The organism is Streptomyces sp. NPDC014907 (genome assembly GCF_055562975.1).
Genome location: NZ_JBVHEG010000001.1, coordinates 853420 through 911090, shown reverse-complemented (window position 1 = coordinate 911090; position 57671 = coordinate 853420). Strand labels below are relative to the sequence as shown.

Genomic DNA, 57671 nt, shown 5'->3' with positions numbered 1-57671 from the left:
CGGAGCCACCGTGTACGTGTCCAAGGAGTACGACGCCGAGGAGTACCACCCGGACGTCTACGGGCCCGAGGCGTACGGACCCGAGGCGTACGGGCCCGAGGCGCTTGGGCCCGAGACGTTCGGCTCCGGGGCGTACGAGGTGGTCCCCCGCGGGGCGGACGGCGACGGCCCGTCCGAGGAGGGCCCGGGAGGGGGAGACGGCGCCGGCGCGTGGCACGGGCCCGCCCGCACCCCGGAGCGCGAAACCGAGGAGACCGGAACCGACGGCACCGGAGCCGGTGTCCCCGCCGGTGACGGCACCCGCCCCGATGCCGGCTCCGGTGACGATTCCGACGGCACCCCCCGCGAGGGTTCTCCGGAGCCCCCCGCCCCCGACGTCTACGGCGTCGACCCCTACGGGCGGGCGACGGCGCCCCCGGCCGGGGCGCGGCCCGCCGCGACGCCGCCGACCGCCGACGTACGGGCCGCGCGGGCCGGGGCCATCGCGGCCTACCGGGCCGGTGCCCGGGCCGCCGCCCGGCTCGGCGAGACCGGGGCGCTGCCCGTTCGGCACCCCGCGCCCCCGGAACCGCCCGCACCGCCCCCGCCGCCCACGGCGCAGGCGGTCGGCGCGCCCGAACCCCAGTGGTGGTCGCGGGTGGCGGAGGAGAACGAGGACGACGACGGCGACGACGGTGACGGCATCGACGGCATCGACGGCGACGAGCCGTACGGCGACGGCCCGCGGACGGGCCCGCCGCGCGTGATGCTGACCGGCAGCTGGAGCGACGGCCCGCACAGCGCGCGGGACGGCTCCGGGCCGATACCGGCCGGAGGCGGCCCCGTTCCCGGGCGGGGTCCGGTGCTGCCCGGTTCGGGACGCCCGGCGCTGCCCGCCGGATACACGGCGGCCCCCGGCTCCGAGCGCCTTCCGGTCGCCGCGGGCGTCCCGGAGGCCCGGCGGGAGTCCGTGCCGGCCGAGGCGCACCGGGGCCCGGCCACGCGGCTCGCCGCCGAACGGGCCCGGCAGACCCGGATCGCGGTCGTCGGCGCCGTCACCGAGCGCTGGGCGCCCGAACAGGCCGGTCCCGTGCACGAGAACTGGCGCCTGGCACCGCCCATCGGACCCGCCACCGACCTGTGGGCGCTCGGCGCGCTCCTCTACCGGGCCGTCCAGGGCCACGCCCCCTACCCGGAGGACAGCGCGGCCGAACTGGTCCAGCTGGTCTGCGCCGAACCGCCCGCCTTCGCCGAGGAGTGCGGGCCCCTGCGTCCGGTCGTGGAGTCCCTGCTGCGTCAGGACCCCACCGAGCGGCCCGACTTCGAGGAGCTGCGCGGCTGGCTGCGCTCCCTCGTCCGCTCGGCGCCCGAGCCGGACGCCGGGTTCGGCGTCGTACCGCTGCCGTCCGACGGGGCGCGGCTGCCGATCGTGCGCCGGCGCGGCGAACTGGTGCGCCGGTGGCGCAAGGGGGCCAAGGGCACCAAGGGGGCCAAGGGGGAGGGCGCGGCCCGCCGCCGCCACAGACGCGGCAGGGACCCGCACGCCGCGGACCGGCACGAGGACGCGCCCGCGCGGGACGACGGGGCCGTCCGGCAGCACGCGTACGCCCCCGAGTACACGCCCCCGACCGGGGCGCCCGCGCCCGAGTACGCGTCCGGCACCGAGTACGCGTCCGGCACCGACTACGCGTCCGGCACCGACTACGCGTCCGAGGTCGCGCACGCCTCCGCGTACGGGTCCGCCGCCGCGTACGGGCCCGCCCGCGAGGCCGGGTACGCGCGCGTACCGGACGACGTCCGCGAGGAGTTCGACGAGGGGTACCACGAGGAGCTTCCGCAGCGCGCCCCGCGTGCGCCCCGGCCCCCGCGCGCCCCGCGCACCCCTTCCGGGGCCTCGGGGTCGCCCCGTTCCCTGGGCCGGGCGCTCCTGGTCCTGGTCTTCCTCCTGCTCGCCGGGGCCGTCGCGTACGCCGTCCTCTTCATGCCCCGCGAGGGGGACGCACCCGGGCCGGGCCCGTCCGCGCACCGTCCGGGACCGGGCGCCACCGCGTCCGCCACGGGCGGTGCCGGTACGGGCGGCCCCACCGCGAGCGCCCCGCCGTCCGGCACCGGACGGACCGGCACGCCGGCCACGACCCCGCCCCCGGCGGACCCCTCCGCCCCCGCGCCCGCCGCCGGGTACACCGTGCGCCAGGACCCGGAGGGGTTCCGGATCGGGGTGCCGAACGGCTGGCGGCGCAGCCCGGTCAACGACGCCGGGCAAGTGCGCTACACGGGCGGCGGCTTCACGATGATCGTGGTTCCGGGGCGCGACAGCGTCAAGGACAACGGCGCCGACCCGCTGGCGTACCAGAACGCCAAGGAGCGCGAACTGGAGCCGTGGCGGGCGTCCAGCTGGTCGGGCGCCGAGAGGACCCGCCGGGTCGACATCGGCAGCACGGCGACGGCCACCGGCAGTTACTGGTGGCTGGACGGCACGGGCCGCGAGGTGTTCGTCCGCAATCTCGCCCTGATCGACGGCGGCCGGTACCACGTGGTCCAGGTCATCGGCCCGTACACCGAGCGGGACAAGGTCTCCGAGATCCACGACGAGGCCACGAAGGCGTTCCGCCCGGCCCGCTGAACTCCCCCGGGGCCGCCCGGCCCGTACGGGCCGGGCCCCAACCCGTATGGGCCGGACCCCACCCGTACGGGTCTGCCTCCCCGGCCCCGTACGGGGCCCCCTTCCAGACCCGTACGGGACTCCCTTCCGGGCCTCCGTGGCACCCGGCCCCGACCCCTACAGGCGCGTCCCGGGCCCCCGTTGGGGCGGGGGATTCCCACCGGCCGCCGGTCACAGTGCTGTTCCTTTGACGGCCCCGAGGTTCCGCCGCCCGCACCCCCCTCCGTAATCTGGCTCCAGAAGGAACGGGCGGGGGCAAGTGGAACATTCACAGAGCACAGGGTCCGGGCTGCTGCTCGCCGGGCGCTACCGGCTGGGCGAGTCCATCGGACGCGGCGGCATGGGCAAGGTCTGGCGCGCGCACGACGAGGTGCTGCACCGCGTGGTGGCGGTGAAGGAGCTGACGGCCGGACGGTTCGTGGCCGAGGCCGACCGCCTCGTGCTGCACGCCCGCACGCAGAAGGAGGCGCGCGCGGCCGCGCGGATCACGCACCCGGGCGTGGTGACCGTCCACGACGTCCTGGAGCACGACGACCGGCCGTGGATCGTGATGCAGTACGTCGACGGGCCCTCGCTCGCCGACGCCGCCAAGGAGAAGGGGCCGATCGAGCCCCGCGAGGCGGCCAGGATCGGGCTGCACGTCCTCGGCGCGCTGCGCGCCGCGCACGCGGCCGGAGTGCTGCACCGGGACGTCAAGCCGGGCAACGTCCTGCTCGCGCGCGACGGCCGCGTCCTGATCACCGACTTCGGGATCGCGGCGATCGAGGGGGACTCCACGATCACCCGGACCGGCGAACTCGTCGGCTCCATCGACTACCTGGCGCCCGAACGGGTGAAGGGCAGCGATCCGGGGCCCGCCTCCGACCTCTGGTCGCTCGGCGCCACGCTCTACACGGCGGTGGAGGGCACCTCGCCGTTCCGCCGCACCTCTCCGATCAGCACCATGCAGGCCGTGGTGACCGAGGAGCCGCCGCCCCCGGAGAAGGCGGGGCCGCTGGCCCCCGTCATCGTGGCCCTGCTGCGCAAGGACCCCGCGCAGCGGCCGCGCGCGGACGAGGCCGAGCGGATGCTGCTCGAAGCGATGGAGGGACGCGCGCCGGAGGCGGCCCAGGCCTATGTGCCGACCCAGCGCGTGGCCAGGGAGGACACGGACGCGGCGGCCGGGGACGACGGCCGGGGGCCCGCGGAGGACCGCACGGACCGGACGGACCCGGGAAGCGCGGGGGCCGTGCCGCGCGGCTCCACCGCGCAGTGGCCCCGGCCGCCCCGGGCCGCACAGCTCTCCCAGGCCGCGCACCCCTCCCAGGACGTCCAGCCTTCCCGGGCCGCGCAGTTCTCCCAGCCGCCCCGTGCGCCCCACCCGCCCCACCCGGTTCCACCGGGGGCCGCCGGACCGTCCGGACGCGGCCGGTGGCGCACCGCCGCCCTGGCGGCCCTGCTCGCCGGGCTCGTCGCCGGCGGCGCCGTCTTCGTCACCATGAACCGGGCGGACGACAACCAGGCCGGCGGCACCGGAGGGACGGTCGCCACCGGAGGGACCGGTACCGGCACCGCGGCCCCGACCGCGCCCCCCACCGGGAAGGCCGGGAAGAACCGCCTCCCGGACGGCTGGCACCGCGTCCAGGACCCGGAGGGCTTCAGCCTCGTCGTCCCGGACGGCTGGAAGCGCCAGACGGAGGGCGACCAGATCGACTACACCCCGGACAACGGCAACCACCGCATCCGGATCAGCATCGACCGCAGCCCAGACTTCGAGAACCCGTACATGCACGCGCTGGACCTGGAACGCGTCCTGACGAAGCGCATGGACTACACCCGGATCAAGCTCCTTCCGACCACCTACCGGGACCAGACCCTCTCCTGCCTGTGGGAGTTCACCTGGACGGAGAAGAAGACCTTCCCCGGGCCCCGGCGCGCGATCGACCAGATGTACTACGGCGACGACGGCACCGAGTACGCCCTCTACATGTCCTCGCCGGAGTCGAGCTGGGAGACCACCCGGAAGCAGTTCGACATCGTCCTCCGGCACTGGCGGGAAGCGGGAGAACAGGCGGGGGAGGAGACGGGCGGCTGAAGCCGGAAAATCTCCGTGACCGTCCTCCGGTGACCGTAAGCCGCTGATCAGGCCTTATGTGCCAGTGATCGCTGGCGTGATGTGTGCCCTGGGTGAAAACGCGTTACCGACGGGTACCCAAAGGGCGGAAGGCGGCTTACGCTCGCCCTCATGACGGACTCGCAGGCCCCCGCCGCCCCTTCGGTTCCCGACGCCCCCGCCGCGCAGGCCGGGACCGCCCCCGCCGGGGCGACCAACCCGGTCGCGCCCGTGCCCCCCGGCACCCGGACCGCCGCCGACGTCGTGACCCCCGACGTGGTCGCCCGGCTCACCCGGGGAGTGGTCGGTTCCGGCCGGACCGCCAACCACACCCCCTTCACCGGGGAGAAGCTGGCGGACCTGCCCGAGTCCACCCCCGAGGACGTCGCCGAGGCCTTCGCCCGCGCCCGCGCCGCCCAGCCGGCCTGGGCCGCCACCCCGGTCAGGGCCCGTGCCGCCGTCCTCCTCCGCTTCCACGACCTCGTCCTCCAGCGGCAGGCCGAGGTCCTCGACCTCATCCAGCTGGAGACGGGCAAGGCGCGCCTGCACGCCCACGAGGAGATCCAGGCGGTCGCCGTCGCCGCCCGCCACTACGGCCGCAAGGCCTCCTCCTACCTGCGCCCCCGCCACCACACCGGCGTCGTGCCGACCCTCACCAAGGTCACCGAACTGCGCCAGCCGCGCGGGGTCGTCGGCCAGATCGCGCCCTGGAACTACCCGCTCGAACTCTCCGTCGGCGACGCCCTCCCCGCCTTCGTCTCGGGCAACGCCGTCGTGATGAAGCCCGACACCGAGACCGCGCTCACCGCGCTGTGGGCCCGCGACCTGCTCGTCGAGGCCGGCCTGCCCGCCGAGGTCTTCCAGGTCGTCCTGGGCGAGGGCCCCGTCGTCGGACCCGAGGTCGTCCGCCACGCCGACTACGTCTCCTTCACCGGCTCCACCCGCACCGGCCGCGAGGTCGCGCAGGGGGCCGCCGCCCGCCTCGTCGGCGTCTCCCTCGAACTCGGCGGCAAGAACGCCATGCTCGTCCTGGAGGACGCCGACGTCGAGAAGGCCGCCGCCGGCGCCGTCCGCGCCTGCTTCTCCTCCGCCGGACAGCTCTGCATCTCCATCGAGCGCCTGTACGTGCACGAGTCCGTCGCGGACGACTTCCTCGCCCGCTTCGCCGCCCGCACGAAGGCGATGCGGCTCGGCACCTCCCTCGCCTACGGGGCCGACATGGGCTCCCTCGTCGGGGAGCGGCAGCTGGAGACGGTCAAGCGGCACGTGGAGGAGGCCGTCGCCAAGGGCGCCAAGCTCGTCGCGGGCGGCGTCGCCCGGCCCGACGTCGGCCCCCTCTTCTACGAGCCGACCATCCTCGACGGCGTCGAGGCCCCGATGACCGTCTGCCACGAGGAGACCTTCGGACCGGTCGTCTCCGTCTACCGCTTCACGGACGAGGACGAGGTCGTCGAACTCGCCAACGCCACCCCGTACGGCCTGAACTCCTCGGTCTGGACGAAGGACTCGCGCCGGGGCCACGCCGTCGCGGCCCGGCTGCGCACCGGCACCGTCAACATCAACGAGGGGTACGCCCCCGCCTACGGCAGCGTGCAGTCCCCGATGGGCGGCATGAAGGACTCCGGGCTCGGCCGCCGCCACGGCTCGGAGGGCATCCTCAAGTACACCGAGGCCCAGACCGTCGCCCAGCAGCGGCTGATCCCGCTCGCGCCCTCCTTCGGGATGGACGACGAGAAGTACGCCGCGTTCATGAGCACGTCCCTGAAGGTGATGAAGGCCCTGCGCCTGCGCTGACCCCGCGCCGGCCCGTCCGGCACGGGCCCCGCGTCCGCGCCGGCACGGCGGTCCGTGCCGGCGCCCGTGCCGCCCGATCCTTTCGCCCCTTTCCGCACGAGGAGAGCCATGACCGCGGTACCCCCTGCCCAGAATCAGGAAGCGAGCGACGCGGACGACGCGTACGACTACGACGTCCTCGTCGTCGGCTCCGGCTTCGGCGGTTCGGTCACCGCCCTCCGGCTCACCGAGAAGGGCTACCGGGTCGGTGTCCTGGAGGCCGGCCGCCGCTTCACCCGCGAGACCCTGCCGAAGAACTCCTGGGACCTGAAGAACTTCCTGTGGGCCCCCGCCCTCGGCCTCTACGGCCTCCAGCGCATCCACCTCCTCGGCAACGTCATGGTGCTCGCGGGCGCCGGCGTGGGCGGCGGCTCCCTCAACTACGCCAACACCCTCTACGTACCGCTCAAGGCGTTCTTCGAGGACCCGCAGTGGAAGGACATCACGGACTGGGAGGACGAGCTGCGGCCGTACTACGACCAGGCCCGGCGGATGCTCGGCGTCCGGCTCAACCCGACGATGACCCCCTCCGACGTGCACCTCAAGTCGGCCGCGCAGGCGATGGGCATCGGCGACACCTTCCACATGGCACCCGTCGGCGTCTTCTTCGGGGACGGCGAGGACGCCGACGGCCGTGCGAGGGCGAAGCCGGGCGGAGAGGTCCCCGACCCGTACTTCGGCGGCGCGGGCCCGTCCCGGCGCGCCTGCGCCGAGTGCGGCGAGTGCATGACCGGCTGCCGGCACGGCGCCAAGAACACCCTCAACGAGAACTACCTGTACCTCGCCGAGAAGGCGGGCGCGACCGTCCACCCCATGACGACCGTCGTCACCGTCACCGAGGACTCGCGGGGCGGCTTCGCGGTGCGGACCCTGCCCACCGACAACCGCAGGAAGGGGAAGGGGCGGACGTTCACGGCCCGCCGGGTGGTGATCGCGGCCGGCACGTACGGCACGCAGACCCTGCTCCACCGCATGAAGGACACCGGGCTGCTGCCCCGGATCTCGGGCCGGCTCGGCGAACTCACCCGCACCAACTCCGAAGGACTGGTCGGCGCGCAGACCACCGACCGCCGCTACCGGAAGAAGCACGGCGCGGAGAAGGCCGACTTCACCCGGGGCGTCGCCATCACCTCGTCCGTGCACCCGAACGCGAACACCCACATCGAACCGGTGCGGTACGGCAGGGGCTCCAACTCCATGGGCAGCCTGACCGTCCTCCAGGTGCCCTACGGCGCCCACCGGGTGCGCAAGTGGTTCCTCAACCTGCTCCGGCACCCGGCGCTCGCCGCCCGCTCGCTCTCCAACCGGAAGTGGTCGGAGCGGACCATCATCGGCCTGGTGATGCAGTCCCTCGACAACTCCCTCACCACCTACCGCAAGCCGGGCGGCATCGGAAAGGGCCTGCTCACGGCCCGCCAGGGGCACGGGGCGCCGAACCCGGTGCAGATCCCGGAGGCCACCGAGGCCGCCACCCTCCTCGCCGAGGAGATCAACGGCTTCGCCGGCTCCAACATCGGCGAACTGATGGGCACCCCGCTCACCGCCCACTTCCTGGGCGGCTGCCCGATCGGCGCCGACGCCGCGTCCGGCGTCATCGACCCGTACCACCGGCTCTACGGCCACCCGGGGATCTCCGTCGTCGACGGAGCGGCCGTCTCCGCCAACCTGGGCGTGAACCCGTCCCTGACGATCACCGCACAGGCGGAACGGGCCATGTCCTTCTGGCCCAACAAGGGCGAGGAGGACCCGCGCCCGGCGCAGGGCGAGGGGTACGTACGGATCGCGGCGGTCGAACCGAAGTCCCCCGCGGTCCCGGCCGAGGCGTTCGGCGCCCTGCGGCTGCCGTTCCTGGGAATGCCGGCGGTCCCGCCCAAGCGGACGTGACGCACGCCGCCCCGGCGGCCCGCCGGGGCGGTGCGGGCGTACGCGGGGCGGCCCGGATGTACGCGGGGCGGCCCGGGCGTGCGCGGGATGGTGGCCCGGGCGTACGTAGGTCCGGGCGTGCGCGGGACGGCCCGGGCGTACGTAGGCAAGGCCGGGCGTACGAAAGGGCGCTGCACCCCCCTCCGAGTGCAGCGCCCTTCCAGTTTTTGGTGGTGCCGCATAGATGACCCGTGGCCTCCGGGATGGGTTGTAGCGGAGGCGCGGAATATTCATGTGACGCGCGTCACATTCGTTTCGGGCGTGAGCGAGGGCCCCGCGGCGCGATTCCGGTCGCGGCACGGGGCCCTCGGGGTCGGCACCGGTGTCAGGGCAGCGGCGGTGCCGAGCGCTGCGGCGCCGGGAGGTCGCGCCGCGGGGGAGGAGGAACGGGGGAGGCGGAGGGAACAGGCGGGGGAGCGGAGGGGACAGGGGGAGCGGAGGGGACGAGGGGGACGGGACGGGGTGCCGTACGGCACCCGGCGGCTCCGCACGGCGCCGGAACCGCGGGGGTGCGGCCGGAGGTGCCGGTTGCGGCCGGTCCCGGGCGTCCCCGGAACCGACCGCCCTTTCTTGGCGACCGGACCGCTGTCCCCTGCCGTCCGGTCGCACGCGCTGGTGCGAGGTCCCATGGCGTACCGGAGGTACGCCACACGCCCCAGCGAAGCCACGCGTGGTTTTCTTCGGGCCCGCCCCTGGCTGGCACGGACATCCGGACCAACGAAGCCTCCTCGAAGCCGGTCACGCGCCGTACGGGTGAGAGCGGGCCCGAACTCAGATGCGGGCACCCACCCGCCCACCGGTGCGCCTGCCCGCGCCGCACCGTGCCGGGGCGCGTGCGCGGGCAGCCGCCCGGCCGTGCCGGGGCCCGCGCCTCAGACGCGTCCCCGGCACAGCTCCAGCACCGTCATCGCGAGGGCCGTGCCCGGCCTGCCCAGGGCGTCCCGGTAGTGACCGAGGACCTCCATCTCGCGGGCGAGGTTCACCCGGCGGCCGCCGGAGGAGATCCGGGCCTCCTGGATGACGGCCGAGACGGCCATCCGCTCCTGGATGAGGCCGATGATCCGGTCGTCCAGGGCGTCGATGCGTTCCCGGGCGCCCCCGATCAGCGTCACCGCCTCGTCGGTGCGGGCGCCGGTCCTCTCGGCGGGAGTCTTCCCGGCGGCGGCCTTTCCAGGGACGGTCGTCCCGGGTGCGACCGCTCCGGGGGTGGTCGTTGCGGGGCGGGTCGTCCCGGTGGTGTCGCCGGCGGTGTTTCCGGTGGTCTTTCCGGCGGTGGCGGTGTGCGTCGTCATGATGGGGCTCCTCGCGGGGGCGGTCGCCCCGGAGCGGCAGGGCCCGGAGACAAGCAGAACGCCCCGGGCCTTGTCGGCCCGGGGCGCCTGGGAAGTCGCTTGTCAGTTGCTCAAGCAGCACGACCATGGCAGCCGGTGGGCCGGTTGCCATAGGTAAAGACGAAGGTCGAGTGCTCACGCATGGCGACAGTATGGACCCCGCCGTGACGCCGGGGACAACCGGGGTCCGGACGGTGAGACGAAAGGTCCGGCCGCCACGCCGGTAGAATCGACAAATAGCACCCCTTGAACAGCACCCCTTTCGAGGGACTCCCTCCTACCGCCGGAAGGCCGCCGTAGTGTCATCAGCGACCCCCGCTGCCGCGCCCGACGTCACCAACCCGGACGTAGTCCTCGTTGTCGACTTCGGCGCGCAGTACGCCCAGCTCATCGCCCGCCGCGTCCGTGAGGCCCGGGTCTACAGCGAGATCGTCCCGTCCACCATGCCGGTGGCCGAGATGCTGGCCAGGAACCCGAAGGCGATCATCCTCTCCGGCGGTCCGTCCTCCGTGTACGCGGAGGGCGCCCCCCGCCTCGACCGCGCGCTCTTCGAGGCGGGCGTCCCCGTCTTCGGCATGTGCTACGGCTTCCAGCTGATGGCGACGACCCTCGGCGGCACCGTCGACAACACCGGCGCCCGCGAGTACGGCCGTACCCCGCTGCACGTCTCCAAGGCCGGTTCCACCCTCTTCGAGGGCACCCCCGTCGAGCAGTCGGTGTGGATGTCGCACGGCGACGCCTGCTCCGCCGCCCCCGAGGGCTTCGCCGTCACCGCCTCCACGGACGTCGTGCCGGTCGCCGCCTTCGAGAACGACGAGAAGAAGCTGTACGGCGTCCAGTACCACCCCGAGGTGCTGCACTCCACGCACGGCCAGCAGATCCTGGAGCACTTCCTCTACCGGGGCGCCGGCCTGGAGCCGAGCTGGACCACCGGCAACGTGATCGAGGAGCAGGTCGCGGCCATCCGCGCCCAGGTCGGCACCAAGCGCGCCATCTGCGGCCTCTCCGGCGGCGTCGACTCCGCCGTGGCCGCCGCCCTGGTGCAGAAGGCCATCGGCTCGCAGCTCACCTGCGTGTACGTCGACCACGGTCTGATGCGCAAGGGCGAGACCGAGCAGGTCGAGAAGGACTTCGTGGCCGCCACCGGCGTGCAGCTGAAGGTCGTGGACGCGCAGGAGCGCTTCCTCACCGCCCTCGCCGGCGTCTCCGACCCGGAGACCAAGCGGAAGATCATCGGCCGCGAGTTCATCCGCGTCTTCGAGCAGGCCCAGGCCGAGATCGTCGCCGAGGGCGCCGCCGACGGCGAAGAGGTCGCCTTCCTCGTCCAGGGCACGCTCTACCCGGACATCGTCGAGTCCGGCGGCGGCACCGGCACCGCCAACATCAAGTCCCACCACAACGTGGGCGGCCTCCCCGAGGACCTGGAGTTCGAGCTCGTCGAGCCGCTGCGCCAGCTCTTCAAGGACGAGGTCCGCATGGTCGGCCAAGAACTCGGCCTGCCCGAGGAGATCGTCCAGCGCCAGCCCTTCCCCGGCCCCGGCCTCGGCATCCGCATCGTCGGCGAGGTCACCAAGGAGCGCCTGGACCTGCTCCGCGAGGCCGACGCCATCGCCCGCGAGGAGCTGACGGCCGCCGGCCTCGACCGCGACATCTGGCAGTGCCCGGTCGTCCTGCTCGCCGACGTGCGCTCCGTGGGCGTCCAGGGCGACGGCCGCACCTACGGCCACCCGATCGTGCTGCGTCCCGTCTCCTCCGAGGACGCCATGACGGCCGACTGGTCACGTCTGCCCTACGACGTGCTCGCCAAGATCTCGACCCGCATCACCAACGAGGTCGCCGACGTGAACCGCGTCGTCCTCGACGTCACCAGCAAGCCTCCGGGCACCATCGAGTGGGAGTAACCCCTCCCCCTCCGTCCGCCGCCGAAGCCGTCGCCCCGTGCCCACCCGCACGAGGGGGCGGCTTCGCCGCGTCCGGGAGTCCCGTCGCCCCGGCCGGACGCGGACGGCACCCCTGTCGTCACACCATCGCCTCACCTTTCCGTACGTCAATGTGACGACTCGGCAATCACTCCCCGGCGGAGCGCGGACGGCAGGTGCGAGAGCCCCCGGTACGGCACAATTCCGTGGAACCAACGGCTTGTTGGCCCTTCGGGACGCGACGGAACGTGTCATGGAGCGAGCTCGGGGAGTGACCACCGTGGCGGTTCGAGAGGCGAGACAGTACGGCGACCGCGTGACGGCCTGCGCCGACCGCGCCCACTGCGGACGGGCCGGCCACCGGCGCGCCGTCGCCGCCTTCCTCGCCCGGCGCGACGAACTCGCCACCGGTCACGGCGTCCCCGCCGCCGTCGCCCACTCGCCGGTCGCCGCCCGCCAGTGGGTCTCCGACGAACTCGCCCAGACCGCCCGCGCGGTCGCCGACCACGGCCGGGAGGCCGGGACCGCCTGGCTCGGCCGGGTACGGCGCGCAAGCCTCTCCGCCGTCTGGGGCACCGTCCTCGCCCTTCTCCTCGGCCAGTCCCTCACCGCGATCGGGACCGGCTGGACCGGAACCCGCACGGCTGCTCTCTGCGCCGCCCTGACCCTCGCCGTCCTCCTCAGCGCCGCCGCTCACGCCCACCGGGCGCGCGGCGGCCTCCTCGCACCCCTGATCGGCGAGGACAACAGGCTCTCCACTCCCCACGCCGTCGCCGCCGTCTGGCTCCTGTTCCTCGGCTTCTCCCTCCTCTCCTCGACCTTCCTGCTCCTGCGGTCCCCGGCCGAGACCGCCTTCGGCCTGTCCCGGAGCGCCGGCCTGCTCACCGCCCTCGCCCTGGCGGCGGCCGTCGTCGTCGTCATCCGCCCCGTCACCACCGCCGGCATCGCGGCGGGCCGCCTCCAGAAGGTGCGGGCCGACCGCCCGCGCGCCGCCGACCTGCTCTGCGACGACAGCGGCCGGGCCTCCCTCGCCGACGTCCAGTACCTCCTGGCCTCCGGCGCGGTCCTGGTCCCGGCGGCCGTGGGACTCGCCCACGATCCCGCCCGGCTCCCCGCAGTGCCCTGGACCCTCGTCCTCCTTCTCGGCGTTTCCGCCGCCTGGTACCTCGCCGCGCAGTGCACCGGGGGCGTCCGCCCCGCGATCCACTCCGTGGTCCGCTCCCGGGAGGCGGGTGACCTCGACGCCCCGATCCGCACCGGGGACGACATCGAGATCCGAGGCCGGGGCTTCGTCCCGCCGGGCGCGAACGCCCCCGAACCGCTGACCCGCCTGGTCGTCCGCATCGGCTCCGTCCACGCCCACGTCCCCCTGGTCCCGGTCCCCGGCGGCTTCGCCAACCCCACCGACACCGTGCTGACCGTCCCCCTCCCCGCGGACGTGGAACCGGGCCGGGTGGAGGTCTCGGTCGTGACGGCGGCGGGTGTGGAGACCGACAAGGTCACCATCGACGTTGTGGACTGAACGGCCCGCCGCCCTCCCCGCGCCCCCGGGGCGGCGGTGAGAGGAGAATCGGTCCCGGACAGTCGCGCGGGGTGTGGAGAGGTGACCGACGATGACGGGAAACACGGGCCGGGCCGACGAACCGCCCCGGGGCGCGGACGACGGCGACGGCGGCGGCACGAGCACCAAGGCCGCCGTGGGCGGGCCCGGCGAGCGCTGGAAGGCGGCCGCCTCCCGTTGTGCCCTCCTTCCGTTGCGGATCTTCCTCGGAGTCACGTTCCTCTACGCCGGGCTCGACAAGCTCACCGATTCCTCCTTCTTCGCCGCCACCGGTGACGGCTCCCTCGGCGAGATCATGCGCGGGGTCCGGGACAGCTCCGCGTTCCCCGCTCTCGTCGACCTCGCCCTCAAGAGCCCCGCCGGCTTCGGGTACGCCATCGCCTTCGGGGAACTCGCCGTCGGGATCGGGACCCTCTTCGGCCTCTTCGCCCGGGTGGCGGCGCTCGGCGGCGCGCTGATCTCCCTGAGTCTCTGGACGACCGTGAGCTGGCAGGTGCACCCGTACTACCTCGGCAACGACCTCGTCTACCTGATGGCCTGGCTCCCGCTGCTGCTGGCCGGGGCGCCGGTGTTCTCACTGGACCGCCTCCTGGCCGAGCGGCGCCGTATTCGATAGGCGAACCAGGTCGCGAGGGCGGCCGCAGCCAGACCGCCGCAGAGCACCGGGACCACCGTGTACCACGGCGTCGTCCAGGCCCCCGCGGCGTCGCCCGCGTACAGGGCGGCCAGGGCGAGGGCGGTGAGACCGACGAGGAGCCGGCCGGGGCGGAACTCATGAAGCAGCACGGGTGACCTCCACCTGTCCGAGTGCGATCTCCAGCGAAAGGTCCAGGGTGCCCGCCGGGACGGTCCCGGCCGGCGGAGCGAGCGTGTGCGTCTCTTCCCGGTCCCGCGTGACGTCGATGTCGTGGGCGGGCCGTCCCGGCAGCTGGAGGTCGCCCAGCGCCACCTTGACGTGCACCTTCACGACCGCGTTCTCCGGGACGATCACCTTGAGCTGCCCGGCACCCACCTCGGCGCCGGTGGTGATCGTCGTGCCCGCGGGAACCGGGAGCCGTGACAGGTCGAGCGTGCCCACCCCGGCGCCCAGCTCGTAGCGCGGCTGCACGGCGGCGGCCGAGGCCGGTGTCCACGTCTCGCGCGCCCACTCCGTGGTGATCCGGTCGGGCAGCGCCGTCGCCAGGGCGAGCAGGCCCGCCGTGATCACGGTCAGGAAGACCGTGCCGAACCCGGTCCGGCCGAGGAAGCTGCTGACGGCCAGCCCCAGGCCGAACACCGCGAGGGCGACGGCCAGGCCGATCTGCAGACTGGTGCCCAGCGGCTCGGCCCCCCAGGTCAGACCCGTTCCGAGACCGCCCCCCACCAGGGCGAGCAGGAAGACGGGGCCGCCGATGGAGAGTGGGCTCCGCCGGACGGAAGGCGTCGGACGACCGGGCACCGGGAGCGCGGGACCCCATTGACTGCCCGGCTTCGGCACCTCGCCGTCGACCTTTCCGTTCTCGTCCAGGACACCGTGCGGACCCCACAGGTAACCGATGGCCAGCCTGCCCGTCGAGCCGTCCTTGACGATCGGGTCCTTCCACCACGAGGTGTACTCGACCAACGGCGGAGCCTTCGTCTCCGGCGGCGCCTCGGCCACCGCGAGCGCGGCGGCCGTGTCCGTCCTGCCCTCGGTCTCCACCACGCCGGTCTGCCTGCGTCGCGACCAGACGGCCGCCCCGCAGACCGCGAAGGCCACCATCAGCGAGGAACCCAGCATCGGCCCGCTGCGCAGCGTCGACAGGAAGAACCCGCAGCCGGTCAGCGCCATCAGCAGAGCCACGAGGGAAGAGCCGGAGACCCGGCCGGTCAGCAGCCTGCGCCCCTCGTTCTCCTCCTCGCCCGCGAGCGGTATCAACAGCCAGGCGAAACCGTAGAAGATCAGACCGAGGCCGCCCGTCACCGCCAGCACGGCGACCACGACGCGGAAGATCACCGGGTCGAGGTCGAAGTGCCGGCCGAGACCGCCGCAGACTCCGCCCACGACCTTGCTTCCGCGCGTCCGCCGCAGCGGCGCGGCGGGACCGGCCTCCGCCGACGGCGGGGCCTCGTGCTGCGAAGGCATCGAACTCGTCATGCGTCCATGGTGACGGCCCGTGACGCCGTACGGCACCGGGGCCGACCCTGGCCCGCCCCTGATATTCGGGAGCCCCACACCCCTGAGCCCGTACCGGGGGAGATCTCAGGGCGGACCCTGATGTCCGGCGCGGACCGAACGTGTGACGATCGGTGCATGCCCGTATCCACCCGTGTCACCGAGACCGACGAACCGCCCGTGCGCAGGCTCTACCGAAGTGCCGACGGACGGTGGCTCGGCGGTGTCGCGCGCGGCCTCGCGGGACACCTCGGCCTGCCGGTCGTCTGGGTCCGCGCGGCGTTCACGGTGCTGGCCCTGCCGGACGGCCTCGGCGCCGTGCTCTACGCGGTCTTCTGGATCGTCGTCCCGCTCGGCGTCGGCGGGCGGGCCGCCCCGCGCCCCGTCTTCGAAACCACCCCGGACGGACGCCGCAGACTGCGCAAGCCCGACCGCGGCCAGGTCTTCGCCCTGATCGCCCTCGCCGCGGGCGTGGCCGTCGTCGCGGGGAACGTCAGCTTCGACAACGAGACCGGCCGGTACGTCTGGCCCCTGCTCCTCACCGGCGTCGGCGTCGTCGTCTTCTGGCGTCAGGCGGACAACGCCCGCCGCGCCAGCTGGACCGACCCGGGACCCCACAGACGGGCCTTCCAGCTCGCCCGCGGTCTCGTGGGCGTCGCCCTGGTCGGCACGGGCCTCGCGGTCTTCGTGGTGGTCCGCGGCTCGGTCGCCCAGCTCGGTACGGCCCTCACCGCCGCCGTCGCGGTCCTCACCGGCATAGCACTGCTCGCCGGCCCCTGGCTGGTCCGCATGTCGCAGGACCTCACGGAGGAACGGACCATGCGCATCAGAGCCCAGGAACGCGCCGAGGTGGCGGCCCACGTCCACGACTCGGTGCTGCACACCCTGACCCTGATCCAGCGCAACGCCGATGACGCGGGCGAGGTGCGCCGCCTCGCCCGGGCCCAGGAGCGGGAGCTGCGGAACTGGCTCTACAAACCCGAGGGCACGGGCGGGGCCGAAGAGCCCCAGACCCTGGCGGAGGCGGTGAAGAGGGCCGCGGCCGAGGTCGAGGACAAGCACGGCGTCCCGCTGGAGGTGGTCGTCGTCGGCGACTGCCCCCTCGACGAAGGACTGGTCGCACAGATACAGGCGGCGCGCGAGGCGATGGTCAACGCCGCCAAGTACGGTGGCGAGGGCGGGGCGGTGCAGGTGTTCGCCGAGGTGGACGGCCGTACGGTCTTCGTCTCGGTGCGGGACCGGGGGCCGGGATTCGACCTGGACGACGTGCCCGAGGACCGGATGGGCGTACGAGAATCGATCATCGGCCGGATGCAGCGCAACGGCGGTACGGCCCGGTTGCGGTCACCGCAGGGCGGCGGCACCGAAGTGGAGCTCGAGATGGAGAGGGCGGACGGATGAGCGACGAGACCGGAGCGACGACCGGAACCGATGCGGGGGCGGCGTCGGGCGGTGGGCGCCGGGTCCGGGTGGTGCTCGTGGACGACCACCGCATGTTCCGTACCGGGGTGCAGGCCGAGATCGGCCGGACCGAGGTCACGGGCGTCGAGGTGGTCGGCGAGGCGGCCGACGTCGACCAGGCGGTCACGGTCATCACCGCGACCCGCCCCGAGGTCGTTCTGCTCGACGTGCACCTTCCGGGCGGCGGCGGGGTCGAGGTGCTGCGGCGCTGCGCGAACCTGCTGGGCGCGGCCGAGGACCCGGTCCGCTTCCTTGCCCTGTCGGTCTCGGACGCGGCCGAGGACGTGATCGGGGTGATCCGGGGCGGGGCCCGCGGATACGTCACCAAGACGATCACCGGCACCGATCTCGTCGACTCGATCTTCCGGGTCCAGGAGGGTGACGCCGTCTTCTCCCCCCGGCTCGCCGGCTTCGTCCTGGACGCCTTCGCCTCGACGGACGCGCCCCCGGTGGACGAGGACCTGGACCGGCTCACCCAGCGGGAACGGGAGGTGCTCCGGTTGATCGCCCGTGGCTACGCGTACAAGGAGATCGCCAAACAGCTCTACATCTCGGTGAAGACGGTCGAGTCGCACGTCTCGGCGGTCCTGCGGAAGCTCCAGTTGTCCAACCGGCACGAACTGACCCGCTGGGCCGCCGCCCGCCGCCTGGTCTGAGACCGCCGCCCGGTCGGGGACCCGATGGAGGCGTCCGGCCGGGGGTGACTGGTAAAGGTGGCCGACCGGGGTGACCGGCCGGACCAGCTCCTCCCGGGGGCAGCCCTGAACCGCCCCCGGGGTGCCTCCACAGGGCGTTCCCCGGGCGTTCCCCGGGTCAGCCCACCCGGGTCGCCCCGGCGAAGGGCATCTCGTCGATCGGGGCGACCCGGATCGGGGCGCCCGGCCGGGGCGCGTGGATCATCTGGCCGCCACCGATGTAGAGGCCGACGTGGCTGATCCCGGAATAGAAGAAGACGAGGTCACCGGGGGCGAGCTGGGAGCGGGAGACTCGTCGGCCGGCGTTGATCTGGGTGTACGTGGTGCGGGGCAGGGAGACGCCGGCCGCTCGCCAGGCCGCCTGGGTGAGACCCGAGCAGTCGTACCCGGAGGGGCCCGTCGCCCCCCACACGTACGGTTTGCCGAGCTGGGCACGGGCGAAGGAGATGGCCTGGGCGGCACGGGTGGTCGGGGCGGTCACCGGTCCGCGTCGTTCGGCGCCCGACGAGCGGTCGGCCCGCGCGGGGGCGGAACCGCCGGACGAGCCGGAGGAGCCGGACGCGACCGTCCGCGCCGAGGCGTCGGAGCCGGAGCCGTTCCGGGCGGCGGCGGCCGCTTCGTACCGCGCCCGTTCCTCGGCCGTCAGGCGGGCCAGCAGGGTCCTGGCCGCCTCCAGCTTGCCGAGTACGGTCGCCTTCTGCCGCCGCAGCTCCGTCTCGTGCCCGCGCAGGGCGGTCAGGCGGACCGCCGACTCGTCGCGCAGCTGCCCGATCGCGCCGAGCTCGTGTCGCACGGCCCGGATCGCGGCCGCCTGCCGTTCCCCGGCCTTCTCGGCGAGCGCGGCCCGCTCCAGGTACTGGTCGGGATCGGAGGTGAGGGCGAGCTGTACGGCGGGGTCGAGACCTCCGGAGCGGTACTGGGCGGCGGCCACGGCACCCAGGGCCTCCCGCGCCGTGTTGAGCCGCTGGGTCCTGCGGGCGGCCTCGTCGCGCAGCCGGTCGAAGGCCGCGCGGGCCCGGTCCGCCTTCTCCTTCGCCCCGTTGTACCGCTCGGTCGCGACCTCGGCCTCTTCGTAGAGCCGGTCGACCTTCGCCCTGACCTGGGCGGCGGTGGGCCGGGGGTCCGCGTGTCCGGACCCTTCGAAGAGCGTCGCCGTCGCCGCGGAGGCGAGGGCGAGGGTGGCGGCGGTGCGGACCGCCTGACCGCCGAAGAGGGACTGCCTGGCTTTGCGGTGCGCTGCCACGAGGGCGGTTCACATCCTCTTTCCCTGGGGAACGGTGGCCGCCGGGCCGGCGGCGGTCCGCACAGGGAAGACGGACCGCCGCCGGTTTTCGGCGGGGGTGACCGACGACCGCCGGAAGACCGGCGGCGGTGGGGAGCCGGCCACCTGGGAGAGGACGCTAGGCCCGGGGTTACGCCCGGACGGCTGGTTGACCGTTATTGGCTTCAGTTGACAGGCCGGAGATCGTTCTCTTTCGCCGGGTGACGGAGCGGGGAACGGGCCGAACAGCGAGCGGAGCGGAGGGGCGGACGACAAGCCGGACAGGGAGCGGATCGGAAGACGTCCGGCCGGCCGTCCGGACGCGGCGCGGGGGAGCCGGACCCGGCCGAAGGACGGTCCCGGGGGCCCGGTTAGGCTCCGCCCCATGGACGTACTCATCAATGTCTTCGTCGCCCTGCACATCATCGGTATCGCCTCCCTCCTGGGCGGTTTCCTCACCCAGATGAAGGCGATGGGCGCGGGTACGGCCCGTTTCAGCCCCGCGATGCTGCACGGCGCGCTGACCATGCTGGTCACCGGCGTCGCGCTCGTCGGCCTCAACCAGGCCGACGACCACACCGTGAACAACCTCAAGATCGGCATCAAGCTGGCGGTGCTCGTCGTGATCCTCGCGCTGGTCTACGTCAAGCGGGACGAGGAGAAGGTCGACAAGGGGCTCTTCGCCACCGTCGGCGCCCTGACCGTGGCGAACATCTTCATCGCGACCCTCTGGACCTGACCCGGCCCCGGTCCGGTGCGGACCTCGCTCCGGTCCGGGACCCCGTCCCGCCCTGATCCCGGTTCCGGCCCCGTCCCGATCCCCACCCCTGCCCCCGCCCCCGCCCCAATTCCGATCCCGGCCCTGACCCCGCTCCGGAACCTCTCCCCGCCCCGCCCCGCCCCGCCCCGCCCCGTCCCGGCCCCCGGTTCCACGCCGCCTGCGTCCCCGGGATGTGACCCGTTCCGCAGCCCCGGGGCGAAGGCGGCTTCCGAAGGCGGGCCCGGATGTCGGTGCGGCGTCCTAGACTCGTGAGGCGATGAGCAGCCTCTTTGACGACAGCTTCCTGGCCGGCCTCCAGAACCACTCCCCGGAGGAGCCCCCGCCGCCCCCCGAGGACGACGAGCACGGCTCCCCGGCTCCGGAGGAGGTCCCGCACGACCTCTTCGGAGGGCGCTTCGACGCGCCCCCGCCCGCCCGGGACACCCACTACCGCGACGGCGCCCCGCGTCCCGTCGTGGACGCCGCCGCGCTCCTGGAGGGGCTGAACGAGCAGCAGCGCGCCGCCGTCGTCCACACCGGCTCCCCGCTGCTCATCGTCGCCGGCGCCGGTTCCGGCAAGACGCGGGTGCTCACCCACCGCATCGCCCACCTCCTGGGCACGCGGCACGTGCACCCCGGCCAGATACTGGCGATCACCTTCACGAACAAGGCCGCCGGGGAGATGAAGGAGCGCGTCGAGCAGCTCGTCGGCCCGCGGGCGAACGCGATGTGGGTCATGACCTTCCACAGCGCCTGCGTCCGCATCCTGCGCCGCGAGTCGAAGAGGCTCGGCTTCACCTCCTCCTTCTCGATCTACGACGCCGCCGATTCCAAGCGCCTGATGGCGCTGGTCTGCCGCGATCTGGACCTCGACCCGAAGAAGTTCCCACCGAAGTCCTTCAGCGCCAAGATCTCGAACCTCAAGAACGAGCTGATCGACGAGGAGACCTTCGCCGACCAGGCCGTCGACGGCTTCGAGAAGACGCTCGCCGAGGCGTACCGGATGTACCAGGCGCGGCTGCGCGAGGCCAACGCCCTGGACTTCGACGACATCATCATGACGACGGTCCACCTGCTCCAGGCGTTTCCCGACGTCGCCGAGCACTACCGCCGCCGCTTCCGCCACGTCCTCGTCGACGAGTACCAGGACACCAACCACGCCCAGTACACCCTCGTGCGGGAGCTGGTGGGGACCGGCTACGACGACCTCGGCCCGGCCGAGCTGTGCGTCGTCGGCGACGCCGACCAGTCGATCTACGCCTTCCGCGGTGCGACCATCCGCAACATCCTCCAGTTCGAGGAGGACTACCCGGACGCGACGACGATCCTCCTGGAGCAGAACTACCGCTCCACGCAGACGATCCTCTCGGCCGCCAACGCCGTCATCGAGCGCAACGAGTCCCGCCGCCCCAAGAACCTGTGGACGAACGCGGGCGCGGGCGCGCGGATCACCGGCTACGTCGCGGACACCGAGCACGACGAGGCCCAGTTCGTCGCCGACGAGATCGACCGGCTCACGGACGCGGGCGAGGCGAAGGCCGGGGACGTCGCCGTCTTCTACCGGACCAACGCCCAGTCCCGTGTCTTCGAGGAGATCTTCATCCGCGTCGGACTGCCCTACAAGGTCGTCGGCGGTGTGCGCTTCTACGAGCGCAAGGAGGTCCGGGACGTCCTCGCGTACCTGCGCGTCCTCGCGAACCCCGAGGACAACGTCCCGCTGCGCCGCATCCTCAACGTCCCCAAGCGGGGCATCGGCGAGCGCGCCGAGGCGATGATCGACGCCCTCTCGCTCCGGGAGAGGATCACCTTCCCGCAGGCGCTCAGGAGGGTGGACGAGGCGTACGGCATGGCCGCGCGTTCCGCGAACGCCGTCAAGCGCTTCAACGCGCTCATGGACGAACTGCGCACCGTGGTGGAGTCCGGCGCCGGCCCCGCCGTCGTCCTGGAGGCCGTCCTGGAGCGGACCGGTTACCTCGCCGAACTCCAGGCCTCGACCGACCCGCAGGACGAGACCCGCATCGAGAACCTCCAGGAACTCGCCGCCGTCGCCCTGGAGTTCGAGCAGGAGCGCGGTGAGGAGCCCGCGACCCTCGCGGAGTTCCTGGAGCAGGTCGCCCTCGTCGCCGACTCCGACCAGATCCCCGACGAGGACGAGGAGGGCAGGGGCGTCATCACCCTGATGACCCTGCACACCGCCAAGGGCCTGGAATTCCCGGTGGTGTTCCTCACGGGCATGGAGGACGGCGTCTTCCCGCACATGCGCGCCCTCGGCCAGACCAAGGAGCTGGAGGAGGAGCGCCGCCTCGCCTACGTGGGCATCACGCGCGCCCGCGAGCGGCTCTACCTGACCCGCTCGGCGATGCGCAGCGCCTGGGGCCAGCCCTCGTACAACCCGGCGTCCCGCTTCCTGGAGGAGATTCCGCCCGCGCACCTGGAGTGGAAGCGGACGGGGCCGATGGTGAAGCCCGCGGGGCCGACCTCGGGGATCACCTCCTCGCTCTCCTCGTCCCGTTCGCGTTCCGGTCCCTCCGGCTTCGCGACCCGGCGCGCCGGTGAGAAGCCGGTGATCTCGCTCCAGGTGGGGGACCGGGTCACGCACGACCAGTTCGGGCTCGGCACGGTCATGGCGGTGACCGGCGCGGGCGCGGACGCCCAGGCGACGGTCGACTTCGGCGACGAGAAGCCGAAGCGGCTGCTGCTGCGGTACGCCCCGGTCGAGAAGCTGTAGGACGCACGCACGGGAATGGGGGAGGGCCCCGGCCGGAGCCGGGGCCCTCCCCCATTCCCGTGCGCGGGAAAGGGCGGTGGGTTCAGCCGGCGGTCGGGTCGAGGCCGTGGCTGCGGAACCAGGCCAGCGGGTCGATCGCGTAACCGCCCTTCGGCCGGACCTCGAAGTGGAGGTGCGGGCCGGTGGAGTTGCCGGAGTCACCCGAGTACGCGATGACGTCGCCGGCCTTCACGTGGCCGGAGCGGATCTTGGCGCTGCTGAGGTGGCAGTACCAGGTCTCGGTGCCGTCGGGGGCGGTCACGATCACCATGTTGCCGTAGGCGCTGTTCAGCTGGGTGCGGACGGTGCCGTCCGTCGCGGCCATCACGGGCGTGCCGCCGAACACGGGGAAGTCGATGCCGGTGTGCACGGACATCCAGTTGAGGCCCGCCTGGCCGAACCGCGCGCTGAGCCGGTGGAGCGTCACCGGCAGCGCGTACTTGGGGCGCAGCGCCTCCTTGCGGGCCGCTTCCTCCTCGCGCTTCTTCTTGTCGGCCGCCTGGCGGACCCGGAGGTCGATGCGCTCCTGGGTGCGGCTGGCACGGGCGCCGAAGTCGCGGACGTCCTCGCTGAGCGCGGCGAGCTGGGTGTCGAGGGCTTCGTTGACGGCGACGGGCTCGGCCGGGGCGGAGTCGGCGGCGGCGAGCGTGGTCGTGGCGTCCTTCTGCTCGCCTTCCGTTCCGGGGCCGGCGAGGCCTCCGACGGAGGCGGCGGCGATGCCGGCGGCTCCCACGACGCAGGCGGAGGGGACGGCGACGGTCAGCAGCGCGGACCGCTTGGCGGGCGTGCGGCGGCGGCTGCGGCCTCCCGCGGAGGAGCGGCGCGCGGGGCGGCCCGCGACGGGCGGCGCGGTACGGAGTCCGGCGGCGGGGCCGTCGTGGGAGTTCTCGGCGCGGAGGTCTTCGCCGGGCGTGTCGGTCTCGTCGTCCCCGGCGCGGTCTTCGGCGTCGGTCTCCGCGGTCCCGCCGGTCTCCGGGGTTCCGCCGGCGGGGAGGCCGGTGTACTCGTCCGGCTCGGGAGCGTACGCGAAGTCGAACTCGGAGGTGTGCTCGACCGGATGCCCGGTGTGGTCCTCGGCCTGCGGGGTGTACTGGTGGGGGACGGCCGGCTCGGGCTCCGGGGCCGCCTGGTTCCACGCGGTGGCGTCGTAGGCGCCGGTCTCGGTCGCGAAGGCGGGGGCGGCCCACTGGCCGGTGGTGGTGTAGGTCTCGTGGCCGTACGTGCCCTGGGCGGCGTACCCGCCGGAGTGGACGGTCTCGTACTGCCCGGTGTGCTGGGCCTCGGTCCAGGCGGAGGCGTCCCACTGGCCGGTGGTGTCGTACGACGCGGTGGCGGTCGCGTACGAGCCGGTCGCGTCGTGGGCGGCGGTGTTCCACTGCCCCGTGGCGTCCCACTGGCCGGTCGCGTCCCACTGTCCGGTCGTGTCGTACTGCCCGGTGTCGTACTGCTCCGTCGTGCCGTACGCGCCGGTGTGCGGACCAGGGTCCCACTGGCCGCCGTGGTCGGCGTGGCTGTCGGGGTAGGCGCCGAACAGCGGGTCTACGGCGAAGCTGCCAGTGGTGTGGGTGCCGTCTCCGACGTACCCGGCGTGGGGGTGCTGGTCGTTCACCAACGTCTCTCTCGCCTCGGCAGCAGGACCAGTCCGGGGCGGGCCCGACGAGGGGTGTCCCGGGGGTAAGCAGTGGCGCGACTGTACCCGGCGGTATGCGCGGCGGACAATCTTCGGAGGGGTTTGCACCCGCAGGAAACGGGCAATCGGTCGTGTTTCACCAGCTCGCGGGGAGAGCCTTGGCCTTGTGTTCGAGAAAAGTTCGAACGGGGGTGTCGCGCGGTCAGGCGACGGAGGACGCGCCCGGCTCCTCCTCCCGCCCGGCCGGGGCGTCGGTTCCGCCGGCGTCGAGCGCCTCGCGGACCCCGGCGGCCACCGTCGGATGCACGGGCAGCGCGAGATGGCCGATGCCGCTGACGCGCACGTTGTGCGCGCACAGGTCCGGGTGGTCGAGGCGCGCGGTCTCCACCGGCACCATCACCCGGTCGAGGTCGCTCCAGAAGCTCACGAACCTGGTCCGGCAGCCCGGCGCGGGCCCGGCGAGTTCCCGCAGGACCTCCGAACCGGGGCGCATCTGCCGCACCAGCGGGTGCGCGTCGGCGAGCCGGGCCACCGTGGTGCCGGAGTGCGGGGTGCCGAGCGTGACCAGGGTGCGCACCCGGCTGTCACCACCGAGGCGCTGTACGTAATAACGGGCGATCAGGCCGCCCAGGCTGTGGCCCACGAGGTCGATCTCCTCGTGTCCCGTACGGGCGCGGATCTCCTCCACCCTGCGGCCCAGGAGGACGGCGGCGGTCCGCAGGTCGCAGGTGAGCGGCGAGTAGTTGAGCGACTCGACCCCGTCACGGCCGTGCCGGACCAGGGACCGGCGCAGCAGGACGAAGACGGAGCGGTTGTCGGCGAAGCCGTGCAGGAGGACGACGGGGCGGCGGTTCCCCTTGATGTCCGCCGGGGGGACGGGCGCGGCGGCGGGGGAGAGGCGCTCGGCCACGATCCCGGTGGGGTACAGGACGAGGTGACCGGTGAGGATCGCGCATTCCAGCGCGGTGGCCTTCATCAGGGCGGTGGCCCTGGTGAACTCCGCCGTGACCCTGCCCAGCTCCGCCGTGACCCTGGTGAACTCCATGACCGGCCTCCCGGACGGGCGCGGGGCCGGACGGAACGCCGGTGTACCGCGTTCCCCGCACCGCGCGGACGGCGGTGCGGAGACACGACGGCCACGTCGCGGCTCCCTTCGCGACCGGCCCCGCTTGCGGCTGGTGGGCCCAGGAGGAGGGCCCGGAAGCGGGGGACGGCGCGGAGCGAACATGTCCCACGTGTGATTTCCCCCTCTGTCGCCACCGCGAAACAGCAGCTTGCGGGATGCTGGGGATAACGTTCGTTCACCTCCCCGGCAAAGAGGCGCGGGGGTCGCATGTGGAGGCAGTGATGGGTGTGACCGGTCCGATCCGCGTGGTGGTGGCCAAGCCGGGTCTCGACGGCCACGATCGCGGGGCCAAGGTGATCGCGCGAGCCCTCCGGGACGCCGGCATGGAGGTCATCTACACCGGGCTCCACCAGACGCCCGAGCAGATCGTCGACACCGCGATCCAGGAGGACGCCGACGCGATCGGCCTCTCGATCCTCTCCGGAGCGCACAACACCCTCTTCGCGAAGGTCCTGGAACTGCTCAGGGACCGCGACGCGGAGGACATCAAGGTCTTCGGCGGGGGGATCATCCCGGAGGCGGACATCGCGCCGCTGAAGGAGAAGGGCGTGGCGGAGATCTTCACTCCGGGCGCCACCACGGCGTCCATCGTCGACTGGGTGAACGCGAACGTCCGCGTCACCGTCTGACCCGCTTCGCGTTCCGCCGCCCGCCGCCGGGGCCCTCCCGACGGGAGGGCCCTTCGCCGTTCCCTGCCCGCCTGTCCGCCCCGCCCGCCTGTCCGCCCCGCCCGCCTGTCCGCCCCGTCCGACGGGGCGGATCAGGTGCCGGGAGGCGCCAGTTCGGCGCGTATCGCCGCGCGCAGACGGAGGGTGGAGACCAGGCGCCGGAAGGCCTCGGCCCAGTAGCCCTCCGCACCGGGGACGGTGTCCTCCGCCCCGTCCGGACGGGACGACAGGGGCTCGATCCGCCGGGCCGCCTCCGGGTCGAGACAGCGCTCCGCCAGCCCCATCACCCCGCTGAAGCTCCAGGGGTAACCGCCCGCCTCGCGTGCGGCGTCGAGGGCGTCGACGACCGCCGTGCCGAGCGGTTCCGACCACGGCACGGCGCAGGCGCCGAGCAGCTGGAACGACTCCGGCAGCCCGTGCGCCGCGACGAACCGGGCGACCCAGAGGGCCCGTTCCTCCGGGGGCAGCATCGACAGGAGCCGGGCCCGTTCGGCGAGCGACGGGGTGCCGGGGCCCGTGGCGGGCGGAACCGAGGGCGCGCCGAGCAGGGCGCGCGACCAGGCCGCGTCCCGCTGCCGCACGGCCGCCCTGGACCAGGCCGCGTGCAGCTCGTCCCGCCAGCCGTCGGCGACCGGCAGGGCCACGATCTCCTCCGGGCCGCGCCCGCCGAACCTGGCCGGCCAGCAGGAGAGCGGAGCGGACTCGACGACCTGGCCCAGCCACCAGGACCGCTCGCCCCGGCCCGCCGGCGGGGTCTCCACGACGCCGTCGCGCCGCATCGCCGCGTCGCACTCGTGCGGGGCCTCGACGCCGATCGTCGGCCTGTCCGCCGTCCGGTCGGGCCCGACGCAGGCCACGGCCCGGGCCGCCATCCGGTCGGCGAGGGCGGAGGCCGGCAGCGCGGAGAGCAGGTCGGCGGCGGTGGCGCGGACGTTCCGGCTGCGGTCGTCGAGGGCCTCCTCGAGGAACCCCTCGTCCGCGTCGGAGAGTCCGGCCCGCAGCGAGTCCAGGAACATCAGCCGGTCCTCCGCCCGTTCGGCGGCCCAGGTGGAGGCGAGGAGGGCGAGTCCGGCGGCCGGGTCCTCGGCCCGTACGGCGGTGAGCAGGGCGACCCGCTCGGCGAACAGGCCCTCGCCCCACAGGGCCCGCACCGCCTCCGCGTCCCGGGGGGACGGGAGGCCGGCCGGCCCCGTGCCGCGGAGGGCGAACCTCCACTCGGGGTTGAGCCGGGCCAGCCACAGACCGCGCGGCCCGGCCAGGCGGAGGGCGTGGGGGCGCAGGTCGGTACGGGCCCGTGCCGCGTCGAGCAGGGCGGGCAGGAGGGCGGGCGGCGCCTTGTACCCGTGGCGGTTGGCGAGGGCCAGCCACTGCGGGAGCAGTTCGGCCAGGTCGGGGACGGCTCCGCGCCGCCCGGCGGGCGCGGGCGCGGTCCGCCCGGCGAGCAGCCGGCCGAGACGCCGCCGGGCCGCTTCGGGCAGCGGTTCGCGCGGGTCGTCCGGCGCGGGCTCCGGCGGCGGCGCGGCGGGCCCGGGGCGCAGGCCCGCCCTGCGCCGCACGGTGTGCAGCGCGGCGGCGTCGAGCAGCGCGTGCGCCGCCGCCTCCCCGCCCGCCGCCCCGGGCGCGAGCCCGGCGGGCACCCGCCGGTCCGTCCCGAGCAGCGCCGAGGTGACCAGCTCCTCCCAGGCCGTGCCGGCGCCGTCCGGGGACGCGGCGGAACCGGCGGCGGCGGAGTCGGCGGTGGCCGGGGAGCAGGCAGTGGCGGGAGAGTCCGCGGTGGCGGGGGAGCCGGTGGTCGTGGGGGTCTCCATCACACTCCTCCGGTCGGTCGGTGATCGGTGATCGGTGATCGGTGATCGGTGCCGCGGCCGGGGGCCGGCGGCCGTCGGGCGGGCGGTGTCATACGAGGGGAACCGTCTCGGCGGGCGCCTCCGGCGACCAGGCGGCGAGCGGGGTGAAGCCCCGGTGGCCGCACTCCCCGAAGACGGTCACCGGAGCACCGCCCGACAGGGCGACGAGGCGCCAGAGGCCCGGCCGGGACCGGGCGGCGGGCGTCAGGGGCAGGGCCTCGCGGCCGTCCGCGTCGGCGAGCTGCCATCCGTACGCCGCCCGTGCCGGTACGACGTCGGTCAGCGTCACCGGCCACGCGTCCAGCCACGGGTCCTCGCGCAGCGCGCGCCCGTACGCGTCCAGGCCCTCGCCGACCGGGCCGCCCGGCGGCGGACCGGCGGGGCCGGCGACCGGGACGAAACGCTCGCCCGGTTCCGCCCGCAACTGCCCGGAACCGGAGTGCGGGGTCAGCTCGCCGTCGAGGACCGCCCCCACCGGGAGTTCCAGCCGGGGCGCCCGGCCCGCCGCCCCGTAGGAGAGCAGGAGCGCCGTGCGCCCGCCGGTCGTGCCGTGCAGCCAGACGCGCCGGGTGACCAGCCGGGTGTCTCCCGTGTCGTACTGCGCGAGGACCAGCCAGTGGTCGCGCACCGGGGCGCCGGCGACCGGGGCGGGGAGGCCGACCCGGGTCCGCACGGTCGTCGCGAAGGGCGCGGGCAGCCTGTCGGCGGCCAGCCAGGCCCGGTCGAGGAGATGGGTCAGCGCGCTCTCCTCCAGGAGCCGCACGGGCCAGCCGGGGCCGGACCCCGGTATCGCCGCCAACTCCCTCACCCTGCTCGCGAGTCCGGGGGCCTGGGCGTCGACCATGCGGGCCGCCGTCTCCTCCCACGGCACGTGCCCCGCCCGCTCGGCCGCCGCCAGGCCCCCGCGCAGCAGGTCGGCGAGCCGCCGCTCCAGCTCCCGCGCGCCCGAGGTGATCCGGGCCGCCCTCCGTTCGGCCCGGAGCCGGGCGGCCGCCGGGTCCGCCGTGTCCCCGGCGCCGCCCCCCGCTTCCCGGGGCCCGCCGCCGGGGCGTTCGCACCCGTACGCGGTGTCCGCGGCCCCGGCGGACGTCCGGTGCGACGGACCGTCACCACCCCGGCGCACGCCCCGCACGGCACCGCCGTCGTACCCCGTGTCCGACCGGGGTCCGGCCGTGCCGGACCCGCTTCCCGCCCCGCGCGAGACCTCGCCAGGTGTCGGTGCCGGCACCTGATCGACCGTTCGGCGCACCCCCATGCCATCCATGTCCACGACGGTAGGGGGCACCACTGACAACGACTCCGTCCCGGATGTTCGCGCAGGTGAGGTGGGTGGAGGGGCGTGGCTTCGCCGTTTCCCCGTGTTTCCCCGCGTCTCCCTGTGGTTCTCCGCGTTTCCCTGTTGGCTCTCCGCGAGGAAGGCGGCCCAACGCCGCGCCCCGGGAGCCCTCGTGGAGCGCGCCGCCCGCATCCCGCCGTCTCCGTCCCTCCTCCGCCGCGAACTGACTTCCCGTCACTCAGCTTGGCTCTCCCACCCCTTCCGACCTGCGACGACACCTCACTGTCAGTGGCATGGTGCACGGTGGATCGCACAGCAGGTCGAACGATCTGGAGGGGGATTCATGCCCGTGCCCGAAACCATCGCGCAACCCGGTTCCGGTGTCCGTCCCGAGACCGGGCCGGAACGGCCGCAGGCCTCCACCGAGGTCCTGCGACCGCACGCGGAGCACGCCTTCGCCGGTGAACTCGCGGCCCTCGCCGCGGCCGACGACCGGCCCAGGCCCGCCCGCTGGCGCCTCTCGCCCCGGGCCGTCGCCACCTACCTCCTCGGCGGCACCCTCCCCGACGGGACCGTCGTCACACCCAAGTACGTCGGCCCGCGCCGCATCGTGGAAGTCGCCGTCGCCACGCTCGCCACCGACCGGGCGCTGCTGCTCCTCGGCGTGCCCGGCACCGCCAAGACCTGGGTCTCGGAACACCTCGCCGCCGCCGTCAGCGGCGACTCCACCCTCCTCGTCCAGGGCACCGCGGGCACCCCCGAGGAGGCGATCCGCTACGGCTGGAACTACGCCCGGCTCCTCGCCCACGGACCCGACCGCGACGCGCTCGTGCCGAGCCCCGTGATGCGGGCGATGGCGCAGGGCACGACGGCCCGCGTGGAGGAACTCACCCGCATCCCCGCCGACGTGCAGGACTCGCTCATCACGATCCTGTCCGAGAAGACCCTGCCCGTCCCCGAACTCGGGGAGGAGGTGCAGGCCGTCCCCGGCTTCAACCTCATCGCCACGGCCAACGACCGCGACCGGGGCGTCAACGAACTCTCCGGAGCGCTGCGCCGCCGCTTCAACACGGTCGTCCTGCCGCTGCCCGCGACCCCCGAGGACGAGGTCGACATCGTCACCCGGCGCGTCGGGCAGCTGGGGCGCTCCCTGGAGCTGCCGGTCCTGCCGGACGGGGCGGACGAGATCCGCCGGGTCGTCACCGTCTTCCGCGAACTGCGCGACGGGATCACCACCGACGGGCGCACCAGGGTCAAGTCCCCCTCGGGGACGCTCTCCACGGCCGAGGCCATCTCCGTCGTCACGGGCGGTCTCGCCCTCGCCGCCCACTTCGGCGACGGCGTCCTGCGTCCCGCGGACATCGCCGCCGGCGTCCTCGGGGCGGTCGTCCGGGACCCGGCCGCCGACCGGGTCGTCTGGCGGGAGTACCTGGAGACGGTCGTCCGGGAGAGAGACGGCTGGAAGGACTTCTACCGCGCCTGCCGCGAGGTGACCGCGTGACCCCGCCCACCGCTGCCCCGGCCGGGTCCCGGGCCCCCGGCCGGACGGGCGGCCCCCTCCTGCTCGGCGTGCGGCACCACGGGCCCGGGTCCGCGCGGGGCGTGCGGGCCGCGCTGGAGGCGGCGGAGCCCGCCGTCGTGCTGATCGAGGGGCCCGCCGAGGGCGACGCGCTCGTGGCGCTCGCGGGGGAACCGGACATGCGGCCGCCGGTCGCGCTGCTCGCCCACGCCGTGGACGACCCCGGGCGGGCGGCGTTCTGGCCGATGGCCGAGTTCTCGCCCGAGTGGGTCGCGATCCGCTGGGCCCTGGACCGGGGCGCCGCCGTCCGGTTCATCGACCTGCCCGCCGCGCACACCCTCGCGGCCTCCGATCCCACCTGGGGCGACGCCGAGGGCGAGGAGGACCAGGTCGCCGGGGGCGGACCCCGGACCGTCTCCGCCACCGGACCCGCGACAGGAACGGACGGGAACGGGACCGGCACCGGGGGAAGGACCGCGGCCGGCCCCGGCGGCGGAGCCCGGCCCGCCCCCGCCCTCGCTCCCGGGGCGGACGGCGGGCTCCGGGCCGGCCCCCGGATCGACCCCCTCGCCGAACTCGCCCGGGCCGCCGGGCACGAGGACGCCGAACGCTGGTGGGAGGACGTCGTCGAGCTGCGCCGCGACGGCGACCCCACCGCACCCTTCCAGGCCCTCGCGGAGGCCATGGGCGCCCTGCGGGAGGCGTATGGCCACGGCGGACACCCCCGCGACCTCGTCCGCGAGGCGCACATGCGGCTCCGGGTGCGCGCCGCGCGGAAGGAGTTCGGGGACTCCGTCGCCGTCGTCTGCGGCGCCTGGCACGTCCCCGCCCTCGCCCGGCGCACCACCGTCGCCGCCGACCGGGCCCTGCTCAAGGGCCTGCCCCGGGTGAGGACCGAGACGACCTGGGTCCCCTGGACCCACCGCAGGCTCGCCCGCCGCTCCGGTTACGGCGCCGGGATCGACGCGCCCGGCTGGTACGCGCACCTGTTCACCGCGCCCGACCGGCCCGTCGAACGCTGGATGACCGGCGTCGCCGGACTCCTCAGGGCCGAGGACCACCCCGTCTCCTCCGCCCACGTCATCGAGGCCGTCCGGCTCGCCGGCGCCCTCGCCGCCCTGCGCGGCCGACCGGGCCCCGGGCTCGAGGAGACCACCGACGCCGTCCGGGCCGTCCTCTGCGAGGGCTCCGACGTGCCCCTCGCCCTGATCCACGACCGCCTCGTCGTCGGCGACGTGCTCGGCGAGGTCCCGGCGGACGCCCCCGCCGTACCCCTCCAGCGCGACCTGAGCCGCCAACAGCGCGCCCTGCGGCTCAGACCCGGGGCGGAGGAGCGCGAGCTCGCGCTCGACCTGCGCAAGGAGACGGACGGCGCCCGCAGCCGCCTGCTGCACCGGCTGCGGCTCCTCGGCGTCCCCTGGGGAGAGCCGGTCGCCGGCCGGGCCGGCACCGGCACCTTCCGGGAGACCTGGCGGCTGCGCTGGGAACCCGAACTGCACGTCCGGGTCGCCGAGGCCGGTGTCTGGGGCACCACCGTCGAGACCGCCGCCACCGCCAGGGCCGAGTCCCGGGCCCTGGCGGCCACCGCCCTCACCGACGTCACCGCCCTCGCCGAGGACTGCCTCCTCGCCGGGCTCACCGGCGCGCTCCCCGTCGTCATGCGGACGCTCGCGGACCGGGCCGCGCTCGACACCGACGTCGCCCATCTCGCCCGGGCCCTCCCGGCCCTCGCCCGCTCCCTGCGCTACGGCGACGTCCGGGGCACCGACACCGGGGCCCTCGGCGGGGTCGCCGCCGGGCTCGCGGAACGGATCTGCGTCGGCCTGCCGCCCGCCTGCGCCGGACTCGCCCCCGACGCCGCCGCGTCCCTGCGCGAACGCGTCGACGAGGTCCACCAGGCCCTCGGCCTGCTGCCGGGCGCGGCCGGGCTGCGCGAACGCTGGGCCGGGGTCCTGCGCGGGCTCGCCGGGCACGACCGGGTGCCCGGCCTCCTCCGGGGCCGGGCCGCCCGGATCCTCCTGGACGAGGGGCTGCTCTCCGGCGACGAGGCCGCCCCCCTCATGAGCCGCGCCCTCTCGTCCGCCGCCCCGCCGCCCGACGCCGCCGCCTGGATCGAGGGCTTCGCAGGCGGCGCCTCCGGCGGCGGACTGCTCCTCGTCCACGACGAGCGCCTCCTCGGACTCGTCGACGCCTGGCTCGTCTCCGTGCCGGCCGAGGCGTTCACCGACGTCCTGCCCCTGCTGCGCCGCACCTTCTCGTCGTACGAGCCGGGGGTCCGCCGCACCCTCGGCGAACTGGCCGCCCGGGGCCCGCGCGCCGGCGGCCCGGGTCCCGCCGCGCCCGGCGTGCCCGGCTTCGCCCCGGCGCCCGACCGGGAGCGCGCGGACGCCGTCCTGCCCCTCCTCCACCTCGTCCTCGGCACGGAGGCCCCCGCGTGAACACGCCCCCGAGCACCCCCGCGTCCCCGCGTCCCGTTCCCGCCTGGGACCCGCACTCCGCTCCCAGCCCGGACCCGCACCCCGCCCCGGGCCCGGGCTTGCACTCCGCCCCCGGCCCACATCCCGCCCCCACCCCTGTCCCTGTCCCGCACCCCGCTCCCGCCCCGGGCCCGCACCCCGCTTCAGATCCGCACCCCGTTTCCAGCCCGGACCCGCACCCCGCCCCAGGCCCGGACTCGCACCTCACCCCGCACACCCCTCCCGCCCCGCTTCCCCTCCCGGGCCCCGACGGCGAGCGGTCGCGCCGCTGGCGTCTCGTCCTCGGTGGCGGGGACGCCGACGGGACCGGCCGCGCCCTCGCCGGCACCGACGCCGCCGTGGACAGGGCCCTCACCGCCCTCTACGGCGTGAATCCCGGCGACCGCGACGGCACCGGACGCGACCGCACGGCCGGGCTCGGCGCCTCCGCCCCCTCCGTCGCCCGCTGGCTCGGCGACATCCGCGCGTACTTCCCCGGCAGCGTCGTCCAGGTCATGCAGCGCGACGCCATCGACCGGCTCGGCCTCGAAACCCTCCTCCTGGAACCGGAGATGCTGGCGGCCGTCGAGGCCGACGTGCACCTCGTCGGCACCCTCCTCTCCCTTCGCGGGGCGATGCCCGAGACGACCAGGGAGACCGCCCGCGCCGTCGTGCGCAAGGTCGTGGACGACCTGGAGAAACGCCTCTCCGCCCGGACCCGGGCCGTCCTCGCCGGCGCGCTCGACCGCGCCGCCCGGACCAGCCGCCCCCGCCACGGGGACATCGACTGGAACCGCACCGTCCGCGCCAACCTCACGAACTACCTGCCCGAACACCGCACGATCGTCCCCGAGCGGCTCGTCGGCCACGGGCGCGCCTCCCGGGCGGTGAGGAAGGAGGTCGTCCTCTGCGTCGACCAGTCCGGTTCCATGGCGGCCTCCGTCGTCCACGCCGCCGTCTTCGGGGCGGTGCTCGCCTCGATGCGGACGATCGCCACCCGGCTCGTCGTCTTCGACACCTCCGTCGTCGACCTGACGGACCGGATCGAGGACCCGGTGGACGTCCTCTTCGGCACCCGGCTCGGCGGCGGCACCGACATCAACCGCGCCCTCGCCCACTGCCAGTCACGGATCACCCGCCCCGCCGACACCGTCGTCGTCCTCGTCAGCGACCTGTACGAGGGGGGCATCCGCGACGAGATGCTGAAGCGGGTCGCGGCGATGAAGGCCTCCGGCGTCCAGTTCGTGGCGCTGCTCGCCCTCTCCGACGAGGGCACCCCCGCCTACGACCGCGACCACGCGGCGGCGCTGGCCGCGCTCGGCGTCCCGGCCTTCGCGTGCACCCCGGACCTGTTCCCGGAGATCATGGCGGCCGCCCTGGAGAAGCGCCCCCTGCCGGTACCCGTGCCGATACCCGCCGACTGACCCGCCCGGGCCCCGGGTCCGCCGACCGACCCGCCCGGCTCCGATTGACTCGCGGAGCCGCCGACCGACCCGCCCGGTTTCGACCGACCCGCCCGGCTCCGATTGACTCGCCCGGACGGCGGGCCCGCCGGACACGGGCGCCCGGTTCTCGGCCACGTGCCGGTTCTCGGCCGCACGCCAACCGCGCGCCGACCGCCAACCGGCCGTGACCGGGGGCGTTCCTGCGGAATCCGTCGTCGTGACCCGTCCGCACGCGTGCCCGATGGGCGACTGAGTTCCTTGTCACAGGGGCTTCCGGACGCCCCTCACCCCGCCTTCCCGTGCGGCGTGAGGGGCCGGGAGACCGTGTCCCGCCTGCTGCGACCCCCCGTTCCGGCCGCCCCGGACCCCCGGTGCGCCGCCCTTCCGCCCCCACGGCCTGTGACCCGTATCACCGCTCCCGCGTGATCCGCGATTTAGGGACCCACGGCCCACGGCGATAACCTGCGAGACGGACATGCCGCGTCCACGGACACCGTGTACGCCTCCCTTGTGACAGAGCAGTCACGTTGCCCTTCGCGGCACGCCCACGCAGACAACGAACCGCGATCATCAGAAAAGGGACGGACGCGCGTGGACCTGTTCGAGTACCAGGCGAGGGACCTCTTCGCCAAGCACGGTGTACCGGTGCTGGCCGGTGAAGTCATCGACACGCCTGAGGCGGCGCGCGAGGCCACCGAGCGTCTTGGCGGCAAGTCGGTCGTCAAGGCGCAGGTGAAGGTCGGCGGCCGCGGCAAGGCCGGCGGCGTCAAGCTGGCCGCCACCCCGGACGAGGCCGTCGCCCGCGCGACGGACATCCTCGGGATGGACATCAAGGGCCACACGGTCCACAAGGTGATGATCGCGGAGACCGCTCCGGAGATCGTCGAGGAGTACTACGTCTCGTACCTCCTCGACCGCACCAACCGCACCTTCCTGGCGATGGCCTCCGTCGCCGGCGGCATGGACATCGAGGAGGTCGCCGCGACGACCCCCGAGAAGCTCGCCAAGGTGCCGGTCGACTCCAACGCGGGCGTCGACATCGAGAAGGCCCGCGAGATCGTGGCCCTGGCGCAGTTCCCGGCCGACGTGGCCGAGAAGGTCGCCGAGGTCCTCGTGACCCTGTGGGACACCTTCGTCGCCGAGGACGCGCTCCTCGTCGAGGTCAACCCGCTGGCCAAGGTCGCCTCCGGCGACATCCTGGCCCTCGACGGCAAGGTCTCCCTCGACGAGAACGCCGACTTCCGCCAGCCGGAGCACGAGGCGCTGGAGGACAAGGCGGCGGCCAACCCGCTCGAGGCCGCGGCCAAGGCCAAGGGCCTCAACTACGTCAAGCTCGACGGCGAGGTCGGCATCATCGGCAACGGCGCCGGCCTGGTCATGTCGACCCTGGACGTCGTCGCGTACGCCGGTGAGAACCACGGCGGCGTGAAGCCGGCCAACTTCCTCGACATCGGCGGCGGCGCCTCCGCCGAGGTCATGGCGAACGGCCTGGAGATCATCCTGGGCGACCCGGACGTCAAGTCCGTGTTCGTCAACGTCTTCGGCGGCATCACCGCCTGCGACGAGGTCGCCAACGGCATCGTCCAGGCCCTGGAGCTCCTCGCCTCCAAGGGCGAAGAGGTCACCAAGCCGCTGGTCGTGCGCCTCGACGGCAACAACGCCGAGCTGGGTCGCAAGATCCTGTCGGACGCCAACCACCCGCTGGTGCAGCGCGTGGACACCATGGACGGAGCGGCCGACAAGGCCGCCGAGCTCGCGGCTGCGAAGTAAGGGACGAGGGACACCAGAGCCATGGCTATCTTCCTCAACAAGGACAGCAAGGTCATCGTCCAGGGCATGACCGGTGCCACGGGCATGAAGCACACCAAGCTCATGCTGGGTGACGGCACCAACATCGTCGGCGGCGTGAACCCGCGCAAGGCCGGCACCAAGGTCGACTTCGACGGCACCGAGATCCCGGTCTTCGGCACCGTCGCCGAGGCGATGAAGGAGACCGGCGCCAACGTCTCGGTCCTCTTCGTGCCGCCGGCCTTCGCGAAGGCCGCCGTCGTCGAGGCCATCGACGCCGAGATCCCCCTCGCGGTCGTCATCACCGAGGGCATCGCCGTCCACGACTCCGCCGCGTTCTACGCGTACGCCGTGGAGAAGGGCAACAAGACCCGCCTCATCGGCCCGAACTGCCCCGGTCTCATCACCCCGGGCCAGTCCAACGCCGGCATCATCCCGGGCGACATCACGAAGCCGGGCCGCATCGGCCTGGTCTCGAAGTCCGGCACGCTGACGTACCAGATGATGTACGAGCTCCGTGACATCGGCTTCTCGTCCGCCGTCGGCATCGGTGGCGACCCGGTCATCGGCACCACGCACATCGACGCCCTGGCGGCCTTCGAGGCCGACCCGGAGACCGACCTGATCGTGATGATCGGCGAGATCGGCGGCGACGCCGAGGAGCGTGCGGCCGACTTCATCAAGGCCAACGTCACCAAGCCGGTCGTCGGCTACGTCGCGGGCTTCACCGCGCCCGAGGGCAAGACCATGGGCCACGCCGGCGCCATCGTCTCCGGCTCCTCCGGCACCGCCCAGGCGAAGAAGGAGGCCCTGGAGGCCGCGGGCGTCAAGGTCGGCAAGACCCCGACCGAGACGGCCAAGCTGGCGCGCGCGATCCTCGCGGGCTGACGCCGCACCACCGCACAGCGAGTGGGCCCCGCCCCTCCCGGCCCGTCCGGGCGGGGGGCGGGGCCCACTCGCGTGTCCGCCCCGTGACGGCCGGTCCGGCCGCGGGGCCCGTCCGCGCGCGTGTTCCGCGGCGGCTATCCGGCCACCGGGACCAGCCGTTCGGGGCCGGGGTGGGGTCCGGAGCGCAGCTTGTCGCGGAGCTCCAGGTCCTCCGGGCGGAGCTTCTCCGGGCCGCCGCGCACCGGCACGCCGTCGACGGACTCGCCGGGGGCGTTCACGGGGATGTACCGGGTCGGTGCGGTCACCACCGTGAAACCGGTCAGCGCGACGAGGACCGCCGTCGCGCAGACCACCGCGCGCGTCCAGGTGCGGGCCCGGTGCTCGCTGCCGGTCCGGACCGAGCGGGCCGCCGGGAGCGTCGCCGCCGGCGCCCCGGCGACCGGCGCGGTCAGCCGCCGGCGCAGGTCCTCCGGCCCGGTGAGCCCGGGGACCCGTTCGCCGAGGACCGTACGGGCGTGCAGCAGCCGGTTGGCGGCGGCGGGGGTGCTCGCCTCCGTCTCGGCCGCGGTGTCCGGCAGGTCGAGCCCGAGCCCGTCGTAGAGCAGGACGGTGCGGCGGTACGGCGGCGGCAGTTCGAGGAGGGCGGAGAGCAGCGCGTCGGGGGCCGCCCCGGCCGGCGGGGCGTCGGGGTGCCGGTGGGCGCGGCGCAGCCGGTGCCAGGGGGAGAGGGCGTACTCGTGCGCCGCCGCCCGCACCCAGCCCACCGGGTCCGGGTCGACGGCGACCTCGGGCCAGCGGTGCCAGGCCTGCTGGAAGGCGCGTTCGACGGACTCGCGGGAGAGCGCGCCGCGGCCGGTGAGCAGGTACGTCTGGTGGACGAGGGCGGGCGCGGCGTACGCGTAGAGCGCGTCGAACGCCTCCTCGGGGGTGAGGGCGGGCACGGCGGGGCGTCCGGCCGGCCCCGGGGAGGGCGCTTCCGGAGAGGGTGCTTCCGGGGCCGCCGGTCCGGGGGCCGCCGCTTCCGGGGCCGCCGTCTCCGGGGCCGCCGTCTCCGGGGCCGTCCGTTTCAGTCGTTCCGACGGGACGGGGAGGGCGTCCCGGGCCGGTCCGGGAGCGGACCCGGGAGTGGAAGCGGTGGCCGGGAGAGAGGCCGGCGGGGTGGGGGCCGAAGGAGTGAGGGCGGCCCCGCGGGGCACCCCCTCCGCCTCCCGGGTCCCGGACGGTTCCTCCGGCCGCGTTCCCGGTTCTCCGCGCCCTGCGGCCGGGGAGGGCGGGAGCGGGCCGCCGGACCCGCACGCGCCGAGCAGCCTCGCGTACGCCTCGCGTGTGCGGCCCCGGGGCGCCGAACGCCCGGTCTCCCACGCCTTCACCGTGGCCTTCGTGACGCCCATGGCCTCGGCGACCTGCTGCTCGCTCAGGGCGAGGGCCTCGCGCAGCCGGCGTCGTTCCTTCGGGGGCGGCAGGGTGGCGGGGGAAGAGGAATCCGCAGTGCTCCGGCTCATGGGCGCTTACCTCCCGCAGAGCTTTTCTGGGCGGAAAAGAACATAAACGTATATTGAGCGACACAACGGTTGTTTGCCTGTTACGCGGCGAAAGCGCGTGTCGTTGGCAGCATGGCCTCCGTGACCCACGTGACCGATCACCCGATGGTCCAGGGCGGCCGTTCCGCCGCGCTCGCCACCGCCTGCGTCCGGGGCGGGGTCGCCGCCGGACTCGGCCTCGGCGTCCTCGCGGTCCTGGTGGTCGCGGCCTGGATCAGCTCCCCGTTCCCCGACGGCGGCCCCGGCGGCGCCCTCCACGTGGCCGCCGGGCTCTGGCTGCTCGCCCACGGGGTGGAGCTGGTGCGCACGGACACCCTGTCCGGCGTGCCCGCGCCCCTGGGCGTCGTCCCCCTGCTCCTGGCCGTCCTGCCCGTCTGGTTCGTCCACCGGGCCGCCCGCGACACCCTCGACGCGGCGGGCGACCGGGGCCGGCCGCGCCCCTCGCCGGGCGGCGCGGTCGCCTCGGTGGCCGGGGGATACCTCCTGGTCGCGGCCGTGGTGGTGGTCTACAGCGAGAGCGGCCCGCTGCCCGCCGAGCTGATCACGGCCGGGCTCCGGCTGCCCGCCGTGGTGGTCGGTGCGGCCGGGGCGGGGGCCTGGACGGCGCTCGGCCGCCCGCTCCCCGGGGTGCGGCAGGCCGTCGCCCTGCGCGCGGCGGGGCTCGCCCTCCTGACGCTGCTCGGCGGCGGCGCGGCGGCCGCGGCGGTCTCGCTGGTCTGGCACGCGGGCCGGGCGCAGGCGTCGTTCCTGGGCCTCGCGGGGGAGTGGTCGGGGCGGGCGGCGCTCGCGCTGCTCGTCCTGGCGCTGCTGCCGAACGCGGCCGTGTGGGGCGCCGCGTACGGCCTCGGCCCCGGGTTCGCCGTCGGCACGACCGCGCTCGCGACCCCGCTGGGCCTGACCGGGGACCCGGCCGTGCCGCCCTTCCCGCTCCTGGCCGCGCTGCCCGCCGAGGGCCGCGGCACGTGGCTCCACTGGGCGGTCGCGGCGGCTCCGGCCGCCGCCGCCGTGGTCCTGGGGCACCGGGTGGGCCGCGCGGCGCGGGCCTGGACGCTCCGGGGCACGGTGCTGACGGTCCTGGGCGCGGCCGCGCTGTGCGGGACGGCCGTGGCCGTCCTCGCGACCGCGTCGGGCGGCCCGCTCGGCCCCGGCCGGCTGTCCGCGTTCGGCCCGGTGTGGTGGCGGGCGGGGGCGGCGGCGGTGGCGTGGGCGCTCTGCGCGGGGACGCCGACGGCCCTCGGGGTACGCGCCTGGGGCCGCCGGACACCGCGCGCGGAACGCCGGGCGGCCCGCGCGTCCGCGCCCGTTCCCGCCCCGGACGCCCCGGGGACGGAACGGGAGGCCTCCAGGACGTGGAACCCGCTCCGGAACCGGGCGGGAAGGCGGGACCGGGCGGAGGCGCGCGGCGGGGCGGGGACGTGGTTCCGGGGCCGTCCCCGGTTCCGGGGCCCGGACCGGGAGCCCGGCCGGCGGCCCGGTACGGAACCCGGTGCGGGCACCGCCGCCCCCGCGTTCCGTGCCGTCTCCAGGATCGGGTCCTTCCTCGGGTTCGGGCCCCTCCCCGGGACGGGGGCCGGGGTCGTGCCCGGAGCCGGCCCCCGGAGCACCGGCACCGGCCCGGGGCCGGACGGCGTCCGGGGCGGCGGCTCGTACGACGATCTGTACGCCGACCCCTTCGACGGCCCCGGCTACGAGCCGTACGACTACCTCCCGGCCGCCTGGGAACCCTCCCGGGACCCGGAACCGGAGCCGCAGACGGACCCGAAGACGGACTCGAAACCGGACCCCCGGACGGCCCCGGACCCGCAGACGGACCCGCAGACGGACCCGCAGACGGCTCCGGGCCCGGCGCCGAAGCCGGACCCGGTGCCTCCCCTTCCGGCCGGGGAGAGCTAGTCCCGGACCCCGAAGCCCGCCCTCAGCGGCTTCGGCAGGAGGTCGTTGCAGGCGACCTGGCCCGCGTGGGTGAGGGCGTCGTCGCGGCACTCGTAGAAGTCGCGGTAGACGAGCTGGAAGGTGAAGCCGACCGCGACGACGGCCAGGGCCACGGCCGACGCGACCAGACCGCCGATCGCGGCCGTCCGCATCGTCCGCAGCGGAACGGACGGGCCGGGAGCGGCCCGTCCCGGCTCCGCCGGCCGTTCCGGGGTCCGGGACGGCTCCTGTGACGTCGGCGACATCCCGCCGGCCCCGCCGGCCGCCGTCTCCGCGTCCCGCTTCGGCCCGGTGCGCAGCGAGCTGATCCCCCAGTACACGCCGAGGGCGCCGAGGAGCAGGGCCGGTTCCGGGAACCCGAAGAGGGCGAAGAAGAAGCCCCACATGCCGGCGAGGATCGCGTACCGCGCCCGCCGCTGCGCCGGGTCCGTCGGGTCCCAGCGGAGCCCCGGGCCGCGCTTCGGGCCGCCCTGGCCCGGACCGTCCTCCGGCCCGCCCCGGCGCTCCGGGCCGCGGCCGAAGCCGTCCTGGGAGGGGCCCGGCTGGCGCGGGCTCCAGCGGCCGTCGGACGGGCCCGGCGCGTCCGGCGTCCCGGACGCGCCGTCGTCCGGGCCCTCCGGTCGCCGCGGCTGCCACGGCTGGTCCGGCCTGCCCTCGGGCGGCGGCGCGAACGGGTTGTTGTCGTCCGTGGACTGGCGTTCCGGCATCTGCTGAACGTCTTCCCTCTGTCGTCTCGACCACGACCGCACCCGTGGTCTCCGCTGCTGTCTCGTACGCCGCACGCCCGTCGTCCCCGGCGCCGTCTCCGGCCGGTACGCCTCACCGCGCGTTCCGGTGTCGGACCCTGACGCTACCGCCCGCCCGCGCCCCCGTCCCGTGGGGGCCGTCCCGTGTGCCGGTATCGTTGCTGCCGGTCGAGCCATTCGTAGGGTTCCCCGTATCGAGCGATGCGATTCGTTCGTACGACCGCACAAACACCACGGAAAGAGTGACCCAGTGGCTGCCGCCCGCCTCGTCGTCCTGGTCTCCGGGTCCGGTACCAACCTGCAGGCCCTCCTCGACGCCATCGCCGCCGACCCCGGGGGGTACGGGGCGGAGATCGTCGCGGTCGGCGCCGACCGCGACGGGATCGCCGGTCTGGAGCGCGCCGAACGCGCCGGGCTCCCGACCTTCGTGTGCCGGGTGAAGGACCACGCGAACCGCGGGGAGTGGGACCGCGCCCTGACGGAGGCCACCGCCGCGTACGCGCCGGACCTCGTCGTCTCGGCCGGTTTCATGAAGATCGTGGGCAAGGAGTTCCTCGCCCGCTTCGGCGGCCGGGTCGTCAACACCCACCCGGCCCTGCTGCCCAGTTTTCCCGGTGCCCACGGGGTGCGCGACGCCCTCGCCTACGGCGCGAAGGTCACCGGGTGCACCGTCCACTTCGTCGACGACGGCGTCGACACCGGCCCGATCATCGCCCAGGGCGTGGTCGAGGTGCGGGAGACGGACGATGAAGCCGCTCTGCACGAGCGCATCAAGGAAGTCGAGCGCTCGCTGCTCGTCGACGTCGTGGGGCGTCTCGCCCGGCACGGCTACCGCATTGAGGGACGAAAGGTTCATGTCGGTGAACACGGACACCGTTAAGCCCATCCGCCGCGCGCTGGTCAGCGTCTACGACAAGACGGGGCTCGAAGACCTGGCCCGCGGCCTGCACGAGGCCGGTGTCGAGCTCGTCTCCACCGGCTCCACCGCCGGGAGGATCGCCGCGGCCGGCGTCCCCGTCACCAGGGTCGAGGAGCTGACCGGCTTCCCCGAGTGCCTGGACGGGCGCGTCAAGACCCTGCACCCGCGCGTGCACGCCGGCATCCTCGCCGACCTGCGCCTGGAGTCGCACCGCGAGCAGCTCGCCGAGCTGGGCGTGGAGCCCTTCGACCTGGTCGTGGTGAACCTGTACCCGTTCCGCGAGACGGTCGCCTCCGGCGCCACCCCGGACGAGTGCGTCGAGCAGATCGACATCGGCGGCCCCTCGATGGTCCGCGCCGCCGCGAAGAACCACCCGTCCGTGGCGATCGTCACCAGCCCCGAGCGGTACGCCGACGTGCTCGCCGCCGTCCGGTCCGGCGGCTTCGACCTGACCGCCCGCAAGCGGCTCGCGGGCGAGGCGTTCCGGCACACCGCCGCGTACGACGTGGCCGTGGCCTCCTGGTTCGCCGACGACTACGCGGCGGCCGACGACAGCGGCTTCCCGGACTTCCTGGGCGCCACGTACGAGCGGAAGAACGTCCTGCGGTACGGCGAGAACCCGCACCAGGGCGCCGCGCTCTACGTCGACGGAACGGGCGGCCTCGCGGAGGCCGAGCAGTTCCACGGCAAGGAGATGTCGTACAACAACTACACGGACACCGACGCCGCGCGCCGGGCCGCGTACGACCACGACGAGCCCTGCGTCGCGATCATCAAGCACGCCAACCCGTGCGGCATCGCGATCGGCGCCGACGTCGCCGAGGCCCACCGCAAGGCGCACGCCTGCGACCCGCTGTCCGCGTTCGGCGGCGTCATCGCCGTCAACCGCCCGGTGACGGTCGAGCTGGCCGAGCAGGTCGCGGAGATCTTCACCGAGGTCATCGTCGCCCCGGCGTACGAGGACGGCGCGGTCGAGATCCTGGCCAGGAAGAAGAACATCCGCGTCCTGCGCGCCGAGGGCGCGCCGGCCAACCCGGTCGAGGTCAGGCCGATCGACGGCGGCGCCCTCCTCCAGGTCACCGACCGCCTCCAGGCCGACGGCGACGACCCGGCGAACTGGACCCTCGCCACCGGTGACGCCCTCTCCGCCGGGGAGCTGGCCGAGCTGTCCTTCGCCTGGAAGGCCTGCCGCGCGGTCAAGTCCAACGCGATCCTGCTCGCCAAGGACGGCGCCTCCGTCGGCGTCGGCATGGGCCAGGTCAACCGCGTCGACTCCGCGAAGCTCGCCGTCGAGCGGGCGGGCGAGGAGCGGGCACGCGGCTCCTACGCCGCCTCCGACGCCTTCTTCCCCTTCCCGGACGGCCTGGAGATCCTCACGGCGGCCGGCGTGAAGGCGGTCGTGCAGCCCGGCGGTTCGGTCCGTGACGAGCTGGTCGTCGAGGCCGCGAAGAAGGCGGGCGTGACGATGTACTTCACGGGGACGCGCCACTTCTTCCACTGAGCCGGGAGCACGGGGGAGGGCCCGCCGGCGGGCCCTCCCCCGTCGGGTCAGCTCATGAAGCGGTCACACGAGTTGACCCACTGGTGGGACCGGATGTTGTTGTTCATGTTGGCGCCGTTGCTGAAGGTGTTCCGCGAGAGGTCGTCGACGAAGTACTCCTCGGCCTTCAGGCAGTTGTATCCACCGCCGTAGTTCGCCAGGTACCAGAACTTCACGATGGAGTAGCTGCCGGTGTAGCCGGCGTTCAGCACGGAGGACGCCTTGTCCCCGGCGTTCACGAAACCGCCGCCCGCCGCGTTCCAGTCGGCGTCGTTGCCCGCGCTGCTGCCGAGGTAGCCGTAACAGTACGTGCTGTCGTACGCGTACACCTGGCCGTTCCGGCCCGGCCAGACGCTGTCGCAGTGGTTGGCGGCGGTGCCCGTGCCCGACGCCTGGGCCGCCGTGGCGGGGGTGATCAGACCTGCGGCCGCGAGGCCGAGGGCGGCGACGGACATGCCGAACTTGCGCATGGGTGGCTCCTTCGGTGGGTGACTGGGTGGTGATGACAGGTCGTTCAGACCCGGCTGCCGGTGATCCCGGCAGCCCGTTCGTAGGCCCTGTACCGCAGCCGTCGGTAGGCGTCCAACTCGTCGCCGTACTCGGCGCGCAGGGCGTTCAGGTAGTGCGTCTGGCGCTCGCGGGCCACGGTGGCCAGCGAGGTCTCGCGGGCGCAGAGGGCCTCCGCGACCGCGGTGCGGGTCTCGGTCGCGAAGTCCTTCGACCGGGCCACGGCCTCCCGGGCGGCCGCCGGATCGGGGTGGGGGAAGCCGGACCGCCCCATGCAGGCCGCCCAGCCCGCGAGCGCGGTCGTGAACCGCTCGTCCCGCAGGATGTCGGGGACGTACAGGGGCTGGAGGTTGCTGACGGCCTTGTCGGCCCGGAACCAGGCGTCCGGGTCCCCGTACAGCTTCCGCTCCGCCTCCTCCGAGCAGCCGCCGAGCCGCTTGCGGATGGTCGCGGTGCCGCCGGGGAGCTTCGCGGCGAGAATCCTGGCCCGGCGGCCGCCGTCCAGCGCCTCGTCGTACGCCGCGCGGCGCCCGGCCGGGAGGCCCTCGCGGTACGCGCCGTTGGGGTTCGCCCGCCGGTAGCGGCCGGCGGCGGCCTCGATCCGGCTGCCGTAGCCGTGCTTCCGCGCCCACTCCACGTCGTCGTTGACGTAGCCGGACGCCCGGCTCTCCTCCAGGCCGGGCCTGGGGCTCGTCCAGTACGGGAAGCCGGCCCGGTTCATGCACCGCTTGACCAGCACCTCGTTGGCGTCCGAGATCCGCAGCTCCTCGGCCCGCGTCAGCTCGCGTTCCGGCCGGGGCGCGGCCGCCGGCGCCGAGCAGCCGGCCGACACCGCCGCCACGGCCGCCACCGCGACGACCACGCGGACACGCACGGGCAAGTGCTTCATCGCAGGTCCCCCCTGTGACCGCGCCGCCCTTTCGCGGCGCAGTCACACCCTGGGGCCCCGGCCGGCACCGCGGTACCTCGGATGTCCCAGGGAGGCGCTACGGACACTCTCCGCCCCAGGTCACGGACGCGACCGTCCGCCCGCCGGCGGGGAAGTCGCCGTGGCCGTCCGCCCAGCCGTAGTGCAGGCACTGGGAGCCGCCCTCGGCGAAGGTGACGTAGGCGTGGTCGTAACCGGGCTGCGCGGTGCCGTTGTTGAAGTAGGAGCGGCGCGGTCCGCAGGGGCTGGTGGGCGTGTCGACGTCGGTGGCGCAGACCGTGCCCGTGCCGCCGGTGCCGGAGTAGAAGCAGACGGAGCCGGCCGGGCAGGCCCACGGCTGCGGGGTGGTCGGGGAGCAGTTGCGGCTGGTGACGGAGGGCCACTCCGCTCCGGCGCCGCTGTACTGGACGCCGTCGAAGTGGACCGGCACCCGGTCCGACTCGTACGTGAAGTGGCCGGAGGCGCGGTACCGCTGCTCGTAGTGGAGATGGGCCCAGTCGTTCGCGCTCCCCGACCGGCCGACGCTGCCGATCCAGGTGGCACCGGTGACCGGCTGGCCCACCCGCACGAACGCCTCCGGTGCTTCCCGGAGGTGGTAGTAGGCGGTGAACCAGCCGTTGCCGTGGCTGATCTGGAGGGTGTTGCCGGAGCCGGGGTGGACGTACGCGGCCGAGACCGTGCCGGGCGCGGAGGCGTACACGGGGAGGCCGTCCGAGCCGGGGTTGCCCTCGGCCACGATGTCGAGGGCGGGGTCGTGCGCCCAGGTGTCGAGCTGCCACGTCGTCCCGCAGGCGAAGGGCAGCTGGAAGGCCGGTTTCCCCGGCGGCGGGGCGGCGGCCCGCGCGCTGCCGGTGCCGGCGGCGAGGCCGAGGGCGACGGCCGCGAGGGCCAGGAACAGCGCGAGGGCGGTGCGCGGTGGTGCGAGGACCGTGCGTACGGACACCCTTCCTCCTTCGGTTCGGAACCGGCCGCGTTCGGAGCCGGTTCGGGCGGAGTCCACCGTCGCCGCGCACCCCGCCCGGCGCGTACTCAGAACTCAGAGGGTGCGGAGCACCGCGTGACCCATTCGTGCGAGCGGGGACGCACCGGCGCCGCGAAGTTGACCCGGGTCCCCTTGCGCAGGCAGCCGAGGAGCCACCGGTGTCCGGCCGCGGCGTAGTACTCCACCTCCGGCAGTACCGTCCCCTCCTGCGGGCCGAAGCCGTTGTTGTACGCCGAGGCGATCCGCCCGGTCCGCGCCCAGTCGCAGCGCGCGGCGGTGTCGACGGCCCAGTCCTTCGCGCCGCCCTGCCACAGGCACATCTCGCCCTTGCCGTCCTCGCGGCTGAAGAAGCACACGGCCCCGGGCGTACAGCGCTCGTAGCCCGGCTCCGGGGTCCCGCCGTCCCCGGCGATCAGGCCCCCGGTGAGGCCGAGCGCCGTACCGGCCACGACGAGCGCCGTCCCGCGGACCAGCGTCCGCGCCCGTCCCGGCCGCCGTGGCGTCCGGCCGGCCGCCGCCTCCCGCACCCGCTCCAGGAGCAGGGTGGCGTCGTGCGGGGCGCGGGTCTCGTGGGTGTGGCCGAGGCAGTCGGCGACGATCCGGCGCCAGGGTTCGGGCAGGGCGGAGGAGAGGCGCAGGTCCTCGGTGCCGCGGGCGTAGCGGACGGCGGCGTCGCGGCGGGCGGCCGGGGTGCCGCCGGGGAACGGGTGGGTGCCGGTGAGGACGAGGTGGGCGAGGACGCCGAAGGCCCAGATGTCGCTGCTCGGCCGGATGCGGACGCCGCGCACGCCCCTCTCGGGCCAGAGCAGCTCGGGCGGCGTGTAGTCGGGCGTGGCGAACCCGGGGCCGTAGGCGTGGGTGCCCTCCAGCTCGCAGGCGGTGCTGAAGTCGCCGAGCCGGACGCCGCCGTCGGCCATCAGGAGCACGTTGCCCGGTTTGAGGTCGCCGTGGACCCAGCCGGCGTCGTGCAGCTGGTGGAGCCCCTCGCAGACCTGGACGAGCAGGGCCGGGCCGCCGGGAAGGGGCCCGGCCGCACCGGCCCCGTCGAGGCGGGACCACAGGGAGCGTTCGGCCTTCTCCAGTACGAGGACGGTGGCACCGTCCAGTTCCGGGTGGCCGGGGTCGTCGACGGTGAGCGTCTCGTACAGCTGGACGAGCCGGGGAGCCCGTAGCCGGCTCAGCAGCTCGATCTCGCGCTCGGCGAGTTCCTTGAGGTGGCGCAGCGCGCGCGGGGTGCACGTTCCGGTCGGCAGGAACTTGAGCGCCGCCGTCTCCGGGCTCGCCACCGTCCCCGGGTCCGGGGCGCCCGGCGTTCGTCGCGCCGCGTACACGCTGGCGAAGGCGCCGGCGCCGAGCGGGTGCTCGACGGTCCACCCGCCGACCCGGTAGCCCGCTTCCACGGTGAGCGGGAAGGAACCGAGGCCGACCGGGACGACGCTCATCGGCCCTCCGTGAGGGCCGCGAGGTCGTCCTCCCGCACGAGGTCGAAGCGGAGCGCCAGCGAGACCAGGCACTCCTTCTTGCCGTTGAGGCGCCGGCCCGCGTCGGCGGCGTCCGCGCCGGGCTTGAGCCGTAACTTCACGGCCAGGTAGTCGATGTTCCACTGGACGGCGGCGCGGTTCGCCTCCGGCCACAGCGGACGCAGCCGCTCCACGACCTGGTCGGCCGTCGGCAGCGGCGCGTGCGGGGCGCCGCGCAGCCGGGACTCGCACAGGGCGACGAGCACGAGGAAGTAGCGCTTGGAGCGGTCGAGGGGGAAGGCGAGCGCGGTCGGCTCGCCGTCCCCGGCGGCGTGCGCGTGCTCCACGTAGTCGTGGCGGGGCGCCCAGACGCTGAAGTCGAGCAGGTCGCCGCCCGCGGGCAGGACGACCCGGGAGAACTCGAACGGCACGGGGGCGTCGATCCGCCCCGGCGCCACCTTGATGTGCTCCCCCGCCCCCTCCGGGTTCTCCACCACGTAGGTGGAGACCGTGCTGAAGTTGGAAAGGGTCCAGTAGGTCGTGGTCGCGCCGATCTCCCCGGCCGTACGGGACACCCCGGGGTGGGGGACGTCCAGGTGCCGCCCGCCGGCCCTGTGCGGGGCGGTGCGGCCGAAGTGGAGCTTCTCGCCGGGCGCCAGCCTGATCTGGCTCCCGGGGTCGGCGGCGTGTGCGGGCACCACGATGATGCTGTACATGACGCGTCCTTTCCCCGAGGTCTGCGGGACCAGGCTAGGGAGCGGCGATAAACGAATGCAGAACGTCATCGGGCGGCTACGGAGCCTCCGGCCGGGGCCTTCCGGAACCCCGGCGACAGGTCCGCCGAACGGGTGGTCTCTGTTCTAATGGGTTGCTCTTTTGTCGACCACTGGTAGTGGGGGCGTGGTGTTGGACGTACAGAACAGGTCCGCGGTGGAGGCCGTCGCCGGCGCTCCCGGGACCGCCGCCACCGGCCCCCCGGACCGGCTCCCGCCCGTACCGCTCCGCCCGTACCTGATCCTCGCGGCCGTCCTGTGCGCCCTCTGCTTCCTGTACTCCTGGGTGCAGTACGCGCACTTCCGCACCCCCTCCTGGGACCTCGGGATCTTCGGGCAGTCCGTCCGGGCGTACGCCGAGTTCCGGGCGCCGGTCGTCGACATCAAGGGCCCCGGCTTCCCCATACTCGGGGACCACTTCAGCCCGGTCACGGCCCTGCTGGCGCCGCTGTACTGGATCTGGCCCTCGCCGGTCGCCCTGCTCTTCGCGCAGGCCGCGCTCTTCGCCGCCTCCGCCGTCGTCGTCGGCCGCACCGCGCAGGAGGTCCTCGGCAGCCGCGCCGCCGGCATCGCCCTCACGATCGCCTACGGGCTCTCCTGGGGGCTCCAGGAGGCGGTGAAGTCCGACTTCCACGAGATCGCCTTCGCCGTCCCGCTGCTCGCCCTGGCCTGCCGGGCCCTGCTCCTCGGCCGCTGGACGGCGGCGGCCGCCTGGTCCGCCCCGCTCGTCCTGGTCAAGGAGGACATGGGGCTCACCGTCGCCATGGTCGGCGCGGTCCTCTTCCTCAAGGGGAGCAGGCGGCTCGGCGCCGCCCTGGCCGGCTTCGGCACGGCGGCCTTCGCCCTCACCGTCCTCGTCCTGATCCCGGCGGCCAGCAGCCTCGGCCGGTACGACTACTGGTCCAAGATCGACAAGACGGGGGAGGGGGCCGACACCTCCTTCGGGCAGGTCGTCGCCGGCGCCCTCGCCTCGGGGGAGCGCTGGGAGATGGTCCTCCACCTCCTGGCGATCACCGGCTTCCTCGCCCTGCGCTCCCCGCTGGTCCTGCTCGTCCTGCCGACCCTGGGCTGGCGCTTCCTCTCCCAGGACCCCAACCACTGGGGCATGCACTGGCACTACAGCGCGATCCTCATGCCGGTCCTCTTCGCGGCCCTCGTGGACGGCGTCCGCGCGGTGCGGACCTCGCCGCGCGCCTGGCTCGTCTCGTACGGGAAGGTCGCCGTCCCGGTGGCGACGACGGTCGCGCTCGTCCTCGCCGCGAACCTCCCGCTGCGCGACCTGCTGAAGCCGGAGACGTACCGGACGGACGCCCGGGCGGAGCAGGCGCGGGCGGCGGTCGACGCGGTGCCGGAGGGGGTGAGCGTGGAGGCGGACGTCCCGCTCCTCGCCCATCTGACGGCGGACCGCCGGGTCTACTGGACGGGCTCCTCGCAGGAGGTCGACCCGGACTACCTCGTCTACGACCTGCGGGGCTGGTCGCAGCAGATCCAGGACCCGGTCCGGCTGGCCGCGCAGCTCCACCCGGGGGTGCGGTACGAGGTCACGCACCGCTCGGACGGCTTCGCGGTCCTCCGGCGGGGGTGAGGCCGGGGGCCCCGGACTCCCGGGGGACGGGTCCCGGCATCCCCGGGGGAACGGGCCCCGAAGCTCCGGGGAAACGGGTCCCGGAGTCCCGGAGTCCCGGAGAACGGCCGAGGGCCGTCCGGCGGTGTGCCGGACGGCCCTCGGAGCGGCGGGGAACCCGCCGGGAGACCTACTTCTTGACGACGAGCGTGCCCGCGGCACGGTCGTGCCAGCCCTGCAGCTTGCCGGAGTTGTCGAAGAACGGCGACAGGTAGACCAGGAGCTGGCCGATGCCGCAGAGGATCGCGCCGACCATCGGGATGATCCAGCGGATGAAGCCGCCGCCGACGCCCGGCTTGCCGCCCGTGGCCTCCTTGACGACACGGAGACCGAGCGCCATCTTGCCGAGGGTGGCGCCGACGAACGCGATCATCAGCCACTCGTACAGCATGGTGGCGATGAAGATCAGGAAGAGGAAGCCGAAGAAGGCGGCGAATATGCCACCCGCTGCGGCGGCCTGGTCGTTGATGCAGGTCTGGTAGGCCGGGGTCATCGGGTCGAGCTTCGCGCAGTCCTCGATGGACTCGGCCGCGCCCATCACGCCGGCGAGACCGACCAGCGACAGGACCCACGAGATGACGCCGATGGCCACGCCGTCGATCAGGCGCGCGGCGAACCGCAGACCCATCGAGGCGACCTGGACGGTGCCGAGGCCGTGCAGGTTGATGTAACCGTTGTTGGCCTGAAGCGTGCCCGGAGCCTGCGGGTACGCGCCCGGCTGCTGGGGGTAGCCGTAACCCTGCTGCGGCACGCCCTGCGGCGCCTGCTGGGGGTAGCCGTAGCCGGGCTGCTGGCCCTGACCCTGGTCCTGGGGCTGTCCGTAGGGGTTGTTCGGGTCGCCGAAACTCATCGCGCGATTCCTCCGTGGGTTTTTCTGTGCGGGGACGACGCGGCCCGCGCGGAGGACCTTCACGACTATTGAGCGGATTTCCCCCCGGCACTTTCCGCGGTACTACGCCGGTCATCGTCGTCGCAACCTCGACTTTTTGTCCAGTCGTCATGACGCGGAGTTGTACGAGTGCAACCTTTCGTCCCGTGCCGCGGCCGTCCGGCGCCGGTGAATTGGAACATGACGGGTGGCATCCGGGAAGATGTCCCCATGAGCGCCCAGATTCTCGATGGCAAGGCCGCAGCGGCCGCGATCAAGTCCGACCTGACCGTCCGCGTGGCGGCCCTCAAGGAGAAGGGCGTCACGCCCGGACTCGGCACCCTCCTGGTCGGCGACGACCCGGCGAGCCAGAAGTACGTGGCCGGAAAGCACCGTGACTGCGCACAGGTCGGACTCGCCTCCATCCAGCGCACGCTCCCCGCCACCGCCACCCAGGAGGAGATCGAGGCGGTCGTCCGGGAACTCAACGAGGACCCGGAGTGCACGGGGTACATCGTCCAGCTCCCGCTGCCCAAGGGCATCGACGAGAACCGCGTCCTGGAACTGATGGACCCGGAGAAGGACGCGGACGGCCTGCACCCGACCAACCTCGGCCGCCTCGTGCTCAACGAGCCCGCCCCGCTGCCCTGCACGCCCAACGGCGTCATTACCCTGCTGCGCCGCCACGGCGTGGAGATCGACGGCGCCGAGGTCGTGGTCGTCGGACGCGGCGTCACCATCGGGCGCCCGATGCCGCTGCTGCTCACCCGCCGGTCCGAGAACGCGACCGTGACCCAGTGCCACACCGGCACCCGGGACCTCTCGGCACACCTGCGCAACGCCGACATCATCATCGCGGCGGCGGGCGTGCCGCACCTGATCAAGCCGGAGGACGTGAAGCCGGGCGCGGCCGTCCTCGACGTCGGCGTCTCGCGCAACGCCGAGGGCAAGATCCTCGGCGACGTGCACCCCGGCGTCGCCGAGGTGGCCGCCTGGATCTCCCCCAACCCGGGCGGCGTGGGGCCGATGACCCGCGCGCAGCTCCTCGTCAACGTCGTCGAGGCCGCCGAGCGCGCGGCCGCGGCGCTCTGACGTGGGCTCCGGGACTCCGGAGCCGCCCGAGCCGCAGCCCGAGCCGCAGCCCGGGACGAGGCGCGGCGTGCGGCGGCCCCCGCCCACCGTCGTCACCGCCGGCACCGCGCGCCCCGAGGGCGGCGGCCGGGCCGCGCCCGGCGACGCCCCCGCGCCCGCGCGCCAGTGGCCGCTGCTCGTCGTCCTCTGCCTCGCCGGGGCGGGGCTCCTCCTGGTGGGCACGGACGCGTTCCCGCAGTCCTTCCGGGTGGGGGCGATCCTGGTCGGGGTCGCGCTCCTGACGGGCGCCGTGATGCGGCGCGTGGTGCCGTCGGTGGGGATGCTCGCGGTCCGGTCCCGCTTCACGGACATGATCACGTACGGGGTGATGGGCGGCCTGATCGTGCTGCTCGCGCTCATGGTGCAGCCGGGCCCCTGGCTGCGGATTCCGTTCCTGGAGGACGTGCTCCACCTGACGGTGACGTAGGTCCCGGCTTCCGGTTCGCGAGGTGTGCGGCGCCCGCCCTCTCCCCCGTGGGAGGGCGGGCGCCGACGTGATCAAGGGTCATGTACGTGCCAACGCCGGTACAAGGCCCGTCGGCGCGCTGTGGCACGGAAGTGACCATTCCGCTACTTCGGCCGCGCTTCCGGGCGCGCGCCGCCCCGGAAGCTGCCATCCTTCGGGACGGCGGACGGAACGACGACGGGGAACGGCGAGCAGGGGACGAGGGGGCCGTACATGCCTGGCTGGAAGGCGCTTCCGGACGAACTCGACCCGGAGACGCGCGCGTTCACCGAGCGGATGCGCCGCCTCATCGACCGCAGCGGCCTCGGCGTCGTGGCCGTCGCCGAACGCACCGGACGCGAACGCTCCCAGTGGGACGCCTACTTGAACGCCCGTCGGCCCGTACCGCGCGCGGTCGTGGCCGCCCTCGCGGAGGTCACCGGCGCCGACCCGGGGGAACTCGCGGCCCAGTGGGAGCGCGCCGAACGGGCGAGGACCCGTTCCGCTTCCCCCACGGGCCCGGTGGGCGGAAACCCGGTGGGCGGGAACCCGACCGGTGGGAACCCGGGCGACGGAGGACGGACCGGTGGAGAGCCCGTCGCCGGAGGACCCGCGGCGGGAGAACCGGTCGCAGGAGGGTCGGTCGCAGGAGCGTCGGTCACGGGAGCACAGGCCGTCGGAGGGCCGGTCGCCGGAGCACCGGCCGCCGGAGAGCCGGTCGCCGGAGCACCGGTCACGGGAGCACCGGCCGCCGGAGGGCCCGGTGGCACGGGGCCCGGTGGCACGGGGCCCGTTGTCCACGACGACCGCACCGTGCGGCTCCGGCGCCTCGGCGGTCCGGACCCGGCGGAACCCCCGGCTCCCGCGCCCGCGCGCGTACCCCCGCCCGGCCCCGCCCCGGCACCCCCGCCCGGGGCCGTGCCCCCGCCCTCACCCGGAGTCCCCTCCTCACCCGGAGTCCCCTCCTCACCCGGAGTCCCACCCTCGCCGGGCGTCCCGCCCTCGCCCGGCGTCCCGCCCTCGCCGGGCGTCCCGCCCTCGCCGGGCGTCCCGCCCTCGCCCGGCGTCCCGCCCTCGCCCGGCGTCCCGCCGTCGCCCGGTGACCCGCCCTCACCCGGTGCCGCGTCCCCTCCCGCCCCCCGCCGCCGGGCCGCGACCGTGCTCCTCCGCGTGGCCGGGTGCCTCGGCGCCCTGCTCGTCGTCACCGCCGCCCTCCTCCTCGTGGACCTGGGCGGCGACGGCGGCACGGACGGCGGGGACGGGCGCGCGGCCGCCCCGTCCACCACCCCGGCCCCGAGCCCCACGCGCCGTACGGACCTCCCCGCGGGGGTGAGGTGCTCCGGCGCCGACTGCGCCGGGCGGGACCCCGAGGCGATGGGCTGCGGCGGCCCCCTCGCCACCACCGTCGCCCGCGTCCGCGTCGGCGCCGCCCGGGTCGAGGTCCGCCACAGCGCCGCCTGCGCGGCCTCCTGGGCCCGGATCACCGGCGCCGCCCCCGGCGACAGCGTCACCGTCGAGGTCGGGGGCGCCGTCCGGGGCGCCATCGTTCCGGAGGGCGCCGCCGGGGCGGCGGTGAGGACCGACGCGTACACCCCGATGCTCGCCGACGCGCCCGGCGCGGTCGTACGGGCCTGCGGCGCCCTCGCGGGAGGCGACGAGGCCTGCACGAAAGGCCGTTGAGGAACGCGCCCGCGCCCGCCGGCCGTCCCGCGTGCCGCCCGCCGGCCGTCCCGCGCGCCACGGGCCGCCCCTCCGCGCGTCACCCGCCGGCCCGGGGGCGCGCCACGCGGACGGGTGGCAGTGAGCCGGACCACAACGGGGTGGGGGTTCAGGGGGGCCGGGGTCGGATAGCCTGACCGCTGGATATCTCTTCACATCGAGACACCGATCGATCAGGAGGGGTATCCCGCACCAGGGGCAGGGACCCCCACCGCCAGCTGTCTTACGGAGATCGCCATGACCCGCACTCCCGTGAATGTCACCGTGACCGGCGCGGCCGGCCAGATCGGCTACGCGCTGCTCTTCCGCATCGCCTCCGGCCACCTGCTCGGCGCGGACGTGCCGGTCAAGCTGCGCCTCCTCGAGATCCCGCAGGGCGTCAAGGCCGCCGAGGGCACCGCCATGGAGCTCGACGACTGCGCGTTCCCGCTGCTCAAGGGCATCGACATCTTCGACGACCCGAACCAGGGCTTCGAGGGCGCCAACGTCGCGCTGCTCGTCGGCGCCCGCCCCCGCACCAAGGGCATGGAGCGCGGCGACCTGCTCTCCGCCAACGGCGGCATCTTCAAGCCGCAGGGCAAGGCCATCAACGACCACGCCGCGGACGACATCAAGGTCCTCGTCGTCGGCAACCCGGCCAACACCAACGCCCTCATCGCCCAGGCCGCCGCCCCGGACGTGCCGGCCTCGCGCTTCACCGCGATGACCCGCCTGGACCACAACCGCGCGCTCAGCCAGCTCGCGCAGAAGACCGGCGCGTCGGTCGACGACATCAAGCGCCTCACCATCTGGGGCAACCACTCCGCGACCCAGTACCCGGACATCTTCCACGCGGAGATCGCCGGCAAGAACGCCGCCGAGGTCGTCGCCGACGAGGCGTGGCTGGCCGACACCTTCATCCCGACCGTCGCCAAGCGCGGCGCCGCGATCATCGAGGCCCGCGGCGCGTCCTCCGCCGCCTCCGCCGCGAACGCCGCCATCGACCACGTCCACACCTGGGTCAACGGCACCGCCGAGGGCGACTGGGTCTCCATGGGCATCCCGTCGGACGGCTCCTACGGCGTCCCCGAGGGCCTCATCTCGTCCTTCCCCGTCACCTGCAAGGACGGCGCGTACGAGATCGTCCAGGGCCTGGAGATCAACGACTTCTCCCGTACCCGCATCGACGCCTCCGTGCGGGAGCTCGCCGAGGAGCGCGACGCGGTCCGCGAGCTCGGCCTCATCTGAGTCCGTCCCCCTTCCGGCGCCTTTTCGGCTCCGCGATTCCGGCGCCCCCGGCCCGTACGACCGACCGTACGGACCGGGGGCGCCGTTTTTTCCGCCGACAGGGAGCTCCGGCCTCCCCTATGCTGTGCCCCCGGCACCGGCCGAACCGGCCGGTGAACAGGGAAAGTTGCACACCACCGGGGGAACCTTGGCCCAGTCGTCCGTACCCCATCAGCCCGGCCCGCCGCCCGGCCCGCCGCCCGGTCCCCACCCGGCCGCCGATCCGCACCGCGCGCCGGCCGCCAGCGAGGCGACCCGGCTGCTCTGCGCCGGCACGTACCTCGACGAGGGCTTCCGCGACGCGGTCATCGACGAGCTGTACGTCCACGAGGAGCGGTTCGCCGCCCCCTCCCTCGGCTACGACGCGGGACGCGTCCTCGCCCACGCGCTGCGCGCCCGCCGCGTCGAACTCGGCTGGGCCGCCTGCGTCCTGGCCCTCTGGACCGTCGCGCTCCCGCTCACCAAGGGCCTGATCCTCCTCGTCGTCGTGCCCTTCCTGGTGCTCGGCCTCGCCCGCCGGGTCCGCGGCCGGTCCGCCGCCGCCCCCGTGTACCGGCTCGTCGCCGCCTTCGTGCTGCGCTGGTACGGGCGGCTCCTGCTCCTCCAGTCGGTGCTGCTGCTCCTCCTCCTGGCCCTGGCCGGCGAGGAGTCCCGCTGGGAGCTCCTCGGCGACCTCTCCGAGACGGGCGAGGTCCTGAACCTCGCCGTCGCCCTGGTGGCGGACGGACTGCTGGGCATCGGCGGGCTGGAGGTGTGGATCACCATCGCCGTGCCGCTCCTCGTGGCCTGGGCGGTGGCCGCCCGGCGCGGCCAGTTCGCCCGCGCGCTCACCCAGGAACTCTCCCGGGAACGCTTCCCCGACCAGGGCGCCGACCCGGCCGAACGGGCCGAGGGGGCCCGCTTCCGCCGGCTGCGCGACCGCATCCGGACCGAGCAGCACGCGCGGCTGGTCATGTACGGGGCCGACGACCCGTTCTGCGGCGCCGGCGAACCGTACGAGCCGTGGTCGCTCTCCATCGAGCTGCGCCCGCGCAAGGACCTGGACGGCCGGACGCCCGAACCGCTCGACAACAGCGCCATCATGCGGCACGTCGTCCCGCTCGTGGAGGCGCTGCGCGTGCCCTCCCCGCACGGCTCGCCGCAGCTCCGGGCGGCCGTGCGGGACCGGCTGCGCGAGCTGGAGATCGACGAGGTCGTCTTCCTGCCCGTCGACGGGCTCCCGGCCCGCACCGCGGCCCCGTACACCCCGGAGGGGTTCGAGGCGCACCGGTCGGGCTCCATCGAGGAGGGCGGCGAGACCCGCCGCCACTTCCTCCGCGTCCGGGTCGGCGGCTGGGGCGAGGAGATCGTCACGACCGTCTTCGTCCGGGTCCACACGCAGGGCGGCATGCTGATGCTGGAGGTCGCCCCGCACGTCCTGCGGCCCGTGAAGCCGCTCTACCGGTACGCCGACCGGATCGCCCACCGCTACCGGCACAACCACCGCTTCGGCAGGGCCGTGTGGGCCCTCGGCCGGACCCCGCGCTCCGCCGGGGACGCCGTGGTGACGCTCTGGCGCGGGCTCGTCCACCTGTGGCAGGTGCTGACCGGCGGCCACACCAACGCGCTGCCCGAGGGGCCGGCGGCGTCGGTCCGCGAACTCGGCTCCGACGACGACGCCTCGCTGTTCCAGGAGATGGACATCAGCCGTTACCTGAAGAGCGTGCAGGACCGGGTCGCGAACGGCGTGACGGCCGCCCTCCGCGAAGCGGGCTACGAGACCGCCGAGTTCGAGCAGAAGATCGTCCACGTCGCCGAGGGCGGCACGTTCATCGAGAACACCAAGGGCAACGTCACCCTGGGCAACCACAACACCGTCACCAGCAGGACCTTCACCACCCCGACCACCGGAGGCGACCGTGGCTGACACCGACAACGACCCCCGCCGCAACGGCGTTCACGTCACCAACACCGGTGGCAACGTCACCATCGGCGACCACAACACCGTCACCAGCACCGTGACCGGCGACCGGCCGGCCCGCGACCCCGGGCAGGAGGAACTGCTCCGCGCCATCCGCAGGCTCCGCGCCGACCTGGGAGGGGTCGTCCCCTCCGAGCAGACCTCCGCCCTGGACGCCGAACTCTCCGACGCCGAGGACGAGATCGAGGGCACCGGCCGCGCGGACACCGGCCGCCTGACCCGTCTGCGCCGCGCCCTCGCCGACGCCGGCGCCGTCACCGGCGTCCTCGCCTCGGGCGTGGCCGTGGGGCAGGCCGTCGCCGCCCTGCT

At 74.5% G+C, this 57671-nt stretch carries 42 protein-coding genes and 2 pseudogenes (2 of these 44 only partly in view); 28 read left to right on the top strand and 16 right to left on the bottom strand.

The features are described 5' to 3' along the window. From ACZ3IL_RS04035 to ACZ3IL_RS04020, 4 genes are all read left to right on the top strand, one after another. Nucleotides 1–2602: the 3' portion of a protein kinase family protein gene (locus tag ACZ3IL_RS04035; protein ID WP_467386301.1), read on the top strand. The gene continues 836 nt to the left of window position 1, outside the view; only the last 2602 of its 3438 coding nucleotides appear in the window; the start codon falls outside the window, past its left edge; its stop codon occupies nucleotides 2600–2602. A 298-nt stretch (nucleotides 2603–2900) separates the two neighbouring features. Beyond that, nucleotides 2901–4715 (top strand): serine/threonine-protein kinase, encoded by a 1815-nt coding sequence (locus ACZ3IL_RS04030; RefSeq protein WP_467386299.1) that lies wholly within the window; start codon nucleotides 2901–2903, stop codon nucleotides 4713–4715. A gap of 150 nt (nucleotides 4716–4865) precedes the next feature. Further along, nucleotides 4866–6527, top strand: coding sequence for a succinic semialdehyde dehydrogenase (locus tag ACZ3IL_RS04025; protein WP_467386297.1), 1662 nt, complete (start codon nucleotides 4866–4868; stop codon nucleotides 6525–6527). 108 nt (nucleotides 6528–6635) lie between these two features. Further along, on the top strand, nucleotides 6636–8450 hold the full coding sequence (locus tag ACZ3IL_RS04020; RefSeq protein ID WP_467386295.1) for a GMC oxidoreductase: 1815 nt from the start codon (nucleotides 6636–6638) through the stop codon (nucleotides 8448–8450). 911 nt (nucleotides 8451–9361) lie between these two features. Here the strand turns inward: ACZ3IL_RS04020 and ACZ3IL_RS04015 are convergent. Continuing rightward, complete coding sequence (locus ACZ3IL_RS04015) at nucleotides 9362–9781, bottom strand: chorismate mutase (RefSeq protein ID WP_467386293.1); 420 nt, start codon at nucleotides 9779–9781, stop codon at nucleotides 9362–9364. A gap of 338 nt (nucleotides 9782–10119) precedes the next feature. On the opposite strand from ACZ3IL_RS04015, the gene guaA reads away from it, so the two are divergent. The 3 genes from guaA (at nucleotide 10120) to ACZ3IL_RS04000 (ending at nucleotide 13916) form a co-directional block, all read left to right on the top strand. Further along, nucleotides 10120–11721: a glutamine-hydrolyzing GMP synthase gene (gene guaA, locus ACZ3IL_RS04010; protein WP_467386291.1), complete on the top strand. Its 1602-nt coding sequence runs from the start codon at nucleotides 10120–10122 to the stop codon at nucleotides 11719–11721. Between the two features lie 298 nt (nucleotides 11722–12019). Further along, nucleotides 12020–13261, top strand: coding sequence for a hypothetical protein (locus ACZ3IL_RS04005; RefSeq protein WP_467386809.1), 1242 nt, complete (start codon nucleotides 12020–12022; stop codon nucleotides 13259–13261). A gap of 91 nt (nucleotides 13262–13352) precedes the next feature. Continuing rightward, complete coding sequence (locus ACZ3IL_RS04000) at nucleotides 13353–13916, top strand: DoxX family protein (RefSeq protein WP_467386289.1); 564 nt, start codon at nucleotides 13353–13355, stop codon at nucleotides 13914–13916. A gap of 156 nt (nucleotides 13917–14072) precedes the next feature. Here ACZ3IL_RS04000 and ACZ3IL_RS03995 read toward each other — a convergent pair whose 3' ends face one another. Beyond that, nucleotides 14073–15416, bottom strand: a complete 1344-nt coding sequence (locus tag ACZ3IL_RS03995; RefSeq protein WP_467386287.1) for a PspC domain-containing protein — start codon at nucleotides 15414–15416, stop codon at nucleotides 14073–14075. Between the two features lie 156 nt (nucleotides 15417–15572). Here ACZ3IL_RS03995 and ACZ3IL_RS03990 point away from each other — a divergent pair, with 156 nt between their 5' ends. Both ACZ3IL_RS03990 and ACZ3IL_RS03985 read left to right on the top strand, forming a co-directional pair. Further along, nucleotides 15573–16835, top strand: coding sequence for a PspC domain-containing protein (locus ACZ3IL_RS03990; RefSeq protein ID WP_467386285.1), 1263 nt, complete (start codon nucleotides 15573–15575; stop codon nucleotides 16833–16835). Then, nucleotides 16832–17551 (top strand): LuxR C-terminal-related transcriptional regulator, encoded by a 720-nt coding sequence (locus ACZ3IL_RS03985; protein ID WP_467386283.1) that lies wholly within the window; start codon nucleotides 16832–16834, stop codon nucleotides 17549–17551. Before ACZ3IL_RS03990 ends, ACZ3IL_RS03985 begins: the two co-directional genes overlap by 4 nt. A gap of 157 nt (nucleotides 17552–17708) precedes the next feature. On the opposite strand, the gene ACZ3IL_RS03980 is transcribed toward ACZ3IL_RS03985, so the two are convergent. After that, entirely contained in the window at nucleotides 17709–18833 is a 1125-nt protein-coding gene (locus tag ACZ3IL_RS03980; protein WP_467386281.1) for a C40 family peptidase, read from the bottom strand. A 403-nt stretch (nucleotides 18834–19236) separates the two neighbouring features. Between ACZ3IL_RS03980 and ACZ3IL_RS03975 the strand changes: the two genes are divergently transcribed. Continuing rightward, nucleotides 19237–19590, top strand: a complete 354-nt coding sequence (locus tag ACZ3IL_RS03975) for a hypothetical protein (protein WP_467386279.1) — start codon at nucleotides 19237–19239, stop codon at nucleotides 19588–19590. Nucleotides 19591–19888: 298 nt separating this feature from the next. Further along, entirely contained in the window at nucleotides 19889–22339 is a 2451-nt protein-coding gene (gene pcrA, locus ACZ3IL_RS03970) for a DNA helicase PcrA (RefSeq protein WP_467386277.1), read from the top strand. Nucleotides 22340–22421: 82 nt separating this feature from the next. On the opposite strand, the gene ACZ3IL_RS03965 is transcribed toward pcrA, so the two are convergent. Together ACZ3IL_RS03965 and ACZ3IL_RS03960 are read right to left on the bottom strand one after the other, a co-directional pair. After that, nucleotides 22422–23987 (bottom strand): M23 family metallopeptidase, encoded by a 1566-nt coding sequence (locus tag ACZ3IL_RS03965; protein ID WP_467386275.1) that lies wholly within the window; start codon nucleotides 23985–23987, stop codon nucleotides 22422–22424. A gap of 223 nt (nucleotides 23988–24210) precedes the next feature. Beyond that, nucleotides 24211–25053, bottom strand: coding sequence for an esterase/lipase family protein (locus ACZ3IL_RS03960; RefSeq protein WP_467386273.1), 843 nt, complete (start codon nucleotides 25051–25053; stop codon nucleotides 24211–24213). Nucleotides 25054–25355: 302 nt separating this feature from the next. Between ACZ3IL_RS03960 and ACZ3IL_RS03955 the strand changes: the two genes are divergently transcribed. Further along, nucleotides 25356–25763 carry a cobalamin B12-binding domain-containing protein gene (locus ACZ3IL_RS03955; protein WP_467386271.1) on the top strand — a complete coding sequence of 136 codons (408 nt, stop codon included), beginning with the start codon at nucleotides 25356–25358 and terminating at the stop codon, nucleotides 25761–25763. A 131-nt stretch (nucleotides 25764–25894) separates the two neighbouring features. On the opposite strand, the gene ACZ3IL_RS03950 is transcribed toward ACZ3IL_RS03955, so the two are convergent. Both ACZ3IL_RS03950 and ACZ3IL_RS03945 read right to left on the bottom strand, forming a co-directional pair. Continuing rightward, nucleotides 25895–27610, bottom strand: coding sequence for a DUF5691 domain-containing protein (locus tag ACZ3IL_RS03950; RefSeq protein ID WP_467386269.1), 1716 nt, complete (start codon nucleotides 27608–27610; stop codon nucleotides 25895–25897). Between the two features lie 88 nt (nucleotides 27611–27698). Then, nucleotides 27699–28913 carry an SWIM zinc finger family protein gene (locus ACZ3IL_RS03945; RefSeq protein ID WP_467386267.1) on the bottom strand — a complete coding sequence of 405 codons (1215 nt, stop codon included), beginning with the start codon at nucleotides 28911–28913 and terminating at the stop codon, nucleotides 27699–27701. 355 nt (nucleotides 28914–29268) lie between these two features. On the opposite strand from ACZ3IL_RS03945, the gene ACZ3IL_RS03940 reads away from it, so the two are divergent. From ACZ3IL_RS03940 to sucD, 5 genes are all read left to right on the top strand, one after another. Further along, nucleotides 29269–30426 carry an ATP-binding protein gene (locus tag ACZ3IL_RS03940; protein WP_467386265.1) on the top strand — a complete coding sequence of 386 codons (1158 nt, stop codon included), beginning with the start codon at nucleotides 29269–29271 and terminating at the stop codon, nucleotides 30424–30426. Beyond that, nucleotides 30423–32882 carry a DUF5682 family protein gene (locus tag ACZ3IL_RS03935; RefSeq protein WP_467386263.1) on the top strand — a complete coding sequence of 820 codons (2460 nt, stop codon included), beginning with the start codon at nucleotides 30423–30425 and terminating at the stop codon, nucleotides 32880–32882. Before ACZ3IL_RS03940 ends, ACZ3IL_RS03935 begins: the two co-directional genes overlap by 4 nt. Nucleotides 32883–32980: 98 nt before the next feature. Next, entirely contained in the window at nucleotides 32981–34324 is a 1344-nt protein-coding gene (locus tag ACZ3IL_RS03930; protein WP_467386807.1) for a VWA domain-containing protein, read from the top strand. A 612-nt stretch (nucleotides 34325–34936) separates the two neighbouring features. Further along, nucleotides 34937–36115, top strand: a complete 1179-nt coding sequence (gene sucC, locus ACZ3IL_RS03925; RefSeq protein WP_467386261.1) for an ADP-forming succinate--CoA ligase subunit beta — start codon at nucleotides 34937–34939, stop codon at nucleotides 36113–36115. A gap of 21 nt (nucleotides 36116–36136) precedes the next feature. After that, nucleotides 36137–37021, top strand: a complete 885-nt coding sequence (gene sucD / locus ACZ3IL_RS03920) for a succinate--CoA ligase subunit alpha (protein WP_046912434.1) — start codon at nucleotides 36137–36139, stop codon at nucleotides 37019–37021. 134 nt (nucleotides 37022–37155) lie between these two features. Here sucD and ACZ3IL_RS03915 read toward each other — a convergent pair whose 3' ends face one another. Further along, entirely contained in the window at nucleotides 37156–37962 is an 807-nt protein-coding gene (locus tag ACZ3IL_RS03915) for a sigma factor-like helix-turn-helix DNA-binding protein (RefSeq protein WP_467386805.1), read from the bottom strand. Between the two features lie 366 nt (nucleotides 37963–38328). Continuing rightward, nucleotides 38329–38523 (bottom strand): annotated as a pseudogene (locus tag ACZ3IL_RS03910) (helix-turn-helix domain-containing protein); the annotation flags it as partial. Between the two features lie 120 nt (nucleotides 38524–38643). Between ACZ3IL_RS03910 and ACZ3IL_RS03905 the strand changes: the two are divergent. Then, on the top strand, nucleotides 38644–40455 hold the full coding sequence (locus tag ACZ3IL_RS03905; protein ID WP_467386259.1) for a cell division protein PerM: 1812 nt from the start codon (nucleotides 38644–38646) through the stop codon (nucleotides 40453–40455). Here ACZ3IL_RS03905 and ACZ3IL_RS03900 read toward each other — a convergent pair. Beyond that, on the bottom strand, nucleotides 40452–41201 hold the full coding sequence (locus ACZ3IL_RS03900) for a hypothetical protein (RefSeq protein WP_467386257.1): 750 nt from the start codon (nucleotides 41199–41201) through the stop codon (nucleotides 40452–40454). The two genes, ACZ3IL_RS03905 and ACZ3IL_RS03900, sit on opposite strands and share 4 nt — an antisense overlap. A 289-nt stretch (nucleotides 41202–41490) precedes the next feature. On the opposite strand from ACZ3IL_RS03900, the gene purN reads away from it, so the two are divergent. Next, nucleotides 41491–42120 (top strand): phosphoribosylglycinamide formyltransferase, encoded by a 630-nt coding sequence (gene purN, locus ACZ3IL_RS03895; RefSeq protein ID WP_467386255.1) that lies wholly within the window; start codon nucleotides 41491–41493, stop codon nucleotides 42118–42120. Continuing rightward, on the top strand, nucleotides 42095–43660 hold the full coding sequence (gene purH, locus ACZ3IL_RS03890) for a bifunctional phosphoribosylaminoimidazolecarboxamide formyltransferase/IMP cyclohydrolase (RefSeq protein ID WP_467386253.1): 1566 nt from the start codon (nucleotides 42095–42097) through the stop codon (nucleotides 43658–43660). Before purN ends, purH begins: the two co-directional genes overlap by 26 nt. A 47-nt stretch (nucleotides 43661–43707) precedes the next feature. On the opposite strand, the gene ACZ3IL_RS03885 is transcribed toward purH, so the two are convergent. The 5 genes from ACZ3IL_RS03885 to ACZ3IL_RS03865 all read right to left on the bottom strand — a co-directional run bounded on the left by ACZ3IL_RS03885 (nucleotide 43708) and on the right by ACZ3IL_RS03865 (nucleotide 48292). Continuing rightward, nucleotides 43708–44169, bottom strand: a complete 462-nt coding sequence (locus ACZ3IL_RS03885) for a hypothetical protein (RefSeq protein ID WP_467386251.1) — start codon at nucleotides 44167–44169, stop codon at nucleotides 43708–43710. Between the two features lie 44 nt (nucleotides 44170–44213). Further along, on the bottom strand, nucleotides 44214–45095 hold the full coding sequence (locus tag ACZ3IL_RS03880; RefSeq protein ID WP_467386249.1) for a hypothetical protein: 882 nt from the start codon (nucleotides 45093–45095) through the stop codon (nucleotides 44214–44216). A gap of 97 nt (nucleotides 45096–45192) precedes the next feature. Next, complete coding sequence (locus tag ACZ3IL_RS03875; RefSeq protein ID WP_467386247.1) at nucleotides 45193–46077, bottom strand: peptidoglycan DD-metalloendopeptidase family protein; 885 nt, start codon at nucleotides 46075–46077, stop codon at nucleotides 45193–45195. Nucleotides 46078–46163: 86 nt separating this feature from the next. Then, a complete protein-coding gene (locus ACZ3IL_RS03870) occupies nucleotides 46164–47558 on the bottom strand; it encodes a protein kinase domain-containing protein (protein ID WP_467386245.1) in 1395 nt (464 codons plus the stop codon). Further along, nucleotides 47555–48292, bottom strand: a complete 738-nt coding sequence (locus ACZ3IL_RS03865; protein ID WP_467386243.1) for an FHA domain-containing protein — start codon at nucleotides 48290–48292, stop codon at nucleotides 47555–47557. Before ACZ3IL_RS03865 ends, ACZ3IL_RS03870 begins: the two co-directional genes overlap by 4 nt. 187 nt (nucleotides 48293–48479) lie before the next feature. Between ACZ3IL_RS03865 and ACZ3IL_RS03860 the strand changes: the two genes are divergently transcribed. Next, nucleotides 48480–49934: a DUF2079 domain-containing protein gene (locus tag ACZ3IL_RS03860; RefSeq protein ID WP_467386803.1), complete on the top strand. Its 1455-nt coding sequence runs from the start codon at nucleotides 48480–48482 to the stop codon at nucleotides 49932–49934. A 169-nt stretch (nucleotides 49935–50103) separates the two neighbouring features. On the opposite strand, the gene ACZ3IL_RS03855 is transcribed toward ACZ3IL_RS03860, so the two are convergent. Then, nucleotides 50104–50823 carry an RDD family protein gene (locus ACZ3IL_RS03855; RefSeq protein ID WP_467386241.1) on the bottom strand — a complete coding sequence of 240 codons (720 nt, stop codon included), beginning with the start codon at nucleotides 50821–50823 and terminating at the stop codon, nucleotides 50104–50106. 249 nt (nucleotides 50824–51072) lie between these two features. Here ACZ3IL_RS03855 and ACZ3IL_RS03850 point away from each other — a divergent pair, with 249 nt between their 5' ends. The 7 genes and pseudogenes from ACZ3IL_RS03850 to ACZ3IL_RS03820 form a co-directional block, all read left to right on the top strand. Continuing rightward, nucleotides 51073–51933, top strand: a complete 861-nt coding sequence (locus tag ACZ3IL_RS03850) for a bifunctional methylenetetrahydrofolate dehydrogenase/methenyltetrahydrofolate cyclohydrolase (RefSeq protein ID WP_467386239.1) — start codon at nucleotides 51073–51075, stop codon at nucleotides 51931–51933. A gap of 67 nt (nucleotides 51934–52000) precedes the next feature. Further along, the gene (locus tag ACZ3IL_RS03845) at nucleotides 52001–52399 is read left to right on the top strand and encodes a DUF3017 domain-containing protein (protein ID WP_467386237.1); all 399 of its coding nucleotides are present in this window, start codon (nucleotides 52001–52003) and stop codon (nucleotides 52397–52399) included. A gap of 252 nt (nucleotides 52400–52651) precedes the next feature. After that, nucleotides 52652–52873, top strand: a pseudogene (locus ACZ3IL_RS03840) (helix-turn-helix domain-containing protein); the annotation flags it as partial. A 714-nt stretch (nucleotides 52874–53587) separates the two neighbouring features. After that, entirely contained in the window at nucleotides 53588–54097 is a 510-nt protein-coding gene (locus ACZ3IL_RS03835) for a DUF2690 domain-containing protein (protein WP_467386801.1), read from the top strand. Between the two features lie 276 nt (nucleotides 54098–54373). Then, nucleotides 54374–55363: a malate dehydrogenase gene (locus ACZ3IL_RS03830; protein WP_467386236.1), complete on the top strand. Its 990-nt coding sequence runs from the start codon at nucleotides 54374–54376 to the stop codon at nucleotides 55361–55363. 187 nt (nucleotides 55364–55550) lie between these two features. Beyond that, on the top strand, nucleotides 55551–57308 hold the full coding sequence (locus tag ACZ3IL_RS03825; protein WP_467386234.1) for a hypothetical protein: 1758 nt from the start codon (nucleotides 55551–55553) through the stop codon (nucleotides 57306–57308). After that, nucleotides 57301–57671: the 5' portion of a hypothetical protein gene (locus ACZ3IL_RS03820; protein ID WP_467386232.1), read on the top strand. It continues 10 nt past the right edge of the window; 371 of the gene's 381 nt are visible here — the first part of the coding sequence; the start codon lies at nucleotides 57301–57303; the stop codon falls past the right edge of the window. Before ACZ3IL_RS03825 ends, ACZ3IL_RS03820 begins: the two co-directional genes overlap by 8 nt.

What these genes read in the sequence shown, in the direction of transcription:
- ACZ3IL_RS04025 (WP_467386297.1), top strand. Translation starts at nt 4,866, where the DNA reads ATGACGGACTCGCAGGCCCCCGCCGCCCCTTCGGTTCCCGACGCCCCC.
- ACZ3IL_RS04020 (WP_467386295.1), top strand. Translation starts at nt 6,636, where the DNA reads ATGACCGCGGTACCCCCTGCCCAGAATCAGGAAGCGAGCGACGCGGAC.
- ACZ3IL_RS04015 (WP_467386293.1), bottom strand. Translation starts at nt 9,781, where the DNA reads ATGACGACGCACACCGCCACCGCCGGAAAGACCACCGGAAACACCGCC.
- ACZ3IL_RS04000 (WP_467386289.1), top strand. Translation starts at nt 13,353, where the DNA reads ATGACGGGAAACACGGGCCGGGCCGACGAACCGCCCCGGGGCGCGGAC.
- ACZ3IL_RS03995 (WP_467386287.1), bottom strand. Translation starts at nt 15,416, where the DNA reads ATGACGAGTTCGATGCCTTCGCAGCACGAGGCCCCGCCGTCGGCGGAG.
- ACZ3IL_RS03990 (WP_467386285.1), top strand. Translation starts at nt 15,573, where the DNA reads ATGCCCGTATCCACCCGTGTCACCGAGACCGACGAACCGCCCGTGCGC.
- ACZ3IL_RS03985 (WP_467386283.1), top strand. Translation starts at nt 16,832, where the DNA reads ATGAGCGACGAGACCGGAGCGACGACCGGAACCGATGCGGGGGCGGCG.
- ACZ3IL_RS03975 (WP_467386279.1), top strand. Translation starts at nt 19,237, where the DNA reads ATGGACGTACTCATCAATGTCTTCGTCGCCCTGCACATCATCGGTATC.
- pcrA (WP_467386277.1), top strand. Translation starts at nt 19,889, where the DNA reads ATGAGCAGCCTCTTTGACGACAGCTTCCTGGCCGGCCTCCAGAACCAC.
- ACZ3IL_RS03960 (WP_467386273.1), bottom strand. Translation starts at nt 25,053, where the DNA reads ATGGAGTTCACCAGGGTCACGGCGGAGCTGGGCAGGGTCACGGCGGAG.
- ACZ3IL_RS03955 (WP_467386271.1), top strand. Translation starts at nt 25,356, where the DNA reads ATGGGTGTGACCGGTCCGATCCGCGTGGTGGTGGCCAAGCCGGGTCTC.
- ACZ3IL_RS03950 (WP_467386269.1), bottom strand. Translation starts at nt 27,610, where the DNA reads ATGGAGACCCCCACGACCACCGGCTCCCCCGCCACCGCGGACTCTCCC.
- ACZ3IL_RS03945 (WP_467386267.1), bottom strand. Translation starts at nt 28,913, where the DNA reads ATGGATGGCATGGGGGTGCGCCGAACGGTCGATCAGGTGCCGGCACCG.
- ACZ3IL_RS03940 (WP_467386265.1), top strand. Translation starts at nt 29,269, where the DNA reads ATGCCCGTGCCCGAAACCATCGCGCAACCCGGTTCCGGTGTCCGTCCC.
- sucD (WP_046912434.1), top strand. Translation starts at nt 36,137, where the DNA reads ATGGCTATCTTCCTCAACAAGGACAGCAAGGTCATCGTCCAGGGCATG.
- ACZ3IL_RS03900 (WP_467386257.1), bottom strand. Translation starts at nt 41,201, where the DNA reads ATGCCGGAACGCCAGTCCACGGACGACAACAACCCGTTCGCGCCGCCG.
- purH (WP_467386253.1), top strand. Translation starts at nt 42,095, where the DNA reads ATGTCGGTGAACACGGACACCGTTAAGCCCATCCGCCGCGCGCTGGTC.
- ACZ3IL_RS03885 (WP_467386251.1), bottom strand. Translation starts at nt 44,169, where the DNA reads ATGCGCAAGTTCGGCATGTCCGTCGCCGCCCTCGGCCTCGCGGCCGCA.
- ACZ3IL_RS03880 (WP_467386249.1), bottom strand. Translation starts at nt 45,095, where the DNA reads ATGAAGCACTTGCCCGTGCGTGTCCGCGTGGTCGTCGCGGTGGCGGCC.
- ACZ3IL_RS03870 (WP_467386245.1), bottom strand. Translation starts at nt 47,558, where the DNA reads ATGAGCGTCGTCCCGGTCGGCCTCGGTTCCTTCCCGCTCACCGTGGAA.
- ACZ3IL_RS03865 (WP_467386243.1), bottom strand. Translation starts at nt 48,292, where the DNA reads ATGTACAGCATCATCGTGGTGCCCGCACACGCCGCCGACCCCGGGAGC.
- ACZ3IL_RS03855 (WP_467386241.1), bottom strand. Translation starts at nt 50,823, where the DNA reads ATGAGTTTCGGCGACCCGAACAACCCCTACGGACAGCCCCAGGACCAG.
- ACZ3IL_RS03850 (WP_467386239.1), top strand. Translation starts at nt 51,073, where the DNA reads ATGAGCGCCCAGATTCTCGATGGCAAGGCCGCAGCGGCCGCGATCAAG.
- ACZ3IL_RS03830 (WP_467386236.1), top strand. Translation starts at nt 54,374, where the DNA reads ATGACCCGCACTCCCGTGAATGTCACCGTGACCGGCGCGGCCGGCCAG.